This is a genomic window from Veillonella parvula (assembly GCF_945949885.1).
Lineage (GTDB): Bacteria > Bacillota > Negativicutes > Veillonellales > Veillonellaceae > Veillonella > Veillonella parvula_B.
Genome location: NZ_CAMFFZ010000008.1, coordinates 1 through 57,671, shown reverse-complemented (window position 1 = coordinate 57,671; position 57,671 = coordinate 1). Strand labels below are relative to the sequence as shown.

Here is a 57,671-nt window from a genome sequence, read left to right as displayed (position 1 = left end):
ATTATACAGTTATTCTTGGTATTACAATTTTCTATAGTGCTCTTGTGGTATTTCTTAATATTTTGGTGGATATGATTTATCCATTAATCGATCCACGAGTTACAACAGAGGAGGGGACAGATGAATAAGGAAGACTTTTTACCTATTGAACGGGCCCCTCAAGAAGAGATTACTAGTTTTATAAAGCGTCCTAGTAAATGGGAGCGATTTAAGGTAAATCGTTTGGCCGTAGTCGGGGTGAGCATCATCTTGGTGATGATTGTACTCGCTATCTTAGGGCCACTTATTTCACCTTATACATATGCGGATCAATCTTTAATCGATGCGAACCAAAGTCCAAGCTTTAGTCATTGGTTTGGTACGGACACATTGGGCCGTGATATTTATACGCGTGTTATGTATGGTGCGCGTATTTCCTTAACCATTGGTTTTGTGGCAGCTTTCATCAACCTTGTAATCGGCGTTGCCTATGGCGGTATTGCAGGTTATATGGGTGGTAAAGTAGACCGCATCATGATGGGCATTGTAGATGTTTTGTACGGCATTCCACTTTTACTATACGTTATCTTGTTGATGGTTGTACTTGGACCTGGTCTTACATCTATTTTCGTAGCATTAGGTATTGCGTATTGGCTTAATATGGCCCGTATTGTACGTAGCCAAATTTTGAAAGTTAAAAACGAAGAATACATCATCGCTGCAGAAGCCATGGGTATTCCGAAGCATCGCATTTTATTGCGTCATATTTTGCCAAACTGTGTAGGGCCTATCATTATTACTTTAACATTGGCCATTCCAGAGGCAATTTTTACAGAAGCATTCCTTAGTTTTATCGGCTTAGGTGTAAATGCACCTATGGCGAGCTGGGGTGTATTAGCTTCTGAAGGTATTAGTAGCATGCGCTCTTATCCGTTCCAATTGATTTTCCCAGCTGTTGCTATTAGTATTACCATGCTTGGTTTCGCATTTTTTGGCGACGGTTTACGTAATGTATTAGACCCTAAGGAAGGAGATAGATAATGAATAATGCTATTGTTGATGTACGTAATGTATCCATTACCATCAATACCTTCCAAGGTCCGTTGCGAGTTATTCGCAATCAAGATATTTCTTTATACCCTGGTGAGATTTTAGGTATAGTCGGGGAATCTGGGTGTGGTAAATCCGTTTTAGTTAACTCTTTAATGGGCTTATTGCCATATGGTAAAACAAAAATTAAAGCGGATACATTCATGATTGATGGTCATGATTGTTTAGGATTTACTGAAGATGATTGGAATGAACTTCGTGGTACGACGGTTGCCATGGTGTTCCAAGATCCTATGACCTCCTTGAATCCTATCATGACCATTGGAGAGCAAATGTATGAGGTTATCCATCGTACAAATGCGTATGGTGAAGATTATGATGAAAGGGCCATTGCCATCGATTTATTGAAGAAGATGGGGCTGTCTACACCGGAACGCCGGTTATCTCAATATCCTCATGAGTTGAGTGGCGGTATGCGTCAACGTGTATGTATTGCTATGGCGGTGGCTGGTCGTCCTAAGATTTTGATTTGTGATGAGCCCACAACAGCTCTTGATATTACTACAGAGGCACAAATTTTGCGCCTTATGCAAACGTTAGCCGTAGAGGCTGGAATTGGTATCATCTTTATCTCTCATAACCTACGTGTTATTGCTCAAATTTGTGATCGGGTTATGGTTATGTACGCAGGTAAATGTGTTGAGTCTGCTACAGTAGATGGTATTTTTAGCGAGCCTCGTCACCCATATACATTGGGGCTGTTGCTTGCATTGCCTCAAGGTAAATGGCACGGTGAATTGAAGGCCGTTGAAGGTCAACCTCCTGATCTATTTGATTTACCTCGTGGATGCGCATTTAATCCTCGTTGTAAATGGGCTATGCGAATCTGCGGTAGTCGGGTTCCGATGGTTACAAATGTTGGTGAAAGTCACCAGTTTACATGTTGGTTAGCTAAATTGGAGGGACTTTAATGAGTTACGTATGGGAGACTGACAATCTCGTTAAAGAGTTCACCCTGTCAGGCGGCTTATTTAAGCCAAAACAAACGGTACACGCCGTACAAGGCGTGAGTCTATATCAATCACCAGGGGAAACCTTAGGTATCGTAGGGGAATCTGGATGTGGTAAATCTACATTTGGTTACACTTTGATGGGTTTATATCAAGCTACATCTGGTTCTATTTATATGAATGGTCGACATATCAACCCTTATGTGGATAGAGAGTCTGTTCACCCGGTGATGCAAATGGTATTTCAAAATCCATATGCATCCCTTAATCCGCGGCTTACGGTTAATGCAATTTTAGAGGAGCCTTTAGAATTGAATCCAAAGTATACACCCCGAGATCGCGTGATTCGTGTAAAAGAGGTGCTTGACCAAGTTGGCTTAAATATGTCATTTGGTGAGCGTTATGCTCATGAACTATCTGGTGGGCAACGTCAACGTATCGGCATTGCACGGGCTCTTATTATGGAGCCTCAATGTATCATTTGTGATGAGCCGATTTCTGCGTTAGATGTATCTATCCAAGTGCAAATTATGACATTACTAGAACGGTTACAAGAACAACATGGTATTTCGTACCTCTTTATTTCTCATGATTTAAATATGGTGCGCTACATTAGTCATCGCATGGTTGTTATGTATTTAGGTGCCGTCATGGAAGAAGGTCCTGCATTGGATTTATATGAATTCCCTCAGCATCCGTATACCCGTGCATTGACGGCCTTAAATGGTCCAGTTATGCCACATGCACCAATTGGGGCACCTCTTAAAGGGGATCCACCAAATCCACTAGACCCACCAAAAGGGTGTCTGTTTAGTGGTCGATGTCCAGAAGCGGAAGGTCGTTGTTTTACAGAACGTCCGCCACTTCGAGATTGGGCAGATCGCCGCATCGCATGCTGGCACATATAATGGGAGAATAGTATGGAAAAACTAATTGTTGGCAAGTCCTTGGAACATCAACTAGATACAGTCATTAAAGAATTGGCACCAGCAGGGAATATATCTTATGCGGTGCTACAATTCGATGATGAAGAGGAACCAACACTCATCGCAGCTAGAGGTGAAAATACTGTACATTCTAGTGCGAGTTTAATTAAGGTACTTATCATGGAATATGTCTTTCATTTAGCTCGTACTGAGCAATTGGACATTAATGATACCGTTCCTTTATCTAGAACTCCACGCGTTGAAGGTGGCGGTGCACTACAAGAGTTAGTAGGTAAACATAGTTTTACCTATCTTGAGTTGTGCCGTCTCATGATGGTTCTTAGTGATAATATTGCGACAAATCTACTCATCACAGTGCTTGGAATGGAAAATATCAATGCTCGAGCGGAAAAGCTTGGTCTGGATGAGATGGAGCTTAATCGCATGATGATGGACCTTAACGCCTTGGTTGAAGGGCGTGATAATTATATTACAGCCATGTCACTAGCTCGTCTGTATAAACATATTTTTGAATATCGTGATAGAGATGCTTATGGCCGAGAAATGTGGAATATTTTAGGTCGCCAACAATTCCGTGATATCTTACCATTTTACTGGGGAGAAGGCATACGCTTTCACCATAAAACAGGATCCCTTGATCGCGTAGAGCATGATGGGGGTGTAATAGAAACATTTAGAGGTCATTTTTGCTTTATTCTTTTAATGAGCGATATCGATAATGACCGAGGTAAAGAGTTAGGCGCTCAAGTTGGGCGCATTATGAAAGAATTTGTAGAGGAAGCATTGCCATGATGGATAAACGAAACTTGTTAAAACTCATGGTCCTCGCTCTAGGGGTGAGCGTACTCTTATTTGTATTTGGGTACCCTCGTGGTGTTCAACCAATCGATGAACACACAATCCGCTATGTTATTGAGCAGGAACCATCCACATTGGATCCCGCAAAGTCTACTACCTCTCCGGAGGCTACGGTTCAACTTCAATTATTCGATGGTCTAGTTCGTTTGAATGATGAAAGTGAACCAGAAGCAGCACTTGCTAAAAATTGGGAAATCTCCGATGATGGCCGTGAGTATACCTTCCACTTACGACCTAATTTGAAATGGTCTAATGGAGAGCCTTTGACGGCTTATGACTTTGAATACGCTTGGAAACGCGTATTAGACCCTGAAGTCCATGCGGACAATGCATACATGCTATATGTATTGAAAAATGGCGAAGCCTTTAATACTGGCAAAGCCACGGCTGAAGAGGTTGGTGTTAAGGCTACTGATGAGGATACATTGGTAGTTACCTTAGAAAATCCAACAGCTTATTTCTTGAAACTATTAGCGTCTCATAGCTATTATCCAGTGAGCAAAAAAGCAGTAGAGGCTCATGAAAATTGGGCAACTAATGCGGAAACTATAGTATCCAATGGTCCATACCGATTGCTTTCTTGGAAGCATAATGGGGAAATGGATTTCATCAAGAATCCAAATTATTGGGACGCAGAATCTGTGAAAACAGAGAAAATGAATTGGCCTATTAGTGAGTCTCAAAGTACGCGTCTCACCTTAGTTGAAGGTGGCGAAGCTGATATGACTGTTGAGCCTCCTGTAGCGGATCAAAAACGTTTAGAAGAAGCCGGCCTATTACATATTGGCCCTATGCTTGGTAACTACTATTACGTATTTAATGTGAAAGCAGAACCTTTCACAGATCCAGATGTGCGTAAAGCATTTTCTATGGTTATCAATCGTGCTAACATTGTTAATAATATTGTTAGAGGCGGTAAAGAGGCGGCTTATGCATTCGTACCATATGGCATGCTTGAAAGCAATGGCCGTGAAGACTTCCGTGAAGCTGGTAGTTATCTCGTATACGAAGATGTAGAGCAAGCCAAGGAAATCCTTAAAGAGGCTGGCTATGGTAAGAATCGTCCATTGCCACAAATTACGATTTTGTATAATACAAGTGAATTACATAAAGCTATTGCAGAAGCGATTCAAGATGCTTGGATAAATGCATTTGGTGCGGATGTACGCTTACAAAATCAAGAGACAAAGGTATTCTTAGCAGACCGTGAAGCTGGTAAGTACCAAGTTGCGCGCGCTTCTTGGATTGCTGATTATAGCGATCCACAAAACTTCTTAGAGGTATTCTCTGCTGAAGATAATGATGGACAGTACCATAGTGAGGAGTATAATGAGTTGATTGCTCGCATTCGTACAACTCCAAATGGGGCTGCTCGTGATGCGTTGATGCATGAAGCAGAAAAAATGATCTTTGATGAATCTCTTGTTATGCCGTTGTACTTTACAACACAACCATATGTAACAAACGGAACAATTCAAAATTATTTCTGGACCACATTGGGCCTTGTTGACTTTAAAAAAGCATACAAATAAGATACACTTAAGACGTACACCTGATGTACGTCTTTTGTTGTATTTTATGAATATGTTTTATAGATTTGTTTCTACAAATAAGTATATAAATTTTAAATTACGCCATAAACTTTACATTATGATACATACTTTTTATAAATATGTTTTATAAATTACGTTACAAATATGGTATGTTAATATTGATGAATTAGAAGTTAACTGGTATTTTTGAGGATATATGGACTGGATTGAACCAAAACGTTTGGCACCGGGAATGACCATAGGTATTATGGCACCTGCTAGTGCTGGCGATGAAGATTTACATAGAATAGAAGAAATTTGTAAGGCTAAAGGCTATAAGGTGCTTGTGGGTGAAAGTGCAAGCCGAAAGGGGCTATATGGAGGCACACCTGAGGAGCAAGCCGCAGAGTTTCAATACATGATGACTATAGCCCCTTGTAATGCGGTGCTCGCTTTACGGGGGGGGTATGGCACGATGCGCTATTTAGAACGACTGGATTATAAAGCGATTCGCAAGTATCGTAAGGCTTTTGTTGGATACAGTGATTGTACGGCGCTCCATATGGCTATCAATCGATACAGTCGCCTTATTACGTATCATGGGCCTATGGGGGTAGATTTTAAAGCAGAACGTAAGGCAGATATTGATGCATTATTTAATGTTTTAGAAGGTAAATTAAAAGTTATAGAACCTTTGCCAGAACCTCCTAGAGGTGCGATTGGTACCGAGCTAGGAGAAGGGATTTTGCGTGGTGGTAATATGACGATATTATCTGTTCTGTCAGGAACACCTTATTTTTTAGAGGATGAATCTTGGGAGGATACCTTACTATTTATTGAAGATGTAGGGGAGGCTCCTTATAAGCTGGATCGTATGTTACAACAATTTCGCCTCAGTGGTTTGTTGAGCTGTATTAAAGGCTTAGTGATTGGCACCTTTACAGATTGTGAAGGAGATGAAGATGAACGTGATTATGACTTAGGTTATGAAGCATTGCGCTACATGGAGGAAAATAGAAAACCAGAATTACCAGATCCTTTTGTATGCTATGTGCCAACGGGACATGGTTCACCACATCAAACCTTACCGCTAGGAGCGACGATTAGCTTTAGATATATTTCTAATACCATCATCGTTCATCCTTATACGAAATAGATAAGAGCTTTTAGGTGAACGATTTTAGTTAACAGACAAACAGATAAACAGATATTAGATAAAAATAGTAGTTACCGAGATATTAGATAACAAAGATATTAGATAATAATAAGGGGAGTTATGACACTACAAGAACGAGAGGCTCGTGCCTGTGCCATCATAGATAGTATGGCACAGGAATTACGTGCTGTTTCCTTATATTTACACGATAATCCAGAATTGGGCTTGAATGAGCATAAAGCAGTAAAGGCAATTCACCAATTCTTAGAAAAACAGAATTTTATATCTCAAGTAGGGCTCACCGATATACGTGAGTTACAAACCGCGTTAAGAGCCGACTATAGAGGTAATGCTAAATATAAAATCGCATTCTTAGGAGAATATGATGCTTTACCTGAGCTCGGTCATGGTTGTGGTCATAATCTTATTGCCATGATGAGCTTAGGTGCTGCTGTTGCTTTCAGTCAAAGTGCACCACAGGATTGGGGGTCGACTTTCTTTGGTTGCCCTGCAGAGGAAACTATTGGTGGTAAGGTATATATGGCAGAGGCTGGTTTATTTAAGGGCTATGAGGCGGCGCTTATTATTCATCCTGGCAGTGAAAATGAGGTGGGGGGCACATCCTTAGCGACACATCCACTAGAGGTTACCTTCCATGGGCGCTCCTGTCATATTGCATCCTTAACAGATTCAGGAATTAATGCCTTAGATTGTGCGGTAGAATTATATCAAAAAATAAAAGAGTTAAAGAAAACCTTTCCTAAAGGGGCTATTGTGGGGGCTATTTTTACCGAAGCAGGTACAGCGTCAAATGTGGTTACGCCAAAGGCTACGATTCGCATGACTGTTCGTGGTAGTACAGTGGATGATTTAGAAGGTATTATTTTGCCGGCTATCAAAGCGGCTGCTCAAGAGATTGCAGTATCCTATGGTGCTCAAGTTGAAATGCATCATTATGAGCCACTCTTCAAGGATATGCGTCAAGATAAAAAGCTATTAGATCTCTTTAAGGATGTGATGACTGAGTTTGGTGAAACACCTCGTATATTGCCAGATGATGAGGCTGATGGTAGTACTGATGTAGGTAATGTGTCCTATGAAGTGCCTACGGTACAGCCCACATTACAGATTGGATTAGGCTTAGAAGCGCATACGCCAGAATTCACTTGTGCAGCAGGTTCTGACTATGGATTGGCACAAGCTATTAAAGGAGCTAAAATTATGGCTGTTGTAGCCTTGCGATATGCCTTGCTAAGTGATACCTAAGTTTTGACATATAGAGGTCAAAAAGGTAAAATAGATATAATATTTAAGTAAGTATGAAACAAGCCGTCTTCTACAAGACGGCTTTTATTCCGGTGGAGATAGATATGAGTGTTTTAACCGTTTCAAATGTAACCCATGGTTTTGGAGCGCGACAAATTTTAGATGATGCATCATTCCGCTTGCTAAAAGGTGAACATGTAGGCCTCATTGGTGCTAATGGTGAAGGTAAATCCACATTTCTTAATATCATTACAGGTAAATTGCCGCCTGATGAAGGCAAAATTGAATGGTCCAATCAGGTAACTGTTGGTTATTTGGATCAACATGCTGTTCTTGAAAAGGGCATGACCATCCGCGATGTGTTACAGCGCGCTTTTGACGATTTATTCGTGATGGAGCAAAACATTAATGATGCGTACAATCGTATGGGCGATGTATCCGAAGATGAAATGAATAAGCTTCTCGCGCAAGTTGGGGAGTGGCAAGAGATTCTAGAGCAACGTGGGTTCTATGAAATTGATGCGGTTATTGAGCGTACGGCTGCAGGCTTGGGCCTTGTGGATATCGGTTTGGACCGAGATGTAACAGAACTCAGTGGTGGTCAACGTACAAAGGTTTTGCTCACAAAGCTTTTACTAGAGAAACCGACTATTCTATTGTTGGATGAACCTACAAACTATCTTGATGTAGAGCATATTCAATGGTTGCAAAACTATTTGCAAAATTACGAAAATGCATTCATCTTGATTTCTCATGATATGGAGTTTTTAAATTCCGTAGTTAATGTTATTTACCATATCGAACAAGCGGTGCTTACGCGTTATACTGGTGATTATCATCAGTTCCAAGCTGCTTACGAGGTGAAAAAAGCGCAAGCTGCTAAGGCGTATGAACGTCAACAGCAAGAGATTGAGCGTATGGAAGACTTTATTCAACGCAACAAAGCTCGCGTTGCAACGCGCGGTATGGCGAACTCTCGCGCTAAACGCTTAGAGAAGATGGAAATCTTGGAAAAACCAAAAGAGTATATTAAACCTAGCTTTGGTTTTAAAGAAGGCCGTACACCAAGTCGCTTTATCGTAGAGGCTTTCGGATTGCAATTAGGTTATGATGAACCATTAACTAGACCAGTAGACTTTCAAATTGAAAGAAATAAAAAGATTGCTATTCGCGGTGTCAATGGTCTAGGTAAAACTACGTTGTTAAAAACTATTTTAGGTTTATTGAAGCCTATTAGTGGTGAGTTGGTAAAAGGTGAGTTCTTACAAGTAGGTTATTTTGCCCAAGAGGATACGCCATCCAATTCTGAAACAGCGTTAGACTATATTTGGAATGAATATCCTGCTATGACCAATGCAGAGGTGCGTGCAGCATTAGCTCGTTGTGGCCTTACTAATGAACATATTACGTCTCAAATGCGCGTATTATCTGGTGGTGAGAATGCAAAGGTTCGCCTATGTAAGCTCATGCAGAATAAGTACAATGTGTTGGTGCTAGACGAACCGACCAACCATTTAGACATATATGCGAAGGAAGAACTGAGCCGAGCATTGCGTGATTTTAAAGGTACGATTGTACTGGTTAGTCATGAGCCCGAATTTTATCAAGGTTGGGTTACGGATATTTGGAATATTGAGGATTGGACGACAAAGATTGTTTAGGAGGATCGATGAATCAACGTGCAAAGGACGGGATAAAGCAATTCTTAGAGGCTTTATCTGTTGATACAGAGGCACCAGAATTAGAGAAGACACCAAGTCGTGTAACAGAATTATATAGTGAATTATTCAGCGGTGTAGGATTAGACACGAAAGCTGCATGGGGAGAGACTTTTAGTACAGACTATAAAGGTCTCGTAGCAGTTACAGGGATTCCGTTTTACTCCATGTGTGAGCATCATTTATTGCCTTTTTTCGGTACCGTAGATATCGTGTACCAACCTAAGGATGGATGTGTGGCAGGACTTAGCAAGTTTCAAGATATCGTGAATATCCTCAGCCGTAGACCGCAATTACAAGAGCGGTTAGCATCTGAATTAGCTGATGCGATTATGAATGATTTATTTGCTCATGGCGTATTTGTACGCATTACATCGACTCAGTTGTGTATGCTCATCAAAGGTACCATGCAGCAAGATTCAAAGGTTATTACGTTAGAAAGCCGAGGCGTATTAGCCGAAAAGGGCACATTAAGAGATGAAGCGTTGGCAATGTTAGGCGGAGGACAGGTAAATGTTTAAACGTAGAAATTATACATGGAATGATGGCAAAAGTTTATCTTTGTGTGATCGAACCCTTATTATGGGGATACTGAATGGTACACCTGACTCCTTCTCTGATGGAGGTCAATTCAACACACCAGAAACCGCAGCAGCGCATGTAAAGCAAATGATTGAAGATGGTGCAGATATTATCGATTTAGGCGTTGAATCTACACGCCCTGGTTCTACACCTTTGACCGCAGACGAGGAAATAGAACGCTTATCTCTATTAATAGAGCCTGTCTTACAGGCTTCTACAGTGCCTGTATCTATTGACACATATCATGCTAAAACTGCAGAATATGCTTTCTCTAAAGGGGCACATATTTTAAATGATGTATGGGGATTACATTATGATCCTGACATGGCCGCGGTGGTGGCTAAATATAAGGTACCTGTTATCATCATGCATAATAGTAATGATACAAATTATGGTGATATCATTGAAGATATGAAAGCGTTCTTCTTCTGTGCTATCGATAAAGCGTTGAAAGAGGGGGTAACGCCACAACAAATCTGGCTTGACCCAGGTATTGGCTTTGGTAAAACTGAAGAACAAAATATTGAAGTTATGCAACGCTTGGGTGAGTTAACCGCTTATGAATATCCTGTTTTACTTGCGCCGAGCCGCAAGCGTTTCATCGGATCTATGCTAGGCGGATTGCCTCCAGAAGATCGCGATGAAGGTACGGTAGCAGCTTGTATTACAGGTGTATTCCAAGGTGTTGATATGGTGCGTGTTCACAATGTGAAAATGCACAAACGCGCCTTAGCAGTAGCAGACGGCTTGTTACGAGGTGAATAATGGATAGAATCGTTTTAAAAAATATGGCATTCTACGGATACCACGGAAATTTGGCATCTGAGCAAGAACAAGGACAACGATTTTTTGTAGATGTAGAAATAATAACTGATCTTACAAAGGCCGGTCAAAGTGATCAATTAGAGGACTCAATCAATTATGTAGAGATGTATGAAATTGTAGAAGCAATTATGACTGGTGAAAAGTACAATCTTTTAGAACGATTAGGGGCGCTTATCGCCGATTCCTTGTACCAACATTATCAAGGTATTGTAGGTCTCTCTGTAACGGTGCGTAAACCATCTGTACCGATTTCAGGTATTTTGGATTATGTTGAGGTTATCACTACAAGAGGACAAATTTGATGTATACCTATTACATCAGTGTAGGCTCGAATATAGGGGACAAGAGTGACTACATCAATTCTGCTTTTCAATCCTTACAACAACATGGGGCAATTTCTAAGCTAGTCACTTCTTCTCTTATTGAAACTGAGCCGTGGGGATATACGGAACAAGATACCTTTGTTAATGGCGTATGGTCTTGTGAAAGCACTCTAGAACCACATCAAATGCTCAGCCTTATTCAGCAATTAGAGCAGGCGGCTGGACGAAAACGATTGATTCATTGGGGCCCTCGCACATTAGATTTGGATATTATTTTAGTGTACGATACAGAGGGGAAAATGATTTCTCTGTGTGATGAAAGGCTTGTGATACCGCATCCTCATTTTTGGAATCGTAATTTTGTACTAGAACCGCTATCTCAGCTGTTACCAACTTTCACATATAAAGGGGTTAAGGTTGCCGACCGATTATCTCAATTGGATGTATAAGCTGGAATCGTATATAAGCTAATGTTAGATACATTGTAAACACGATACATATTGTACGCATGCTTTTACGTTTTATGATTGGGGAGTCATGGAGAGCGTAGATGAATATAAAACGTATTGGATTATTTGTACTGGCACTTATTATAATGGGCATATCTTACTGGCTTGCTGTAGGGGCAAATTATGATAGTAAAACAGTACGTATTGATCCAGAAGCGCATACACTGGTTAATTCTAGTGATGCCATTATTTCAAAACGAATATTAGCGATGAAGACCAGTGGCTCACAAGTGTACTTCTTAGGTTATGAAGGACTAGGGATTTATAATTTATCTGATAATACACTTCGTTTAATGCCAATAACCTTTAGGGGACAACATATAGAGCCAACTAAATCGGATGATTACCAACGAGGTTTACGGAATATAACAAAGGTAAAAGCATTGTCTGACTTCAGTAATGATGAGCAAGATGAATTTAAAAGTTTGTTGGACTCTACCGATGGAGGGGCCCATTATTATGGTGACTTTTACCATTCTGGTTATGAGTCGTCTCTCATTGATTTGAAGGACCAGTATTTTATTACGAATACAGTACGTGCATTAAAACGTGTTAATCATACATTATATGTGTATGATGGATCAGGTTTTATTATTATAGATTTAGATAATCGTCGTATCCAAGGCTTTTTTAATAATCGCATTAGTGGTGAAGGCTCTAAGGGGGTGCCTGATAGTTTACGTGGACATTATGGTTCTGATTTTATTATGATATATGCATTATCCAAATTAAATCCTAAAGATTTGGATATCTTATGGTCTATGCGTAAACAATATTTAGAAAAATCTCCTCAAGCGATGGAAGAAAAAGATTTGTTCCCACTCAATTTGGATGAGATGAATTTAAATGAGTTATGATTCTATTAAGGTAAATCATATACGGATATACGTGATTTAAATAATTGGCATTTGAGGATATGTTATCGTTTTATGCTAAGGTATGGAGGCTCTTATGAAGTTACGCAAGGTAGGTATTATTGGTACTGGACATGTAGGCTCTCATGTAGCATTTTCTTTAGCCTTACAAGGTGAGGTTGATGAATTATATATGATGGATATTGACGAGAAAAAAGCTCAAGCGCAAGCTATGGATATTAATGATGCCGTTAGCTATATTCCACATCAAGTAACTGCTACATCAGGTCCTATTGAAGAATGTGGAGATTGTGATATTCTCGTTTTTAGTGCGGGACCTTTGCCAAATTTGTATCAAGATCGTCTCGAGAGTCTTGGTGAAACCGTAGCTGTACTTAAAGATGTTATTCCACGTATCAAGCAATCTTGCTTCAAAGGTTTTATCATTTCGATTTCTAATCCCGCTGATGTGGTAGCTACCTATTTATGTAAACATCTTGAGTGGAATCCTAAACGCATCATTTCAACGGGAACAGCTCTAGACTCAGCTAGATTGCAAAAAGAATTAGCGCATATCTTTACTATTAGTAATCGCTCTATTACGGCCTACTGCTTAGGTGAACATGGAGGTAGTGCTATGGTGCCATGGTCCCATATTTGTGTACAAGGAAAACCACTTTTAGAGTTACATCGAGAGCTACCCCATAGATTTCCTGAACTTGACCATGCAAAAACACTAGATGATGTTAAAATTGGTGGCTATCATGTACTAGCAGGTAAGGGGTCTACGGAATTTGGGATTGCTAGTGCTACCACAGAATTAATCCGCGCTGTATTTCATGACGAAAAGAAGGTATTGCCTTGCTCCTGTTATTTAGATGGACAATATGGAGAAGAAGGAATATTTGCATCTACTCCTGCTGTTATTGGTAAAGATGGTATCGAAGATGTTTTTGAACTGCAACTAACCAATGAAGAGCTAGCCTTATTTAAAACTTCTTGTGCTGTCATTCGTGAACATGTTGTAAAGGCTGAGTCTATGTAAGTGGATGTTTACTTTCGTGTATAAAAAGCTAAAATTGCGTATGGAGTTTTAAATTTATACGGATTTATGTTATTGTTCTTAATGAGAAATATCTGTAATTTTCTTTAGTCCCAAGCTCTGTTATGTGGTATAATCTAAAAATGACAGTATACAGATGATGAATATTTGGGGGACATTATGACTCAGGACATTATGGATGTACAACGCCCAAAAAGGCCGCGCAAACGGGTTCGTCCTAATCGCAAAGCACAGGATCAGCGTATTATCCTCATGTGGATCAAGCGAATTGGCATAGGGATTATGGTGCTGTTACTGTTAGGGCAGGCTTATCGCTTGGTGGCTGTATATCAAGAAAAACAACATATAGAGCAACAATTGCAAGAGTTACAGCAGCGAAATGAAGAGCTAGAACAGGAAAAGGCCAGGTTACAAGATCCAAAGACCATAGAAGGGGTTGCTCGTGAGGAGCTAGGATTGGTAAAACCTGGTGAAGTACCATATGTAAAATAGGTTATACTTTATTATTTTTTGCTTCGCATTAGTTTGTAGTTTAAGGTTTCCGCATTAATTAGGAGGTTGCATGGCAATCGAAGTTGGTAACATTATTGATGGTACCGTATCAGGTATTACAAAATTCGGCGTATTTGTTGATTTAGGAGAAAAACAAACGGGGTTAGTTCATATTTCTGAAGTAGCTCATGGGTATGTCGAAGATATTAATACCCTTTTAAAGGTTGAGGATCCGGTAAAGGTTAAGGTTTTATCCATTGATGGTAATAAAATTGGCCTTTCGATTCGTCAAACACAACCTAAAGAGGGGATGGAAGAAGAAAAACGTTCTCATCGTGTTCAATCGAAACAAAGTATAGAGTCTTTCGAAGCGAAGATGAAATCATTCTTGCGCGATAGTAATGAACGATTACACGATTTAAAACGCAATACCGAAGGAAAACGCGGAGGCCGAGGTGGTCGTCGAGATTAATAGTGAGAGATGGCATTCCGCCATCTCTTTACTTATGTATAGAGTATTAACGCTATAATAGTATTAGGAGAATGCTATGTATATGTAAGGAGCGATTATGAAGTTAGCAATTATCGATATTGGCTCTAATTCAGTACGTTTATTATTGGCTACCTATGAGAATAACGAGTGGCGTTATGAGTCTAAGCAGTTGTGGACTACCCGCTTAGGTCAACGAAATACAGATGGTACCTTGCGAGCTGAATCCATGGAAGCATCCTATCAGGCCTTTACGGATATAAAAAAAATAGCAAATGAATACGGTGCTGACTATTACTTTGGTTTTGCTACGAGTGCTGTTCGTGAAGCGGCTAATGGACTTGCATTTATGGAACGTATTAATAAATACTGTCCTATGAAATGGCGAATTTTATCTGGTGATGAAGAGGCTATGTATGGCTTTTATGGCGCTTTAGGAAATCAATTAGAGGATGGACGTCATTACACGACTATCGATATTGGTGGAGGTAGTACAGAGCTTGCATTAGGTAACAAAAATGGAGTGTACTGGAGTCGTTCTTATCCTGTGGGAGCAGTACGCCTTCAATCTATATCTGATGAAGGGCCTCAACGAGTGTGGGAGGAAACCCGTTTCCTTTGGGATCCGATGATGATTGAAGGTGAATTTGGTGAATTTATCGGTATTGGTGGCACCCTAACAACTTTGGCTGCTATTGATTTAGGCTTAGACCACTATGATGGTACAAAGGTGCAAGGTCATAAATTGAGCCGTGAAACTGTAGAAGGTATCATTATGAAACTGCGCTATATGAGTCGTGATGAGAGATTACAAGTGAAAGGTTTACCGGCAGGTCGTGCCGACATCATCGTTGCTGGTGCGGAGATTTTAACGTCCTTTATGGATTCTTATGAGGTCCCTCATGTATTTGTGAGCGATCAAGATGGTATGGAGGCGATGGCCCGTGAATGTGAAAGCGCTTATTCGAACCGTTAATCACACTTTAAAATTACATAATATATTTCCTGAGAATAGTCGTATCTTGGTAGCTTGTTCTGGTGGTCCTGATTCGATGGCTTTATTGCATTTATTGCAAGATATTGCCACACATCGTCACACGGCGTATGAGCTTGGAGTTGCTATTGTAGATCATTGTATTCGTTCTGAAAGCAAGGATGAGGTTCTATGGTTACGAAACCAAGTGGAAATACTAGGGCTGCCATTTTATACGGCTACCGTTGATGTGCCTAAATTGAGTGAAGAGCAAAAACTATCAGAGGAAACTATAGGTCGCCAAGTTCGATATCAATGGCTAACTGACATAGCACAGTCTGAGAGGTATGACTATATTGCAGTAGCTCATCATAAAGATGACCAAGCCGAGTCAATCTTAGCTCATCTCATTAGAGGGACTGGACTTAATGGTTTGACAGGCATGGCCGTTGTTAGTAATGATTATAGTATTCCAGTAGTAAGACCTCTGTTAGATGTCACAAAAGAAGAACTACTTTTATATTTGAAAGAAAAAGATATTTCTTACTGTGTAGATAGGACAAATGAGGATGTGCGATATCAAAGAAATAGAATTCGTCATCGCATTATACCTGAGTTAGAAACTATTAATCCTAACGTTGTTAATGCCATTGTAAGACTAGGGAATTCTGTATGCGAAGACGTTTCTCTTATTTCTAATTTAACGGATATGGTGTTTGATGAGTTAGTAACTATCTCTGATGAGGGCACGTCTATATCTCGTAGAGGGTTACGTAAGAAGCCGTTGGCTATACAACGTCGATTGTGGCAAAGACTGGTGAGCATCCTTGATCCTGAAATCAAGCTTACCACTGCTCATCAAGAGCAATTACTCGACATTGTTAACACTGGGGAAGAGAAAACTTTCAATATAAAAAGTATAAAAGTAAGTGCTCAATGTGATACAATAAAGGTATATTGCAAACATTAATATGAATCGCGGAGGTCATATAGATGCATCAAGATGCAAAAGATATTTTATATACAGAGGAACAATTAAAGGCACGTGTGGCTGAATTAGGTCGTCAAATCAGTGCTGACTATAAAGGGGAATCCGTAGTTCTTGTAGGGGTATTGAAAGGTGCTATCGTTTTCTTTACAGATTTAGCTCGCTCTATCGACGAGAATGTGGATGTGAGTTTCGATTTTATTTCTTGCTCTAGCTATGGCAGCGGTACAACTAGTACAGGGGTAGTGCGAATTTTAAAAGATTTGGACCGCTCTGTAGAGGAGAAGCATGTACTCGTTGTAGAAGATATTGTAGATACTGGCACGACATTACATTACTTGCTAGAAAATTTACATGCTCGTGGAGCTAAAAGTGTTCGCCTTGCAGCGTTGTTGAATAAACCTGAGCGCCGTAAAATGGCTGTAGAAGTAGACTATGTAGGCTTTGTCATTCCTGATTATTTTGTTATCGGGTATGGTTTAGACTATGCAGAAAAATATCGGCACTTACCTTATATAGGTATTTTAAAGGAAGAAATGTATCAAAGTTAAAAATATGATATAATATATGAGTGCATCTCTCAACGAGATGTACTCAATTCGTTTATACCACTAAACTATTATTGAAAGGGGTAATATTTTGGGTCGATTTACTAAAAATATCGTCCTTTATTTACTTATCATTGCCGCTTTCGTTATCGCCATTGACGCTTTCTCTGGTCAAAGTGCGAATAAATCTGAACTCAGTTATACAGGATTTATTCAACAAGTACAACAGAAAAAGGTTGAGTCCGTAACGATTACCAATGATCATGGTATTAAAGGTAAACTAAAAAATGGAACAGAATTCAATTCTTATGCGCCAACTGATGAAACGTTAATCAAAACTTTACAAGATAATGGTGTAGAAATTACTGCAGCTCCACCTGAGCAACCAGCTTGGTGGATGAGCTTGTTAGGTTCTGCTATTCCAATTATCATTTTGGTAGTATTGTTCTTCTTCATCATGCAACAAACGCAAGGTGGCGGGGGCCGCGTGATGAACTTTGGTAAAAGCCGTGCTAAATTGATGGGTGAAGGCAATGTAAAGGTTAGCTTTAAAGATGTAGCTGGCGCTGAAGAAGCAAAACAAGAATTAGAAGAAGTAGTAGAATTCTTGAAGGATCCAGGCAAGTTCACAACTATCGGAGCTAAAATTCCGAAAGGTGTATTATTAGCAGGACCTCCAGGTACAGGTAAAACATTACTTGCTAAAGCCGTTGCTGGTGAAGCAGGTGTACCATTCTTTACGATTTCTGGTTCTGACTTTGTAGAAATGTTTGTTGGTGTTGGTGCTTCTCGTGTGCGAGATCTTTTCACACAAGCGAAAAAGAACGCTCCTTGTATCATCTTTATCGATGAAATCGATGCGGTTGGTCGTCAACGTGGCGCCGGTCTTGGTGGCGGTCACGATGAACGTGAACAAACATTAAACCAATTGCTCGTTGAAATGGATGGTTTCGGTGCCAACGAAGGTATTATTACTATCGCTGCAACAAACCGCCCAGATATTCTAGATCCTGCACTTTTACGTCCAGGGCGTTTTGACCGTCAAGTTATCGTAGGTCGTCCAGACTTACGCGGTCGTGAAGCAATCTTGAAAGTTCATGCTCGTAATAAGCCTTTAGCTGATGACGTAGATTTGAAAACGATTGCTAAGAAAACTCCAGGCTTTACTGGTGCTGACTTGAATAACTTGTTAAACGAAGCAGCTCTTTTGGCAGCTCGTCTTAACAAAAAAGTAATTACTATGGCTGAAGTTGAAGAAGCCAGTGAAAAGGTTAGCATGGGTCCTGAGCGCCGTAGTCACATTGTGAGCGACAAAGATCGCAAGTTAACAGCGTACCATGAATCTGGTCATGCTATTGTGGCACATCTATTGCCTCATGCAGATCCTGTTCATAAGGTAACAATTATTCCTCGTGGTGCAGCTGGTGGCTACACTATGATGCTTCCAACGGAAGAACAAAACTACAAAACAAAATCTCAATTATTAGCAGATATTCGGGTGGCTCTTGGTGGTCGAATTGCAGAAGCCTTGATTTTAGATGAAATCAGTACAGGTGCTTCTGGAGACCTTCAAAGTGTAACTAATACTGCTCGTGCTATGGTAACTCGTTGGGGGATGAGTGATGAGCTTGGCCCTATCGTGTTCGGTGAACAACAAGAACAAATTTTCTTGGGGAAAAACCTAGGCCATGAGCGCAACTATAGTGAAGAAATCGCTGCGAAAATCGACTCCGAAATTCATCGTATCGTAGAAGAAGCTTACAAAGATGTAACAAAACTTCTTAGCGAGAACGAAAAATTCTTACATGACATGGCAAATGCTTTGTTAGAAGAAGAAACCATCGATGCGAAAGCGGTAGATAATCTTTACAAATATGGTACAACAAAAGACCCTGAAGCTGAGGAGCCTAAAGTAACTTCTGAAGCAGACGGTAGCATAGTACCAGAAGGTGTTGATGCTAAAGAAACAACTAGTACTGTAGCAGATTTTAGTGAAATATCATCTAATGATATTAAATAATGGATATTGTTCAAATGAAAAAGAGCTAGCCTTTTTGAGGGCTAGCTCTTTTTTACTGTCCATCGTTTATATGACGTGTGGCAAGAAGCTCTGTCATGCGCTGTTCTTTTAGTTTTTGCAAATATTTTTGTGCCAAAACATTTGGTATAGCTACACCGATTGCTATAGCTATAGTTGTAAATGTGCCAGTTACACCATTTTGTATCATAAGGATTAGACTAGCATCATTTAATGTATTGATATGTAACATATCGAAGAGAAATCGGTAGTACAGTATACCGGGCATTAATGCGATGGCAGATGGTACGATAATGATAGTGCTAGATGTTTTTAGCCAAGTAGAAACTTTTACAAAAATAATACTCATTATGGCAGCACCAATAAAGGTAGCACCTGGTGTAGAAAATCCTAATTCTACGGATAGTATATTGCGAATACATACACATAGTACCCCACCAATACCAATGGATACTAATAGTCTGACAGGAGCATTAAAAAGAACCGCAAAAGCGGCTGCAGCTGTAAAAGAACCGATAACTTGCTCTATGGAAATAACATGAGGTTTAATATCAACGAAATTAAATGCCGGTGCAGGGCTAAAATAGAGTGCCATGGCCATACCTAAAGTCATGCTACCCACGATGAGTAGCGTTCTAATGGCGCGTGTCATGCCCGATAAAATATGATTATTTATGATATCGATGACACAATTGATCAATGGTACCCCAGGAATCATGAACAAGGTGCAGCAAACGAGTACATATAGTAAGGATTCATTATTTACATGACTATAAAAAGCATAAGCCGATATCATGGCAGCAAATCCGCCTAATGCGATTCCTACATATTCATTAAGCCCTAATCTACCTGATAGGGTGCGCGTAAAATAACCAATACTAGAACATATGATAGTAACAATGAATGCGATAATATCGCCACTGTAAAGGTATGCAAGACCTGCCGATCCTAGTGCACAAGCTAGTCCTTTTATCCAGTTTGGATACGTCGGTATAGTTGTATCTAGTTTGGCAATTAGTCGTTCATAGGTTGTTAGTGAGTAATGTCGCTCAAAGGCGCGCCATGTGAGCTTTGATACGGCGTTAATCATAGCCATATTCGGAATGTGAACTGGTGTTTTTCTAAATACAGTTATGGATCGTTCTTTGTGTAATAGATTGACCATAATAGTGGTATAAGAGATATGGATATTTAAGTAATTGTGAGGTATTCCCATAAATGTTGCGGCTTTTAGCATTTCCTCAATGATTCGATTTGTATTTGCCCCACATTCCATTAGTAACTTCCCTATGTTGAGGAGCACATCTAGTTTTCGATGAATATGGATAAAAGGGTTTTCTAATACTTGATTTTTTTCTTCTAAGGTAAACTGTTTCATATATCTCTCCAGAGGATAATAGGCAGCATTATTGTTATCTATTCTTATATATATACCTTTATGCTATATACATTATACCATTAATTATTTTAAATAATCCTTGCATTTTGAAGGGGACACTTGTACAATCGAATTGTAAACCTAGGTTGACAAAGAAAGGGGCTCTAAACTATGCGTGATGAAGTGCTAGAATTCTTGAGACAAAACCAAGGTAGTTTCGTATCGGGACAAGATATGTCCGAAGCATGCCATGTTTCGCGCACAGCTATTTGGAAACATATCAAGGCGTTACGTCAAAAAGGCTACAAAATTGAATCTTATACCAAGAGAGGGTATCGATTATTGGAAGAACCTGATTTATTGAGCCCCTTGGCAATGAAGCAAATTCTAAAAACAGATATATTTGGTAAACGGTATGTCTATATGGATACCACGGAGTCCACAAACCTAGAAGCTCGTCGTTTAGCTCAACAAGGTGCAGAAGAAGGTACGGTTGTGGTTACCGAGGAACAGGCTGCTGGTCGTGGGCGCTTATCTCGTGGTTGGTATTCTCCATTTGGCAAGGGCTTGTGGTTTAGCTTGATTTTGCGTCCTGATTTTCCACCTGTAGAGGCTCCTAAGTGTACTTTGATGGCCGCCGTAGCTTTGACAAAGGCCTTTCATAAGATGGGGCTCACTGATGCGGGGATAAAGTGGCCTAATGATATCCTTGTGAATGGTCGTAAGCTGGTAGGTATTTTGACAGAAATGTCTGGTTCTATGGAAGAAATTTCTCATATTGTAATGGGCATTGGGGTCAACGTAAAAATAAAACAAGAAGAACTACCAGAAGAGTTAAAATTAATTGCGACATCTCTTGCGATGGAAGATATTGATATTGAGCGCACAGAAGCATTTAGACTTATATTAGAAGAATTAGAACATCAATACTATGAAGTGCTCGATAGTGGCTTTGACGAAACCCTTAATGAATGGCGTCAATTATCTGTTACTCTCGGTGAAGAAATTGAAGTGCGTGCTCCTGGCAATACCTATGAAGGGGTAGCTACAGATATTGATGAAGATGGTAATTTATTAGTAAGAATCCCGGATGGGACAATTAAACGTATTGTGGCAGGGGACGTATCAATTCGTTCGCGTAAATAGGAGGCATTAATGTTATTAGTAATTGATGTGGGAAACACCAATATTGTTCTCGGTGTATACGACAAGACAGAACTTGTGGGGCACTGGCGTATTTCCACAGATCGGGTCCGTACCACCGATGAATATGGCATGCTGATGATGAACTTATTCTTCCACGATCGTAAGGTTGATGTAAAAGATATTAATGCTATCATTATTTCCTCGGTTGTACCACCATTGATGCCTACATTAGAGCGCGTGTGTTTGCGCTACTTTAATGTAAATCCTCTTATTGTAGGTCCAGGCACTAAAACTGGCATCGCTATTAAGTATGATAATCCTCGTGAAGTAGGGGCTGATCGTATCGTAAATGCCGTAGCGGCACATGAACTTTATAAAGGTGATTTAATTATCATCGACTTTGGTACCGCTACTACTTATTGTGCGGTACAAGGTAATGGCGATTATGTGGGCGGAGTTATTACTCCAGGGGTAACAATTTCTGCAGAAGCTTTATTCCAACGGGCGGCCAAATTACCTCGTATCGATGTGAGAGACCCAGGACAAGTCATTTGCCGAAATACGGTGTCTTCTATGCAATCTGGTATGTTCTACGGTTATGTAGGTCAAGTAGAGGGACTCGTGTCTCGTATGAAAGCGGAAATGGGAGATCATGTAACTGTAGTGGCTACAGGTGGTTTGGCACAGCTTATTAGCAGTGCTACAGACTGCATTGACCATGTAGAACCAATGCTTACATTAGAAGGCTTACGCCTTATTTACGAAAGAAATAAATAATGCTACTATAATATAGTTACGTATATGTAACGAAGTAGTGTACATTCGGGTACAGCTTATGCTGTACCTTTTTTATTAAGGGAAATAGAATTATATGAATAATAAACTGTGGCAAATTGGGGCTGTCAAAATTGATGGTCAAGCCATATTAGCGCCTATGGCAGGGGTTAGCGATATTGCGTATCGACTATTGGCCAAAGAACATGGTGCAGCCTTGGTGTGTACCGAAATGGTCAGTGCTATGGGCATTAAATATAAGAATGAGCGTACTCATGAATTATTGCGCATTGAAGATGTAGAACGTCCTGTATCTATGCAAATTTTTGGCTCTGATCCAGAAGCAATCGCTTTGGGGGCTAAGGTTGTGGCCAATGCGGGCGCCGATATTGTAGATATAAACATGGGCTGTCCTGTAAAAAAGGTAGTTACCTCTGGCGATGGTTCAGCACTTATGAAAAATCCTGATCTAGCGGCGCGTGTTGCAGAAGCAGCTGTTGAGGCTGTCGATGTACCTGTTACTGTAAAAATGCGCATCGGTTGGGATAGTGACTCTATTAATGTAGTGGATTTTGCAAAGCGCATTGAGTCTACAGGTGTAGCTGCTATTGCCGTACATGGTCGTACAAAGGAGCAAATGTATAGTGGGCATGCGGATTGGTCTTATATTAAGGCTGTGAAAGAAGCTGTATCTGTACCTGTACTTGGCAATGGTGATATTGTGGAGCCTGAAGATGCTAAGCAAATGCTTGATGAAACAGGCTGTGACGCCGTAATGGTAGGTCGTGGGGCACAAGGAAATCCTTGGATATTTGGTCGCATTCACCACTATTTAGCTACTGGTGAAGTGTTACCAGGACCGACCGATATAGAGCGTCTAGATATGTTATTAAAGCATTTTGACTTGCTATGCCAATACAAGGGTGAAGGTATGGCCGTTAAGGAGATACGAACTCATGCGGGGTGGTATATGAAGGGATTACCAGAATCTGCATATTGGCGCAATCGCGTGAATACAATTCATACTGTAACGAGCTTTCACAATGAGCTAGAATCGTATCGTAAAATATTGTCCGAAGGTTAGTCAGATTGACAAATGAATAGTATTTTTATATAATGGTTGAGATAATTTAGAAACAAAAGATAAGGTGTCATCTTACTATGACACTTTTTCTTATTATTTATATGTAGAAAGAGTGGGGTACCCATGGCAGACGTAAAAGAAACATTACTTACCGCCGAAGGTTTAAAGAAGTTAGAAGAAGAATTAGCGTACTATAAATCTGTACGCCGTATTGAAGTATCTGAACGTATTAAAACTGCTATTGAATATGGCGATATCAGTGAAAACTCTGAATATGATGATGCAAAAAATGAACAAGCTTTTATTGAAGGTCATATTGTAGAGTTAGAGAATAAAATTAACACTGCGAAGATCATCGATGAATCTGTTAAAGGTGACGTTGTATCTGTAGGTAGTAAAGTTACTGTACTTGACACTATGTACAACGATGAATTGGAATATGTTATCGTTGGTTCCTCTGAAGCGGATCCATTTAACAATCGTATCTCTAATGAATCTCCTGTAGGTAAAGCTATTTTGGGTAAACGTAAGGGCGATGAAGTAGAGGTTTCTACACCAGATGGTCCTGTAACATTCAAAGTGTTAGCAATCCAATAATTTACAATTACCAACAAAGAGGCGATAACATGAGTGAAGAAATTAAAAATATACAAGAAGAGCTGAATGAGCAAATGCAAATTCGCCGCGATAAATTAGCCGAATATGAAGCTGATGGTATTTACCCATTTGGTCAACGTTTTGTCGTAAAAGATTACGCAAAAGACATTAAAGAAGACTTTTTCTTGAAATATGATGGTCAGCCTGTAGTTATTGCAGGTCGTTTGATGACAATCCGTTCCCATGGTAAAACGGCATTTGCGAATATTCGTGATAAATCTGGTGATATTCAAGTATACTTCCGTAAAGATGTTTTGGGCGAAGAGGCTTATAAATACGTTAAAATGCTTGATATAGGTGATATCATCGGTGTAGAAGGTCACGTATTTAAAACTCATACTGGTGAAGTTACCATTAAAGTTAACAAATTAACATTGTTATCTAAGTCTTTACGTCCATTACCAGAAAAATGGCATGGATTAAAGGATACAGAACTTCGTTACCGTCAACGTTATGTTGATTTGATTGTAAATCCTGAAGTACGTGATACATTTGTAAAACGCTCTCAAATCGTTGCTAAAATTCGTGAATACATGATGTGTGATGGCTTCATGGAAGTGGAAACACCGATGATGCATGCTATCCCTGGTGGTGCTGCTGCACGTCCATTCATCACTCACCATAATGCGCTTGATATCGATATTTATATGCGTATTGCACCAGAATTGTACCTAAAACGTTTAATCGTTGGTGGTATGGACCGCGTGTTCGAAATGAATCGTTGCTTCCGTAACGAAGGTATCGATAATCGGCATAATCCAGAATTTACTACTATTGAATCCTATCAAGCTTATGGCGATGTAGAGGATGCCATTCGCTTAACAGAAAATCTTGTGTCCTACTGTGCTCAAGAAGTACTTGGCACGCAAGAAATTACATACCAAGGTACAGAAATTAATTTGACTCCTCCTTGGAATCGTATCACAATGGCTGAAGGTGTAAAAAAATACACTGGTGAAGATTTTGCTGCAGTCACAACTGTAGAAGAAGCTCGTGCTATTGCTGATCGCTTAAATGTAGAATACACAGAAAATGATGGTATTGGTAAAATCTTAAATCTTTGCTTTGAAGATTATGTAGAAGAAAACTTGATTCAGCCAACTATCGTATATGGTCATCCGAAAGAGATTTCTCCACTTGCTAAAGCAAGTCGTGAAAATCCATTGGCTACAGAACGTTTTGAAGCCTTCATCTATGGTCGTGAATTGGCAAATGGCTTCTCCGAGTTAAATGATCCAATCGATCAAAAACAACGTTTCTTGGATCAATTAAAAGAACGTGAAGCGGGCGACGATGAAGCTCATCGTATGGATGAGGACTTCGTAACAGCTCTTGAGTACGGCTTGCCTCCAACAGCTGGTCTTGGTGTTGGTATCGACCGTCTTGTTATGTTCTTAACAGATTCTGCATCCATTCGCGATGTATTATTGTTCCCATTGATGAAACCAGAAGCTCCTAAGCATATTGAAGCTGAAGAAGAAGTAGCTGAATAATCTAAAACCAAAAAGCTCCCTATTCTTTGAGTAGGGAGCCTTTTTATTCTGCATATAATACGAATATTATGTTTTATGATTATTGTATTCTATGAATATTATATTTTATTCTACATATGATGTTGTAGTATATGTTGAGTATGATATTTTGTTACGAAAGGAGAAGACTGTGAAACATTTAAAGGTTGCTTTATCTGATTCCGTACAATCCAAAATTAAATCCATAGCGGGACGTAAATGTGTTGGTGTTTTTGAAACAGACTTTACAGATGTAGGTGGCATTGTTATCGGCGATGATGAGCTAGAGCTTGTGAATAATAATCAAATTAGCTCCTTTGGTATACCTGTTATTGTCCTAAGATTTGATGCATCTAAAGATATATCTCTTTATGAAAATCGTATCACGTCCATTATAGAGTTTTCATCTATGAGTATCGATGACTGTACATTAAAGATAGAGAAATTTGTAGCAAATTATGAAGACTCTATTTTACCACCATTTTTCAGAGCTTTATCTGATTATGTAGGAGATGAAAATTCACAGTTTGATTGTCCAGGCCATCAAGGGGGACAGTTCTTCTATAAACATCCTACAGGTCGTGCCTTTTACAATTTCTTTGGAGAGAATATATTTAGAGCAGACCTTTGCAATGCAGATGTAAAATTAGGAGATCTCTTAATTCATGAAGGCTATGCGTATGATGCTCAAGCACATGCAGCTAAGGTCTACAATGCGGATAAAACCTATTTTGTATTGAATGGTACATCTTCTGCGAATAAGGTAGTGCTTAATGCTCTTTTAACACCAGGGGACATTATTTTATATGATCGTAATAATCATAAATCTATCTGCCATGGTGGCCTCGTTATGTCTGGTGCTATGCCTATATATCTTGAAACAGCACGCAATCCCTTTGGCTCCATTGGTGGTATTTTAGATCATTGCTTTGATGAAAGTTATATACGTCAATTAGTGGCTGAAAAATCACCTGAAAAAGCAAATGCAAAGCATCCCATTCGATTAGCAGTTATTCAACTAGGAACCTATGATGGTACGATTTATAATGCGCGCCAAGTAGTAGATAAAATAGGCCATCTTTGTGATTATATTTTCTTTGATTCTGCTTGGGTCGGGTATGAACAGTTTATTCCTATGATGAAAGACTGTAGTCCGTTGTTGTTAGAACTAGGTCCGAATGATCCTGGAATTTTAGTAACTCAATCGGTACATAAGCAACAAGCTGGCTTTTCACAAACCTCTCAAATTCATAAAAAGGATAGCCATATAAAGGGACAAGACCAATATGTGAATCATAAACGTTTTAATAACTCTTTTATGATGCATGCGTCTACATCTCCATTTTATCCATTATTTGCATCTCTCGATGTAAATGCGAAAATCCATGAAGGTGAGTTAGGACAAACATTATGGCGTGAATGTGTTGAGGTAGCTATTGATGCTCGTAAAGCCGTATTGAAGCAATGTAAATATTTACGACCCTTAGTACCTCCAATCGTTCATGGTAAACCGTGGGAAGAGGGAAATACTCATGAGATGGCTTGTGATGTGAACTATTTTGCTTTTGAGCCAGAAGCCAAGTGGCATTCTTTTAAAGGCTATGGTGAAGGACAGTATTTCATTGATCCTTGTAAATTCCAATTGATTACACCAGGAATCAATGTGGAAACTGGAGAATATGAAGCGTTTGGCATCCCTGCGAATATTCTTGCTAATTACTTGCGGGAAAATCGAATTATCCCTGAAAAATGTGATTTAAATACAATCTTATTCCTGATGACACCAGCAGAATCTAAGAGTAAGATGGATGCACTTGTGGCAGAACTCATTCGATTCGAAGAACTCATAGATCGCGATGCACCGATGGAAGAGGTATTGCCATCGATTTACTATAGTCATATAGAGAAATATAAAGGCTATCGCATTCATCAGTTGTGCCAAGAAATGCATGACTTTTGTAAGTCTAGAAATGTGAGCCTTCTGCAACAGCGATTATTCTCTCGTGAATACTTCCCAGACTATGTGATGAGTCCACAAGAAGCTAACATTGAGTTCCAACGTAACAAAGGAGAATTAATCCCTTTATGTGAGGCAGAAGGGCGTATTGCCCTTGAAGGAGCTCTTCCGTATCCACCAGGTGTAATATGTGTGCAGCCAGGGGAGCGTTGGTCCAAGACTGCTTGTGACTATTTCTTAGCCTTAGAAGAAGGCATTAATCAACTGCCTGGTTTTGCACCAGAAATACAAGGTGTATATATTACTGAACAATCAGATGGCCATAAACAAGCCTATGGCTATGTATTAAAAAGAGAATATGAAATGTAAGTTTATGCGATTGAATACAAAGCTTATAGGAATTTACTAAAATAAGAAATCTATAGAAAATAGTTTTTTTAGATAGACTAAAAAATAATCTGATTTTTTTTAATAATTGTTGACAGTGTATAAAAATGATTTTATACTAAGCTTGTGAAATGTGTTAAATACATAGTATAAATGACAAAAAATCATTAATTGATGTTTATTTAGTTTTAATACCTATAAATAAGATAATGATATTAAATTTTATAGTAACATGACATTCCTTGTATAACCTTGACGTGATGGGTCAAGGCTTTCTAGCGTGAACCGAGATTTACGACTACAAGAGCTTACTTATGATGCTCTTGTAGTCGTTTTTTGTTTATCTAAATTTATTTATCTAAAAGTTTAGGAGGTAAGTGCGATGAGTTCAATGGAGTATGAAAGAGCTAATCAAGCTAATGGTTTTCTTGATCGATTTTTCAAGTTGACCAAACATGGAACATCAGTAAAAACTGAGTTCTTTGCAGGTATTACCATGTTTATTGCATCCGTGTATATACTGGCAGTAATACCAAATTTACTATCTGTATCAGGAATGCCTCATGCTAGTGCCGTAGCGGCTGTAATTTTAACAACTGCGTTTGCAACTATGCTTATTGGTTTAGTAGCCAATGTTCCCGTTATTGTAGCCCCTGGTCTTGGCCTTAGTGCGTTTTTTTCGTATACCATTTGTGGTGCTATGGGCCTTAGTTGGCAAACTGCACTCGGTGCCGTTTTTATTTCCGGTACAGTATTTGTTATTTTAACAGTTACCAAAGTTCTTAATAAAATTGTAGATGGTATTCCACAAGTACTGAAGACCTCTATTGGTGTAGGTATTGGTCTATTCGTTGCCTTCATTGGCTTTAAAAATGCTCACATTATCGTCCCTAATAATGCTACCTTTGTAACGTTAGGTAATATGCAAGATCCAGCAGTATTATTAACTTTGTTAGGCTTATTTATTACTAGTATTTTGCTAGCAAAACAAGTTAAAGGCGGTTTGCTCATTGGCATGGTGTTCACTACAATTGCAGCAATGGGGTTAGGTTTAACTAAGATGCCTGCTACAAGCGCGGATATCTTTAACTTGATACCACCGGTTCCGGTTGATACATTCGCTCAACTAGATGTAATGGATGCTATTAAATATGGTATCTTTTCTATTATTTTCTCTATTACCATTGTAGATATGTTTGATAATATCGGTACATTAATTGGTGTAACGAGAAAAGCTAACTTGGTAGATAAAAATGGTAAGTTCGAAGGTTTGAACAAAGCGTTGCTATGTACGTCTATTGGTGCCGCAGCAGGTGCTGTTGTAGGTACTTCTACAGTTACTTCTTATATTGAAAGTGCGGCAGCCGTTGCCGACGGTGGTCGTACAGGTCTTACGGCAGTAGTAACTGGTCTTTTATACTTGGTATCCTTGTTTTTTGCACCATTGTTCTTATTGGTACCAGTACAAGCGACCGCGCCTGTACTGATTACTATTGGCGTATTTATGATGAGTGAAGTAACGCATATTGATTTTACTGATTTCACAGAAGCGTTGCCAGCTTTTTTAACAATTCTTCTTATGCCATTAACATTTAGTATTGCTCAAGGTTTATCCTTTGGATTTGTTTCTTATACATTAATTAAATTAGCTACAGGTCGTCGTCACGAAATTCATCCTATTATGTACATCATGACTGTGGCGTTCATTATTCACTTTGCTATTTAAATAGCATATACTATGAATCATATAGCATAGTCTATTAAAGAAAAAATCTAGCGTATTATATGGGCGCAATACTTTAGAGTTCTGATTACGCGAGGAGGTTATATGAATTCGACACTTATTTTAAAAGGAAATATCTTATATACACCTGATCCATCGGCATTTGTATCCATTCAACAGGGTTATATTATTGCTGTAGACGGGGTGGTTGTTCATTGTGGTGAAAGTATTCCTACAGTTTATGCAGAATATGATGTTGTTGATTACGGAGATAATCTCATCATTCCTGGCTTTGTTGATACCCATGCACATGCACCACAATATTGTAATCGTGGCCTTGGCATGGATAAGGAACTTTTACCATGGCTTGAAACTTATACATTTCCTGAAGAGGCAAAGTTTAGTGATCCAGATTATGCTCGCATGGTATATGGTGCCTTTGTTCACGATTTATGGCGCAATGGTACGACGAGAAGTATTTTGTTTGGCACAATCCATAAAGACAGCACATTAGTGCTGATGGAGCTTTTACAAAAAGCAGGATTGTCAGCCTATGTAGGCAAGGTAAATATGGACCGAAACAGCCCAGAATTTCTTATAGAGGAAACGAAACAGTCTTTGCTCGATACAAAGGCTTGGTTAGATGAGGCAGCTCAGTTTGATCCTTTGGTTAAACCTATCATTACACCTCGCTTTGTACCATCTTGTACGAGTGAACTCATGACAGGACTTGCTAAATTAGCGAAAGAATACAATGTCCCTGTTCAATCTCATTTGTCGGAAAATCACGGCGAAATTGATTGGGTCGCATCATTACATCCTGGGTCGTCAAACTATACAGATGTGTACTATGAACATCATTTGATGGGCACTGTGCCAACTGTAATGGCTCATTGCATTCATTTGAGTGATGTAGAAATGGACCGCATGGCCGATACGCAGACTATGGTATCTCATTGTCCATATTCAAATGTAAATCTCTCTAGCGGAATTGCACCGATTCGTAAGTTGTTTGAACGGAATATACCAATTGGTTTAGGTTCCGACATTTCTGGTGGACATATTGTGTCGATGGCAAAGGTTCTTACCGAAGCCATTGGACTATCGAAAATGAAATGGGCTGAAGTAGATCAAAATTATGCACCTCTCACCTTGAGTGAAGCCTTCTATATGGCTACAAAGGGAGGGGGACAATTCTTTGGTCACGTTGGAAGCTTTGAAAATGGCTGTGAATTAGATGCTCTTATCATTGATGATACTTCATTATTCGATCCAAATGAACGTTCTTTGGAAGAACGATTAGAGCGGTGGTTATACGTAGGGGATGATCGTCATATCATTGAACGCTATGTGGCTGGTCGCGCAGTTCCGAGTCCAAAAGGATAAAGTTTATATTTTACAGAAAAGAATATCGATGTATTTAAAGCAGCTGGTTTGTATATCATTCAAACCAGCTGCTTTTTATTGTGTCTCATAGCTTGTGCTTGGAGCATAAGAAGAGTCTTTTAATATGAGTTTTATCCTTTTTTATAGCATTTTTTTTAATGCTCGTAATAGCAGTAATTTTGCTCATCAATTCACTTGGTGTATAATAAAAAAATGTACAAATTAAGAAAGTGGGGGTCTTAATGGATATATTAGGAGCAAGGCGCTCTATTGAACAAAAGCTACTAATGCAATCTGTTGCTTTGATGGCGCTAGTTGCGGTGAGCGGTACTGTAATGGGGATTGTGACAGGGTCTAGTGCAGTGTTGTTAGATGGGGTATTTTCTTTCGTTGATGTTGTTATTAAGATTATGATGCTTATGACAGCCAAGTTAGTTGCTAGAGAAACGAGTAAGCGATTCCAATTCGGTTTTTGGCAATTTGAACCTCTGGTGCTGGCCGTGGAAGGCTTTTTTATTCTTCTCATAGTAATTTATGCCTTATCTAGTGGGATTACAGATCTTTTGTCTGGTGGACGTCACGTAGACTTCGGACCAGCTATTTTCTATGCTATATTCTTTACTATTGCAGATACTGCTTACTATCTTTATGTACGTCGTATTAATAAAAGTTTACAGTCTAACTTGATTAAATTTGATAATGTAAGTTGGTATGTCGATGCTTTGTTAGAAGCGGCTATCTTGATTAGCTTCATTGTGGCTACTATGCTAGAAGGTACTGAATATGCTAGATGGGCTACTTATATTGACCCTATTGTATTAATTATTTTAGCAGTACAGATGGTACCGTCTGCATTTCGTATTATTGTGCCATCCATGAAACAAATATTGGGGTGGGCACCAACTTCATTGCATAATGAAGTGCAAGAAATTATGGATCGCTTTATGGAAAAGTATAATTTTAAAGATTATGTGACGAGTGTGCAAGTATACGGCAATACTCGAATTATTGAAATTGATATTTTAGTTCGTAAAAGCTTTCCCTATCAAACTATTGCTGAAATTGATGCTATTCGCAATGAAATTGACCAAGAAATCGGTGGTAACCCAACGGAAAAATGGGTAACCATTTCTTTTACAGGCACGCGCAAATGGATGGCAAAAGATTATTTGCTAGATGAAGAAGATGATGAATAATATAAATTATTAGTGTGAAGACTAGTATATAGCACATAATTTAATGATAAATGCACCAATATATGGTATACTTAAACGTATTGAATATATTGTGCGTAACATAGTTGGAAAATGAGGTTTATAGTATGTTAGATTTAAAATTTGTCCGTGAAAATATTGATTTAGTGCAACAAAATTTAGATAATCGTCATACAAAAGGCGATCTGAAAACCTTTGTATCCGCTTATGATGAACGTCGTCAATTGATTGGTCAAGTAGAAGAATTAAAAGCGCTTCGCAATTCCGTAACAGAAGAAATTAGCAAATTAAAACGCAATAAAGAAAATGCTGATGAAAAAATCGGAGAAATGAAAAAAGTAGGCGATGAGATTGCTGAGCTTGATAACCGTATTCGCGAAGTGGAAACAAAATTGCGTGATGTGGCATTGATGTTGCCGAATATGTGTGATGCATCTGTTCCTGTAGGTGCTGATGAAGATGAAAATGTGGAGCAACGTAAATGGGGCGAACCACGTCAATTTGATTTTGATATACAGGCTCATTGGGATTTAGGTGAAAGCCTCGATATCCTTGATTTTAACCGTGCAGGTAAAATGAGTGGAGCTCGCTTTACTGTGTATAAGGGGTTAGGTGCTCGCTTGGAACGCGCCCTTATCAACTTCATGGTAGATCTTCATGTAGACAAACATGGCTATACTGAAATGATGACTCCATATATGGTAACTCGTGAAACTTTGACGGGTACTGGGCAATTGCCTAAATTTGCTGAAGATATGTACCATGTAGAGGGTACGGAATATTTCTTGATTCCAACTGCTGAGGTTACATTGACTAATTATCACGGTGGCGAAATTTTGAGCGAAGAGGAATTGCCTAAATACTATACTGCATTCACCGCATGTTTCCGTGCTGAAGCAGGTTCCGCGGGGCGTGATACTCGTGGCCTTATTCGCCAACATCAATTTAACAAAGTTGAAATGGTTAAATTAGCTAAACCAGAAGATTCTTTCAAAGAATTAGAAACATTAACAGATAATGCAGAAGAAGTGTTACGTTTATTAGAATTGCCGTTCCGTGTTATCACTCTGTGCACAGGTGATATGGGCTTTGGTTCTGCTAAAACTTATGATGTAGAGGTGTGGATGCCTGCACAAGGTAAGTATCGAGAAATCTCTTCCTGCTCCAATATGACCGATTTCCAAGCTCGTCGTGCTAATATTAAATTCCGTCGTGGACCTAAAGAAAAACCGGAATTCGTTCATACATTAAATGGATCTGGCCTTGCAGTAGGTCGTACAGTAGCCGCTATCTTGGAAAACTATCAACAAGCTGATGGCTCCGTTGTAATTCCAAAAGTTCTCGTGCCATACATGGGTGGCGTTGAAGTGATTTCACCGGCTAAATAAGAGGGGGGCATTTTATGAGATTCTTTATTGATACAGCAGAATTTGATGAGATTAAAGAGGCCTATGACTTTGGTTTTATTGATGGTGTAACTACAAATCCATCACTTATTGTGAAAGCTAAACGCAATCTGAAACAAGTTATTTCTGAAATTGCAAACCTTGTTGATGGACCTGTTAGTGCAGAGGTTATTTCCTCTGATGCTGAAGGCATGGTGGCGGAGGCACATGACCTTGTGAAATTAGGCTCTAACGTGGTTATTAAAGTTCCTATGACTCCAGAAGGCCTTAAAGCTGTTGCTGTTTTGAGCAAAGAAGGCATTAAAACGAATGTGACTTTGATTTTTTCTGCAAACCAAGCCTTATTAGCTGCTCGTGCAGGTGCAAGTTATGTGAGTCCATTTGTTGGGCGCATTGATGATATCAGCATGGATGGCCTTATATTAATTCAAGATATTGCAGATATTTTCGCTATTCATGAAATTGAAACTGAAATTATTGCTGCTAGTGTGAGAACCCCGTTGCATATTATTCAATGTGCTAAAGCAGGCGCTCATATTGCAACTGTTCCATTTAAAGTCCTTATGCAAGCAATGCAACATCCGTTGACTGATGCAGGACTTGCAAAATTTATGGAAGATTGGAAACAAGCTAATCAATAAGTTAGAGGCTCTAGGTAAGAGTCATATCAATACATAGAGGACTTATAAGGAGGCCCATTATGGATCGTACATTATCTTTGGAATTTGCTCGTGTCGTTGAAGCCGCAGCTTTGCGTAGTGGTCGTTTGCTTGGCCGTGGGCAAAAGGATGCAGCCGATGGTCTTGCTGTAGATGCTATGCGTCAAGCGTTTGATTCTGTTCGCATTTCTGGTACTGTGGTTATCGGAGAAGGTGAAATTGATGAAGCTCCTATGCTTTATATCGGAGAACACGTAGGCGCTGGCGGACCAGAAGTAGATATCGCAGTTGATCCTATCGAAGGGACAAACTTGATTGCTAAAGGTCAAAATGGTGCTATTGCAGTTATGGCGATTGCAGAAAAAGGTGGCTTGTTACATGCACCAGATATGTACATGGAGAAACTTTGCGTTGGTCCTCGCGGTGCGGGTGCTATCGATATTACGAAATCTTTGACCGAAAATATCAAAAATGTAGCGACTAAAATGGAACGTAATGTAGATGAAATCACGTTGGTTATGCTTGATCGTGAGCGTCATCAAGGCTTGATGAAAGAAGCTCGTGAAGTAGGGGCTCGCATTATGCTCATCTCTGATGGTGATGTTAATCCAGCTATGGAATGTTGTATCGAAGGTTCTGGGGTACACATGGTTGTAGGTACTGGTGGTGCACCTGAAGGTGTACTAGCGGCCGCAGCCTTGAAATGTGTAGGCGGCGATATGCAAGCTCGCTTAAAGCCAGAAACGGAAGAAGAAATTCGTCGTTGCCATGAAATGGGTATTGCCGATGTAAACCAAGTGCTCACATTAAATGATTTGGTTCGTACTGATGATGTTATCTTTGCGGCTACTGCCATTACACGTGGTAACTTATTAAATCCAATTCAATATTTCCCAGGTGGTGCGCGTACGCATACTATTGTAATGCGGTCTAAAACTGGTACGGTTCGCTTCCTTGATACCGTGCATATGGATCATAAACTTAAAACATTAAAAGCAAAATAAGAAGAAAGCCCTGAAATGTACTCAAAAATTGTACATAAATTTTTGAGGTATATTCAGGGCTTTTTTTCTTTGTATTTTCTCTCATTCTCTTGATGAGATATATCGAAAAATAGTATAATAACTTTTAGTATATGACGTTATAAATACAAGGCCTTGTAGCTTATACAAGATGAACGATATAAAGTGTAGGAGGAATTCTGTTGGAAAAGTTAATCATTCAAGGTGGCAATCGGTTGGAAGGACGTGTACGTGTTAGTAGTGCTAAAAATGCAGTGCTCCCTATTATTGCCGGTACTTTGCTAGCATCAACGCCTAGTAAATTGCTTGAAATTCCAAATTTAGAAGATGTAGGCACGATTTGCCAAGTTATCGAGTCTTTGGGGGTTAAAATCGCTCGTAATAATGCAGATGGTGAAATTGTTTTTGATGCTTCTACATTGACTGCTACGGAAGCTCCTTATGAACTTGTACGTAAAATGCGTGCATCCTTTCTTGTCATGGGTCCACTTTTGGCTCGTAAAGGGGAGGCTAAAATCTCAATGCCTGGCGGATGTGCTATCGGTGCGCGTCCTATTGATCTTCACTTAAAAGCATTTGAAGCATTAGGTGCAAAAATTGAAATTACTGAAGATTATGTATATGCTCATGCTCCGGAAGGACTTAAAGGCACTCAAATTTATTTGGATTTTCCAAGTGTGGGGGCTACAGAGAATGTAATTATGGCTGCTTCTATGGCGGAAGGTAAAACTGTTATCGAAAATGCTGCAGAAGAACCTGAAATTGTTGATTTGGCTACATTCTTAAATGCTATGGGGGCTAATATTCGCGGAGCTGGTACAAATGTGATTCGTATTGAAGGTGTACCTCAATTAAACGGTGCTATTCATACAGTAATTCCTGACCGCATTGAAGCTGGTACATATTTAATCGCAGCGGCTATGGCAGGTGGTGATGTATTCGTGGAAAATGCATTGCCAGAACATCTAAAACCAGTAGTGGCTAAATTAAAGGAAGCTGGTGTAACAGTAGAGGAAGAAATCGACGGTATTCGCGTTATCAGTAGTGGTAAAGGCATTAAAGCTGTGGACATTAAAACATTGCCATACCCTGGATTTCCAACAGATATGCAAGCTCAATTTATGGCTCTTACTACGATTGCGGAAGGCACTAGTACAGTAACAGAAACTGTTTTTGAAAACCGATTTATGCATGTTGCTGAACTTCGTAAAATGGGAGCGCATATCGACATTGACAATCGTCAAGCTATTGTCGAAGGTATCCCAAGCTTACATGGGGCTATAGTAAATGCTACTGATTTGCGTGCTGGAGCGGCGCTTGTATGTGCTGCATTGACTGCGGAAGGTAGAACAGAAGTCGGTCGTTTACATCATATTGACCGAGGTTATGATGATTTTGTAGGTAAATTGCAAAGGTTAGGTGCTGATATTGTTCGGGTTGACGAATAAGAGTACACAGCCAAAACAAAATAAAAAGAAAAGAAGCCGGCGCTCTAAAGGGCCGGCTTTATACAACGAGCAACAGAACTTAGGTGTTGCAAAGGTTGAAAATTCGAAAGCGAGTACTACACGCAAACCATTGAGAAGGACAAAACGTAAGTCTACTAAGCTTTCAAATGGCGTGGCAAAACAAGCTAATCATTTAGCCTCCAATATGCGTGAGACCATGATTAAAGTTACAAAAATGCGCCGTGCTGAACGACGTAGTCGTGAGACTGTAGCGATTGCTAAAACAACGCCAGCCATGACATTAAAACGTTTAGTTCGACCTGAGCAAGTCGGGGATTTAATGAGTCGTTTAAATCGATCCTTAAACTTTGATTTGGGAATTGATTTAGGGACTGCAAATATCCTCATTTTTGCGAAGGGCAAGGGGTTAGTATTAGACGAACCTGCGTATATCGCACGGGATGATAAAACCGGTGATATTCTTGCCTTAGGTGAAGCTGCACGTTCTATGGTAGGTCGGACTCCAAAAGGGATTTCCGTCATTCGTCCAGTTCAAGCCGGCGTTATTGCAGATTATGATATGACAGAATTCATGTTAAAGTACTTTATTCGCTCCGTTGTACCTGCTTCTAGATTGATGAAGACGCGTATTATCGTATGTGTGCCATCAGGTATTACACCTGTAGAGAAACGCGCCATTTTAGAGGCCTTACTCAGAACCGGTGCCAAAAAGACTGTTCTTATTGAAGAGCCATTAGCTGCTGCTATGGGGACTGGTCTCAATGATGCTAAGCACGTAGGGGCGATGGTTGTCGATGTAGGCGGTGGCACTACGGATATTGCCGTTCTTTGTGATACGGGGGTGGTTGTAAGTGAATCACTTCGCATCGGTGGAGATTCTTTTAACGAATCTATTATTCGTTATATCCGTCGTAAGAAACGCCTTGTTATTGGTCCGCTAACAGCAGAGAAAATTAAAATTTCTGTAGGGACTGTGGATCGCCGTGCAAAGGAGCGCACGATTGAGGTACGGGGACGAGATGCAAGTTCTGGATTACCAAAGATGGTTGCTGTGAATTCTTTAGAGATTCAACGTGCTCTAGAAGCACAAGTGATGAATATTTTGGAAGGCGTTAAGTCCATTCTAGAAAAAACTCCACCTGAACTTGTGGCTGCTATCAACGATCATGGTATTATTCTTACTGGTGGTGGTGCGCTCATCGATGGATTAGATCGTGTTATTACACGTTCGATTGGAATCGCTGCATACCTTGTAGAATCTCCAAGATATGCAGTAATTAAAGGTGTTGCAAAGGCTCTAGATGAAATGTCACAGCTTCGTGATACGTTGGAAGAATTACAATAATATATTACGTTGATGTAAGCTTATATTGACGAAGTTATAATCTAGACTGCTCCATTTTATGTATGGTAAATACTTAGATTATAACTTCGTTTTTTATTTATATTTTTGAAATTTTCATCTTTATGCTGTATACTATAGTAAAAGTATATTGCGTAAAATTGATGTAATAATACAAGGCTATTATCATGGTTTGTAGCTATAGAGGAATTAAAGATGAAACGATATCTGTATATGACTTTTGCTGTTTTAGGTCTACTGAGTAGTACCGTTCCTCATGCTGAGGCAGGTAATTTAACAGGAGTGCGCGTATCTAATCATGAAGGTACAAGCCGAATTGTTTTAGATGTATCTGAAATGCCTGTATCTTGGACTCAATCTTATAATGAAGAAACACATGCCCTTACATTGAACTTAGGGGGCACTACAAATGGTTTAACTGGCCCTATATCACAAAATGACAAAAAAACGGGAGTTCTTAAAGGCATTGGCTTACAGCCGGTTAATGGGGCCTTACGAGTAACATTAACAGCGACTAAGGATGTACAACATCATGAGTTTGCATTAGAAAAGCCTTCGCGTATAGTAGTAGATTTATTTTCTGGCTATGCGCAACAGACTACAAAAGATGTAAATAAATCTGTAACGTATAGCAAAATTAATAACACCGTAGCTGAAGGGAAAATTCAAGCTTTTGCATTGACCGTAGACAATGATTCACCTATGGCGGTGGCGCATATTCCAGAAGGCAAACCATTATCTTCTGTTACTCAAGCTCATACAGCTGTCATTGGAGCAAAGGTAAAAGGGGGCAGTTTTGAACGACCTTACTCAGTAGCTAGTGATGGGTCCATTGATTTAGAGCGTATTTCTAATCGTGGTACGTTACGATATACGCCTAATAGAGGATACTTTATAGAAGAGAAAAAACCTTTGCTTCAAGCTAAAACAAAGAATGAGAGTTTTGTAATCACCTCCGTTGATACGGCTCGTAAAGAGAATGCCATGACCCTATATACGTCAACTTATGGTCCTTCTACAAAGACCAATGAATATGGTTATGAAGTGACTGTAGCTAATGGCAAGGTTATTAGTAGACAAAAGGGAAATTCTAAAATTGGAGAAAACCAATACGTATTGTCTGGTCATGGCGAATCTGGAAATGCTTTACGTAAGTTAAAAGTTGGAACACCTATTACGATTCAAAATAGAGAAGAGCTTGCTCAAGTTAGCACTACAGGTGGATCTAGTTTGGAAGTGGGCACTATGGTGATAAAAGGCGGTCGCTATGTAGGTGCTGATGTATCTAATAACAAAGGTCGTAGCTTCATTGGGACTACAAAGGAACATGATTTAGTTGTGCTAACAGTTGATAAATCGGAACTTCAATCTGTAGGTGTGACTCAGAAAGAAGGGGCTCAGTTATTGTCTAAATTAGGTGTTATTGATGGCGCTGAATTATCAAATCAAGGTAGCATTGATATAGTTATCAATGATGATTATGTACACAAATCTTCTGCACCTATGAGTTATGAGGATATAGTAATCATAAAATAGATTTGTTGCATACAATTTTGTTTGAAATATTAATAATAATTTAGTATACTATAAATACATAACTAATTTTGTAAAAGGAGGGATCGTTATGAAAAGAGTGGTGTTAGCTTTAGCTGCATTAGGCATTTTAAGTGTTAGCTCTGTAATGGCGGCCCCTGTATCATACCAAAGTGTATTAACAGGTAAAGTTGCTTCTACAGTTTCTGTTGGTACTTCTGTAATAGAAGGGCAAACATTGGTGACTGTAGAGACATTGGCTGGTCCTATGGCTGCTGCTAAATCTACTGTAACTGGTACTGTAACGGCGGTTAATGTTACAGTGGGTTCAGACGTTTCTCGTGATCAAATCGTTGTCACTGTAGAAAGTAAATAAAGGAGAGAAGGAATGAAGTTTTCTCATTCTTGGCGTCGGTATAGAAAAGCGATACTGGCGCTTTTCTTCTGTACTTCACTTACAACTGCACAGGCTATTGATTTTATGCCTGTCAATGATGTAACAACAGGTATGGAAGGTATTGCAAAAACTGTAATCGTAGGGGATACTATTTCTACCTTTGATGTAAAGGTACTGGGTGTCATGAAGGATAAGGGACCATCTGGTCATCTTATCTTAGCAAAGTTTTCTGGACCCGTTATGGATCAAACTGGTGGCATTGCGCATGGTATGAGTGGTAGCCCTGTATATATAAATGGTAAACTCGTTGGGGCTGTTGCTTATGGCTGGGGGTTTGCAGATGGTACGATAGGTATGATTACTCCTATTGAGGATATGGTCAAACTATGGAATATACCATATGAGAAAAACTTATCTAAACCTTGGGATGATACACAATTGATTCCTTTAGGTACTCCACTTATGGCGTATGGCTTCGATGCGGCATCAATGGATTACTTTAAATCTAAGTTACCACAATATAAATATGAAACATATGATACGGCAAGTGCTAGTGGTGATGAAATTGCAAAACCACTAGAGGCTGGTGGCTCTGTAGCTGCTTTGTTAGTTGATGGTGACCTCAAATTGGGCGCTATTGGTACTGTGACTCATGTAGATGGTGAAAAGGTTGTTGCTTTTGGTCATCCATTCTTAAAACATGGTTCATCTAATTACTTCATGCACAATGCAAGTATCTTTACCGTTGTAAAAAGCTATAATGCTGCTTTTAAACTTGGCTCCATGGGGAAAGAAATAGGCTCAGTTACTGAAGATAGAGGGGCAGGCATTGCTGGCGTATCTGGCGTGATTTCTCCTGGTATTCCATTGCGATTCCATTTAAAAGATCTTGATATGGGACGTGATAGAACTAGCTCTGTAAAGGTTATTGAAGATGGTGAAATGACACCAACTTTAGCAGCTACAGCCTTATACAATATGTTGAATAAAACATTGGATCGCAGTGGCTCTGGTACGGCTACAATTTCTTATACTATTACGCCAAAAGGGAAAGAACATAAGCCATTAACGCGGACAAATATGTTCTACAGCTCTGATTCCATTAGTGAAAAAGCAGTTGATGAATTTTATAATGTCATTGATGTTCTTATGAACAATCGATTCATCAACTATGAAATTTCGGATATTTCGGTTGAAACAAACGTAACGCAAGATAAGAAAACAGCAAAGCTTATAGATGCTTCTGCTTCGTCTACTGTAGTTTCTCCTGGGGATACTATTGTAGTAGATGTAACATTAGAACCATTCCGCGGCGAAAAGGTTATTAAACAAATCTTCTTTAAGGTCCCAGAAGATCAAGCTATTGGTAAATATACCTTAGAGGTACGTGGCGGTGGCGAGATTCCATTGCCATACGTATTGGAAAAACAAAAGTATAATTTAACAGACGAAATTTTACGCCGTTTGAAAGTTCATAAAGATTTCGATGAGCTTTATGATGAAATTCAAAAGACTGATACAAATAATCAAATCGTTGTAGAATTTTTGGAAGATGGCATTAGCTTAGTTGATGAAGATGGCTCTCAATCTGTTAAAAAGGCTAAACTTAAAGATGTGGAATCAAAACCTATGCCAGGGGATATAAAGAAAAAAACAGGTCAAGAAGATTTGAGTTCTAGTAAGGACGATGAAAAGAAACCTGAAAAGACTGCCGTTGATACTGAGTACATCGTGCAAGGTGATGGTCAATTTACGATTCATGTAATGAAGCCCGCTGATCGTGATAAAGAATTAGCAAAACGTGTCAAAGAAGCGAAACATCAGATTAAGATGGAGCGCAAATTAGAATTGGAAGATCAATCAAAAAAAGATAAAACGGATAAAGCTGAGTCTAAAAAGGACCCTAAAAAAGAGTCGAAAGAAACTAATAAAAAAGATGAGGCTAATGCTGGTGGAACAAATACACCTGAATAAGTTGAAACTGTGAGGGAAAGGGAGACACTGTTGAGTTGGCTAGAATTGATAGGTCGAGTCGTCATAAACGGCCTATCACAGATGGGTAGTGCTACATTATTAGTGTGGCAAACAATAAAACAATTAAAAATGATTAATCTGTGGCATGTATTTCAGCAGATGGCTCACCTAGGGGTAGACTCTTTGCCTATTATTAGCTTAACTTTGCTCTTTGCTGGTGCCGTTATGACTTTACAGATTACAGATGTACTCATTACCTATGGTGCTCAAAGTACGGTAGGTGGTCTTATGGCTGTAGCTATGGGCCGTGAATTGGGCCCTATCTTAGTTGGTGTAGTATTAGCCGGCCGTGTTGGCGCAGCTATCACGGCTGAAATTGGTACAATGAAGGTAACAGAACAAATTGATGCCCTACGTGTTATGGCTGTTGACCCTGTTGGTTACCTCGTGGTACCACGTGTAGTAGCGTGTATGATTATGGTGCCGATTTTGGCATTTTATGGTGTTGTTATCGGTATTGCCGGTGGTTACTTTGTAGCTACTGTTATCAAGGGTTTGGCGCCTAGTACATATTTAGACTCTATTCAAATGTTTTCTACCATTTCAGACTTCACTTTAGGTCTTATAAAGTCTAGTGTGTTTGGTGCTGTCATTGCATTGGTAGGTGCTTATAAGGGCATGGAAACTAAAATGGGCGCAGAAGCTGTGGGTTTTTCCACTACTAGTTCTGTAGTAACTAGTATTATTCTAGTATTTGTATTAAATTACTTTTTATCTACATTGTTATTTTAGTAGATATTTTTAGAGGGATTTATGATTGAACTGCGCAATGTTGTAGTTGCCTATGAGTCACGTGTGATTTTAGACTCTGTTAATCTCACTATTAATGATGGGGAGACGTTAGTTATATTAGGTGGCAGTGGTAGTGGTAAAAGTACACTACTTCGCTTATTAATAGGTTTACAACGTCCTACATCAGGGCAGATTATCGTAGATGGCACAGATATAACTACATTATCTGAAGATGAATTTAATACAGTACGAAGAAAAATGGGGATGGTATTCCAATATTCAGCTTTGTTTGATTCTATGTCGGTAGGTGAAAACGTAGCCTTTGGTTTGCGTCAACATACGAAGTTAAAGGATGATGAAATCAAACGCATTGTGGCAGAAAGACTTGATTGGGTTGGTTTAAAGGGATATGAGTCGTATATGCCTAATGAGTTATCTGGTGGTATGAAAAAGCGGGTTAGCTTAGCTCGCGCTATAGCACTAGATCCGAGTTTAATTCTTTATGATGAACCTTCATCAGGGTTAGATCCTATTACATCAGGTACGATTAGTATGCTAATTAAGGGGATGCAGAATCGGCTTGGTTGTACTTCTATCGTGGTAACACATGATATGCAGTCAGCATTTTATGTTGCTGACCGCATAGCTTTACTCGATCAGGGGCATTTTGTAGAAATTTCTGATACAATAGAATTTAAGAATTCTACAAATAAGAAGGTACAACAATTTATTCATGGTGAAGCAGAGCCGATTAACGAATCTGCGATGGGAGATATATAATGAAGTGGACGACGGAGGCCAAGGTAGGGGCTTTTACGATAATAGGTATAGTTCTATTTATTGCAGGCATACTATTTGTAGGTCGTATCGATATTTGGGCTAAACCGCAAATGACAATTACAGGTGATTTCACTCAAGTAAATGGCCTAAAAAATGGGAATCAGGTTAAATTTTCTGGCGTGGCCATCGGGACTGTTTCTGATATTGAAATTACACCGCGTGGCGTTGTGGTTAAGATGAAGCTTGATGAAAAAACGCAGATTCCAAGCGACTCGATCTTTTCCTTGGGGTCAGATGGTTTTTTAGGTGATAAATTTATTCAAATTTCACCAGGACAGTCTAAAGTATATTTACAGGATGGTGATTCCGTTAAAGGTGAAGGTGCTGATGCTGTGGATAAGGCCATGCAGAGTGCGCAAAAGTTAATGGATGGCACTGAGAAGATGCTACAGTCTATCAATAGTATTATTGGTGATCCTGCAACTCAAAGTGCACTTAAATATTCCTTGCAATCTACAGCTGTGATGGCTGATAATGCGGTAGCTATTACACAAAATATGGCGGATGTAACGGCTCAACTAAATCAAGCAGCACAGCAATTTAATGCTGATGGTAATGCAGGCAATGATATGCGTGCTATTTTAACTAATTTAAAACAAACTACTGATCGTGTAGATAATATGGCTCGTACCATGGAATCAACTGTAACAGATCCTAAGGCACAAGAAAATATTAAAGAGACTTTACATAATACGGCACAGATTTCAGCTCGCATCAATAAACTGATGGGCGGAAAGGCGTACCAAACGGATGTAAATGGAAATAGTGTAGAGGTTGGTATGACTGAAAAAAAGTCATTTACCAAGATTGAACCATCTGTAGATTTGTTGTATAACACAACGGATAATGAATTCCGTGTCAATGGTAGAGTACGTGCCTTTAACAATAAAGGGCTGGCTGAAATTGGCCTTTCTAATATAGGTGATGATACTACTTTTGATCTGAATGCAGGTCGATTTATTAGTTCTAAATGGTTGGTGCGTGGTGGTATTTTTGAAAGTGAATTGGGTCTCGGTATAGATTATAACCTCCGTGGGCCAGTATCCTTATCAGCCGCGCTATATGACCTTAATCATCATAAATATCGTATTCGTAGTGATATACGTTTGCATAAAGATACCTATGGCGTTATTCAAATGACCAGACCATTCAGTTCTACGAATGGAGGTGTCTATTTCGGTATTAAACAAGTATTCTAATGACTAACACATTTACTCTATATGAGTATGGAGGTACATATTATGAATAAAAAGGTTCTTTCCTTAGGTGTAATGCTTTCTTTAGTTACTACTGGTGCATTCGCGGCTGATGTAGTAACTACATCCGTTAACAACGGGGACCAATTAAGCAAATATCAAAAAGAAGCTATTCAATTAACACAAAAGCAATTAGCAGAAAAATCTGTTTTAGATAGTAAAACCTATGAACGTACATTAGCTTTAAACGAAGCCCGTACGGTTGATTTAGCGTTAGCTAATAATCGTACAGCTAAGCAAACTAAATGGGGTTATGAAAGTGCTAAATCTGCAGTAAGCCAAGTGGCAGCTGGTAAGAATCCAAGTGTTAGTTATGGTTGGAGTGCTCAAAAAATGGGCGGTGACACAGGTAGTGGCAAATCTGGAAGTCATAACTTCTCCATTAGTGCGCCTGTATTCAATCCACAACTCGATGCAAACATTGATTCCGCACGTTATACTCGTGAAGGTACTGGTGCTAGCTATGAAGAGGCTTTACAACAAGCAAAATACGATGCTCTTAGCGGGTACTATACATTGATTATGAGCCGAAATATGGTAGATGTAGCACAACAAGCTGTTAAAGATTATCAAGGTCATGTAACCAATGTAGAGGCACAGTATAATGTTGGTTTAGTGGCGAGCTCTGATGTATTGTCCGCTAAAACAAATCTTGATGATTCTCAAACATCTCTTGTAAAAGCGCAAAATGCTGCAAATTTAGCAGAGGCGAACTTAAATCAAGTTATTGCATACCCTGCACAAACAGCTATCACTACAGCAGAACGTGATTTACAATATAAACCATATAATGTAACCTTGGAGCAAGCGAAAGCATATGCTATGCTTCATCGTTCCGCTCTTGTTAAATCGGCTCTTGATGTAAAATCTGCAGAAGAAGCTGTAAAATCTGCTAAGGCAGGTTATTTGCCGACTGTAGCTGTAAAAGCTGGTCGTGGCTATGGTGATCAAGATGGATACTTTGGTACAAGCACAAAGTCCTGGAGTGTTGGTGCTAGTGCTACTTGGAACTTATGGGATGGTGGTGCAACACAAAATGCTATTAAAAAAGCAAATGCACAACTTGAACAAGCGAAAGAAGCTAATTTGGCAACTGTTGATGCCGTATTGTTAGCCGTACAAAAAGCATACTTGAATTTACGATCTGCAGAACAAACAATTCAAAGTACACAAACTGCAGTCGCACAAGGTCAAGAAAGTTTCCGTATTGCTACGCTTCGTTACCGTGCAGGTGTTGGTACGAACCTTGATGTACTTGATGCAGAAACTAAGTTGACAACAGCTCGTAATAACTATGTAGAAGCTCTTTACAATTACAATATTAGCATTGCGGCTCTTGAACAATTAACAGGCGTTCCATTGTCTACACCTGTAGGTCAAGGTGCTGAAGTTATCGCTAATAGTGGCGCTGTTGAACAATTGGCAAAACTGGGCGGCAATCAATAATATGATCCTTAAAAAGACGACTTCGGTCGTCTTTTTTCTTGTAGTGGGCATTATAGATAAGGAGTGTTATTGATAGGTTTTATAAAATTTACCCTGAAAATACTATAGTTATTACTGTGTCTGTGGTAAGATTAGTATATATTTATATTATTCATAATGTGTATGGGAGTATCATTATGACCCGTAAAAAGTGGCTCCTTATCGGTGCAGCGATTTTAGGTTTATCTGGTATTGTTGGCGCCAGCATCAATCCTATGGCTCAAACTTACATAGCACCTATAGTTAAAGAACAACTAAATAATGTCATAAACGGATCTATAGACTATGATTCTCTCCGAATTAATTGGAATGGTGATGTTGTTCTAACAGATGTAACTATCAAAGATAGAGATAGACATTTAGTTGGAACTGCTCAAGAGGTAGCTGTAGGAGTTAAATTATCTTCTTTACCGAATATTATTGGTGGCAACACATCAGGGGCTACGGCTATTTCAAGTGTAATCGTTGAGGCTCCAGACTTTCATATATGGCAATTAGCTGATGGGTCGTGGAGTATAACTGAGTTAGTAAAACCATCCGATCCAAATAGGTCGGGTACTTTTGATGGTTCTGTGACTATTAATGATGGTCGCGTAGCTTTACGTACTAAAGATGGAATAAAGAGAAATGTAGAAAATCTTGATGGGACGATGGTACTTAATATGAGTGGCATGTCTAAAGGCGCCTTTACTGCTGATGTAGACGGTTCCGCAATTACCATGAATGGCAAAATTGATATGAACAATGTATCTAATTTTGATCTCTTTGTACAAGTTGACGAAATTGATACTGCTGGTATTATGAGTTTTGTTCCACTTCGTAAGGCGTTATCTGTAACGAGTGGTAAATTACAAGATGTACATTTGAATCTTAAAAGTGAAGATGGCAAATACATCATGAGTGGTAATGTAGGATTTAAAGGCTTAACAGGCACTTATAAACGGGGTAATACAATTTATAATATTACCGATGGCACGGGTCGTATTATGCTTAATAATGATCAAATCGTTATTAGTCGTAGTTCTTGGCGGATAAATGATCAAGTAGCAAAGATCAATGGATTAGTTACACTGGGTAAAGAGGAAGAATATTTAAATCTTAATGTTGTGGCCGATAAAGTAGCTTTAGAAGCGATAACTGATGTCGGTGTTACTGGCATTGTAGGTGGGCGTGCACATATTGGTGGTACGACAGTAGCCCCTCGTGTAGATGCAACGATTGCTAGTGATGGTATTTCTTATAAAGGTTACTATATTGATCGTTTACAAGGAAATATCGTATATGATAACGGTTTAGTTCGTACTGATGATGCGCACCTGTCTATAGGTGAAGGTAGCGCAAAGGTTAAGGGTCAATATGTAGCTGATACAGGGGATTTTGATGCTACTATAAATACTCAAGATTTACCTTTAGGCACTTTCACAAAATATATGACCACACCGATTACAGGTAATATCGATGGTGAGATTCGTATTTTAGGAAAAAATAATCAAGTTATAGATGCCGTAGGCGCTGTTGAAGGTCGCCAAATAGGTATTCACGGTGTTGTGGTTGATACTGCAAAAGCTAACTTTACGCATGCTGATAATCGTACAAACATAACCGTTGTAGGTACTATGGGGCATGGGGCGCTTAGCGGGTATGGCTATATCCAAAATGGTAACGTAGATGCCACTATTTCAGGTAATGCATTGCCGTTGACCGCATTAAGTCCTATTATTGGTCAAGATGTTGATGGCACCTTAAATACTTCTTTTGCGATAAGAGGCATAGTAGATAATCCAAATGTAACGGGCACTGTATGGGGTCAAGAGGTACATTATAAAGGGGCTCGATTCAATAATATCCATGGTGATATTAAGCTAGATAACCATATTCTCACTATTACCAACGGACATATTGGTGATGGCGATGGGGGCTATGATGTTAAAGGTTGGTATAATCTTGATACGGATGCGTTAGATTTAAATGCTAGGGCTCGAGCTGCTCGTATTGAAAATGTGATTTGTACTGTTACAGATGTTCCTATTACGGGTTGGTTTGAAACGGACAATCATATTACAGGAACGGCTGCAAATCCGATTATAGAAGGTCGTGCTCATTTGTGGGATGGTTCTGCTTATGGAAAACTCGTGACTAATGCATTTGCAAAATATAACTATCAGAATGATACATTAGAGCTTTATAGATTTGATATTGAAGGTTATGGTGCAACTATCACAGGTGGAGGTACAGTATCTAAAGAAGCAATTAATGTTGATTTTGAAGGTAAAAATATTGATATGGGCAGATTGCTCATTAATACGGGGTACAAAGTTGATGGGTTGCTATCTGGTCGAGGGCAAATTACTGGATCTATGGATAACCCTCAATTCAATGGCTATATTTCATCTGATGCCTTATCAGTTAATGGAGAATTATTGAACGATATTCATGGTCGTGTTTATGCAGATAAATCGGTTGTAAATGTACAAGATTTCACCTTTGCTGAAGCCGATGGTGGTCGCTATGCTGTTAAAGGTGGTATGAAGTTTGATGACAGTAGACAACTATTTGGTGTATTAGATGTTACTAATGGTAGCGTAAAGAATTTACTAACCTTGCTAGACCGGTCCAACGAACATATTGATGGTAAATTAAATGGTTCTGTTGAAATTGGAGGTACACGCGACAATCCAAGTGTTAATGTAACAGGCAAGATTAATGATGTAAGTATTGATGAAAAGATTGTTGGTGATGCAACTATCAATGCAAGTTTTGCTAATCGTAAATTTAAAGTTACAACTTTGAAACTACCTGTTGGGGACGGTCTTATTGCAATAGACGGTACGATGGATCTTGATGGTCAAGCAGATTTACAGGTTGCATTAAAGGATGTTGATATAGTACCGTTCTTGCCACTTATAGGTAAGGATATTCAAGCTACTGGTTGGATGACTGGTGTTGTGAATATCACTGGAGAAACTAAGAATCCTAAAGTAGAATTATCCAGTGCTATAGAGTCGGGATCCTTTAATGGCGTTGGCATTGATGAAGGTTTTGCACTAGCTACAATGCAAGATCAAGTCATTCAAATTCAAAGAATTCAAGGGGCTAAAAGTGGTTATAAACTTAGCGCTTATGGTAAGATTCCGTTAGCTGCAATTTTTACGTCTGGTTATATTCCAGCAAATGATAGCAAATCTATGGATGTAACTATTGACTTTAATGAAGCAGATATGGCCGTTATCCCTCTTGTTACAACTAGTGTTAAGGAAGCAACAGGTCCGTTAAAAGGCACGGTTCATATTACAGGCACTATTGATCAGCCTGAAGCATATGGTACTGTATCGGTACGTAATGGTACGATGAAATTGGCAAGTGTAGAAAATCAAATCACTGGTATTGATGGTGACTTAATTTTCTCTGGTCAACAAGGTGATTTCCAATCCCGTATTAATATGGGAAAAGGCTCAGCTGGTTTGGCGGCTAAAGTAAATTGGTCTGGACATACTCTTACTAATTACAAGGTTGCAGTTCAATTGGATGACTTAGAGGTTCGCAGTGAATATGTAAGAGGACCGCTGAATGGTGAACTTTATATTGCTGAGCGAGATGGATTGCCGACCCTCATTGGTACTTTAAATCTTGAAAAAATTCAATTCAAAATTCCACTTTCCTTACAATCTAGTGAAAGTACTAATGATATGGGGGTAGACGTTACTGTTCATGTGGGTAAAGGTGTACGTTTATATGATCGCACTTTATATAACATGTTTATCAGTGGCGATGTTCATTTTGGTGGATCCTTAAAAAATCCAACTGCTAGTGGTCAATTCGATGTTAGAAATGGCACGTTTAAGTATTTGAGCCATGTATTTAATATTACAAAAGGGAATGCCCATTTTGTAGGCGGCTCTTATTTACCAAACTTACAATTAGAGGCTGAAACAAATGTAAGTAATTACACTATTATGCTCGGTGTAAAAGGGACAGTGGATCATATGGACTTATCATTGTCCTCTAATCCTACACTGTCTAGAAAGCAAATTATTTCCATGTTGACCTTCGGTCGGGGTGCAGATTCGAATAGTAGTACTGTGACAAATAAAGATGTGAATGCTGTGGCTACAGCAGGGCTTCAAATGTTTGCTTTTGGCTATGTACAAGATGCATTACAAAATACACTTGGGTTAGACCGTATCAATATTACAACAGGGTCAATTGATCCCGATGAGCCAACCAATAGGGATACGACAAGTAATTATAATATTGAAATCGGTAAATATGTATTACCGAGAGTCATGTTGACTTACTCTCAAGGTATTAATAACAAACAAAATAAATATGGTATAGAATATTCTGTTAAACGAAATCTTAAGTTCACGGGTTGGCATACATCAAAAGGAAACAATTATATAGGTGGTCGTTGGACACGGAGCTTTTAAGAGTGTGGCTAGAATGTGTAAACCCCTTAGGTATGCACATTCTAGTCATATTAATTTCATAAAATTTGTTTAATATAGTACTCATTCCAAGCAATTTATGCTATAATGATAAAGATTTATTAGTCTTTATAAATAAGATGTAAACTCTTTATGGGGATGAGTTCTAGGAGGAATTTATGTTTAAACCAAAAGCTTATAAAAGTATGCTTGCAGCGTCCGTGTTGACCGCTGTCATGGGGACAGGCAGTGTATTTGCTGCTGAGGTACAAGCTGGCTATACTCCAGATTTAAATAGCACAACGACGACTAATGCTGCTAAAGCAAATGATGCAGCTACTACACAAGCTGTTTATAATGCTGATGCAACTACTACAACTATACAAGATGAAACTGATGCGGCTATCTTAGCTGCTCGTGGTGATACGACTATATCTAGTGACGGCACTGTAGTAAAAGGTTCTGATGGAACTGTTACAGTGAATAATGCTGCTTTAAAAACTGATGATAAACAAGTAAAAATGGTATCTAAAACTACTGGTGGTACTGACCTTGATAAGGCTGCTGAAAATGGCCAAACTCAAGCTGTTACAACAGTAGAAGCACAATATGTCACATCTGCTAGTGCAGAATCTGTTAATCCATACGTAGGTAAATTGATTACCGGTTTATCTATATCTGGCGTTACAGCTGAACAACAAGCAAATTTATTGCCAATTTTAACTGAAAAAGTTGGCGATGCTGTATCTGTTGATGGCATATTTAAAGATGTAACTAATCTTGGTAATACTGGTTACTTCTCTGAAGTAAATCCTGTATTTACTTCCGTGCCTGAAGGCGTAAAATTGGACTTTGCCGTAACAGTAAATCCAGTTACTACTGGCGTTTCTTTTGAAGGTAATACTGTATATTCCTCCGAAGTATTGACTAAGTTCATGGACATTCAACCAGGTCAAGTTCTTAACTCTGTATCCGTAGGTCAAAAAGTTCAAGGTATTAATGCTGCATATGCTCGTGATGGCTATATGTTAGCGCACGTTGATGGTATTCGCGTAGATGACCAAGGCGTACTTCATATACACATTGTTGAAGGTATTGTAGAAGATATCATTCCGGCAGGTAACAAGAAAACTCGCGATAAAGTTATTACTCGTGAATTTGTTCAAAAGAAAGGAAAACCTTTCAATAAATTCTTGGTACGTCGTTCTGTAGAACGCGTATACAACTTAGGCTTCTTTGATGACGTAAACGTTCGTATGTTACCAGGTGAACAAGATCCAAATAATGTAATTATTGAAATCGACGTATTGGAACATAAGACTGGTACCATTACATTAGGTGCTGGTTACTCTAAATCTGATGGATTGATGGGTATCGTTGAGTTTGGTGAAGATAATTTCCGTGGTACTGGCGATAAATTTAAAGTTCACTGGGAAATCGGTGGTAAGAAAAAATATAAGAACTACCAAATCTCATACTTGAAACCTTGGATCGATAGCAAAGGTACATCTCTGGGTTTCTCCTTCTTCAATCGCGAAGATGAATACACAGATTACAATGAAGATGGTAGTGAAGTAGCAGAATACAATAAGAAATCTCGTGGTTTCAATATTTCCTTCGGTCGTCAAACTGGGGAATATACTCGTGATTACTTGACATTAGAATCTCGTAAAGATACTTATAAATGGGATGATGATGATAGCTCTGGCTTCCGTTATGATAAAAATGCGGGTAAAGGTACAAACTGGGATAATGGTTCCTATAACTTTGCATCTGACAACTATGTAAAAAATAACTTCGGTCGCATTAACTCCGTAACATGGCAAAAAGTATACGATTCTCGTGATAATATCTATGAACCAACTCGTGGTCGTCGTATTTCCTATACTACACAATGGGCTGGTCATGGCTTGGGCGGTGACTTCGACTTCTACAAATTCACAGCTGAAACTCGTATGTACAAGAAATTGGGCGCTAAGAATGTATTAGCATTCCGTGCACGTGCTGGTTTCATCCAAGGTGATGCTCCTTATAGCCAATTGTTCACATTGGGCGGTGCTGATTCCTTACGTGGTTATGAAGATGATCAATTCCGTGGTAAGAAGATGTACAATGCTACATTGGAATTCCGTTTCCCAATTGTTAAGAAAGTTAGCGGTGTGTTATTCGGTGATATTGGTGATGCATGGGATGCACCAAATGTTACATGGTATAACAGCAAAAAATCCTTTAACTATGGCGTTGGTGCTGGTGTTCGTATTACAACACCAATTGGCCCTGTTAAACTTGACTATGGTGTGGGTAAACACAAAAATAAATTCCACTTCAGCTTCGGTACACAATTCTAATATAGTAAATGTATATGGTGAAGGCTTCTTTTTAAAGAGGCTTTCACCAATATCTCTATATGGCATCCTTTGATGCAGTGATTTAAAGAAATGAGGGCACTCTATTATGATGCGAATGATGAACAACAAGGCGAATGTAAAGATTTTTTCCATCGTCATTGCTGCTATTTTTATTGTTGGTATTGGTGCGTTAGCTTATACGCAAATGGCTTCGCCTAGTAGTAATAGTGGGACTAGTACTATTGGGGTTATCGATACATCTCGTATGTTGTCTCAAGATAATCCAATTTATATCTCTGCAGCTCAAGAATATATGAGCTATCAAAGCCAATTACAACAAGAAACACAAGCTAAAATTGATGCAGCACAAGATGATGCTACTAAACAAAAAATTGCTGAAGAAGCTCGTCAAAACCTAGCTAAAAAAGATCAAGAAATTGCTAAATCCGTTCAAGATAAAGCTATGGAGGCTGCAAAAGCGGTTGGTGATGCTAAAGGTCTTAGTGTTGTTATGACTAAAGACACTGTACTATACGGTGGTGTTGATATTACAGATCAAGTATTGAAAAAACTAGCTACTGATGCAAAAAAATAAACTGTAGTTCTATGTAAGGGAGAACGACAATGAACGGGAAACAACGATATATAGGATTAGTCATATTTCTCGTTGCTGCAATAAGTGCTATGGTTTGGGCCTATGGTTTTGTAACAAATCACCAACAGGATCCTGATGGCATGTCAATAGGTGTTGTACGCATTGATGATGTACTAGAGTTTAATCCATCCTATGCGGATTATAAACAAGCCAAAAATGAACTGGAACTTTTACAACGTCAATATGAACTTGAACAACAAGCCTTAAATGCCAAGTCAGAGACACAAGATAAACAGTTGAAAACGCTTGCACTGGATTCAACCTTGTCAGATGCTCTTACGGTCGAATTGCAAACTCGTATTGCAACAAAAGAGAATGAACTAAATCAGCAATTAAATGCGAAACGCAATGAATTGACTCAAAAGTATTTAGCTGAGTTAAAGGTTAGTACTAATGAATATGATCTGGAAATCGTAAACCTTCAACTAGACTTATATGCCTATGATGCACGTGTATATATAGATGATGCACAAAGAGCAGCGGCTATGGCTGAAAAAGCTAAAAAAGAAGAAAGATTAAAGGAATTATTAGCTAAGAGAAAACCATCGGATTTCGATGTGGATTCAATTAAAGCAAAGGTACAGGCTGAGCTTGCTCCAATGCAACAAAAAGGGCAGGAAGAGCTCAATCAATACGCTGCATCCCTACAGAAGGAATTAGCTGAGAAACGAGACTCCATGGTACAACAACAAGCACAATCCATCATTGCTAATAATAACCTGCCTGTGGCGCAAGAGTGGAATGATACATGGGCAAAAAAGCTTTCAGATAAAGAAGCTGAAGTGAGTGCACTTCATGAGGCCATTTTAGAAGATGTTCGTATGCGCGTAGCAATTATTGCTGAGGAACAACATTTGGATTTAGTTATCATCGATGATGGTGGTAATATTAAAGGGCTTGATATTACTGATGCAGTGAAGGCGTCCTATCGAGTTCAATAAGGAGTTATATTATGAATAAACGTATTAAATCTTTAGTATTAGGTGCATCTTTAGTAGCTTCTATGGCTATCTTAGGTGGTTGTGGTTCTAATAATGTTGGTTATGTTGATAGCGTGAAAGTGGCAAACAGTACTGAAAAAGGCATTGAAATTACTAAAGAAATCAATGCTAAAAAAGCGGAATTAGATGCTAAAATTGCTGCTGCCGATGAAGCATCTAAACAAAATGTATTTAATCAAGCGAATCAAGAATTAAATGCCTTTGCGAATGCAAAAGCGCAAGAATATCGTCAATATCAAGAACAAAAAATCAATGAACTTGTGAAAGAAAAAAAACTTGATGTTATTATTGAGAAAGGCGCTGTTGTTGGTGGTGGCTCTGATGTAACTGATGATTTGATTACAAAAATGGGTAAAGCTTCTGACGACCAAATCAAAGAAGCTGAAAATGCAGCTAAAGCCCAAGAGCAACAAGATGTTCAGCAAAATGCACAACAAGCAGATCAAGCTGCAACAAGTACAACTGAAACTGCACAATAATTGAGGATTACCACGGGGGAGGAGTTTGCCTTGGAAAAAACTTTACAGGAACTCGCAAATTTAGTAAGCGGCCAACTTATAGGGGATGAGTCTATTGTCATTACTGAGACACGTAGCTTTGAACAAGCGGTAAAACAATCCATAACTTTTGCAATAGGTGAATATGTTGAACATATTGCATTATGCCAAGCGGGTGCTGTTATCGTTGAATCGGAAGTAAAAAATGCACCGATGGCGCAAATCGTAGTTGATAATGCAAAAGCCGCATTCGCCCAAGTGCTAGAAGTATTCCATCCACCTGTTGTAGTTCCCCGTGAAGTGCATAGTACAGCTATTATTGGCAAGAATGTTACACTTGGTAAAAATGTAGCTATTGGTGCCTATTGTGTTATTAATGATAATGCTGTTATCGGTGATAATGTAACGATTCGACCTTATGTATATATTGGTCATAATGTACGAATTGGGGAAGATTCTGATATCTATGCAGGTGCTATCGTACATGAGAACTGTATTTTAGGTAAACGCGTTGTATTGCGTGCTAAAGCAGTTATCGGTGGAGAAGGTTTTGGCTTTGCCACAGAAAATGGTATTCATACGCATATTCCTCAAGTAGGCAATGTTATTCTTGAAGATGATGTAGAAATTGGTTCTTGCACTACTGTTGATAATGCTACAATGGGATCTACCTTGGTACGTCGCGGTACCAAAATTGACAATCTTGTCCACCTTGGCCATAATGTTGAGATTGGAGAAGATTGTTTCTTGATTGCACAGGTTGGGATTGCAGGTAGCACAAAATGTGGTAATCATGTAATCTTTGCAGGACAAACAGGCTGTACAGGTCATATTACAATTGGAGATAATGTACAATTTGCAGGTAAAACAGGAATTACTGGCAATGTGCCTTCTAATTCTGTTATGGCTGGGTATCCAATGAGACCTCATAAAGAGTGGTTGAAATTGGCTGCTTACGAGAATCGTTTGCCAGAAATGGTGAAAACTGTAAAACAATTACAAAAAGAAATTGACGCTTTGAAAGCACAGCTTAAGGAGAGCTAATAATCCATGTATAGGTTTATGAAAATCTTTAGTGCCTTTATTTGCTTATTACCTAAAGGTTTGCAATATGCTATTGGTACATTGCTAGGTGAAATTGCGTGGTTAGTGGTGCCACCTAAACGCAAGCGCCTAGCGATAGGCCAAATTTTATTCTGTAATATTACAGATGATCCTAAAGAAGCTCGACGTATTGCGAAAGCTAGCACTACACGCTTTGGCCGTATGATTATTGATGTATTGCGCTATCCTGAAATTAAAGATGGTGCATACAAAGATATGGTGGAGTTTATTAATCGAGAGTACTTAGATGATGCCTTAGAAAATGGTCGAGGTGCAATCTTAGCCGCTGTTCATAGTGGTAACTGGGAACTCCTAGGTGCCGTTCTTGCTTCTGAAGGGTATCCATTGATTTCTGTGGCTATGAAACAGAATGGTGATGCCGATAAGTTTATCAATGAATATCGTCGGATTATGCATCAACATGTGACCTATAAAACAGGTGTTCGTGAAATGATTAATGAACTAAAAAAAGGTGCATTTTTAGGCCTTATTATGGATCAGGACCCTGGTGATGATGGCGTTCTTGTACCATTCTTTGGTTATGAAACATTGACGGCTGCGGGACCAGCTGTATTGGCTCGTATGCAAGATGTGCCCATTATTTTTGTAACCATACATTATAGTCCGTTTTCTGAGAAACATGAGATTGAAGCGCATCCACCAATTTATGTGGAACGCACAGATGATAAAAAGCGTGATATAGCGGTAACAACAACTCGTCTAAATGAGTTTATTGAAGATTATATTCGGCGATATCCTGAAGATTGGTTTTGGCTTCATAACCGTTGGAAATGGACTCGTCGTTTTTATGGTGAACAAATAGATACACCACCTGATGTTTTTCAATAGTTAATAATTTTAAAGAGATTTTGTTTATGCGATTGTGGAATGTCCAAGATGAAACTGATTCCTATTAGCATGGATGAAATCTCTTTTTATTTTATAACTTGTAATTTAGTGTTTAAAAATAATCCTTAAATTGCAATATGAAATTGAACAGTATCCAAATCTACAATTCTATTAACTTC

At 39.1% G+C, this 57,671-nt stretch carries 50 protein-coding genes and 1 riboswitch (1 of these 51 running past the window's edge); of the genes, 49 read left to right on the top strand and 1 reads right to left on the bottom strand.

The window, feature by feature from the left end; translation table 11 throughout:
* From Q7O55_RS03965 to ftsH, 21 genes are all read left to right on the top strand, one after another.
* Positions 1-128, top strand: the end of a protein-coding gene (locus Q7O55_RS03965) for an ABC transporter permease (protein WP_024061140.1). It extends 805 nt beyond the left edge of the window; only the last 128 of its 933 coding nucleotides appear in the window; the start codon falls outside the window, past its left edge; its stop codon occupies positions 126-128.
* Positions 121-1,020 carry an ABC transporter permease gene (locus tag Q7O55_RS03960; RefSeq protein ID WP_303928581.1) on the top strand — a complete coding sequence of 300 codons (900 nt, stop codon included), beginning with the start codon at positions 121-123 and terminating at the stop codon, positions 1,018-1,020. The genes Q7O55_RS03965 and Q7O55_RS03960 overlap by 8 nt, the downstream gene beginning before the upstream one ends.
* Positions 1,020-2,000, top strand: coding sequence for an ABC transporter ATP-binding protein (locus Q7O55_RS03955; RefSeq protein WP_058948494.1), 981 nt, complete (start codon positions 1,020-1,022; stop codon positions 1,998-2,000). The genes Q7O55_RS03960 and Q7O55_RS03955 overlap by 1 nt, the downstream gene beginning before the upstream one ends.
* Positions 2,000-2,947, top strand: a complete 948-nt coding sequence (locus Q7O55_RS03950) for an ABC transporter ATP-binding protein (RefSeq protein ID WP_024060953.1) — start codon at positions 2,000-2,002, stop codon at positions 2,945-2,947. The genes Q7O55_RS03955 and Q7O55_RS03950 overlap by 1 nt, the downstream gene beginning before the upstream one ends.
* Positions 2,948-2,959: 12 nt before the next feature.
* A complete protein-coding gene (locus Q7O55_RS03945; RefSeq protein ID WP_303928567.1) occupies positions 2,960-3,778 on the top strand; it encodes a serine hydrolase in 819 nt (272 codons plus the stop codon).
* Positions 3,775-5,376 (top strand): peptide ABC transporter substrate-binding protein, encoded by a 1,602-nt coding sequence (locus Q7O55_RS03940; protein ID WP_303928551.1) that lies wholly within the window; start codon positions 3,775-3,777, stop codon positions 5,374-5,376. Before Q7O55_RS03945 ends, Q7O55_RS03940 begins: the two co-directional genes overlap by 4 nt.
* A gap of 217 nt (positions 5,377-5,593) precedes the next feature.
* Positions 5,594-6,532, top strand: coding sequence for an LD-carboxypeptidase (locus Q7O55_RS03935; RefSeq protein ID WP_303928548.1), 939 nt, complete (start codon positions 5,594-5,596; stop codon positions 6,530-6,532).
* A gap of 120 nt (positions 6,533-6,652) precedes the next feature.
* Positions 6,653-7,798: an amidohydrolase gene (locus tag Q7O55_RS03930; protein ID WP_303928545.1), complete on the top strand. Its 1,146-nt coding sequence runs from the start codon at positions 6,653-6,655 to the stop codon at positions 7,796-7,798.
* A gap of 104 nt (positions 7,799-7,902) precedes the next feature.
* The gene (locus Q7O55_RS03925) at positions 7,903-9,459 is read left to right on the top strand and encodes an ABC-F family ATP-binding cassette domain-containing protein (RefSeq protein ID WP_303928542.1); all 1,557 of its coding nucleotides are present in this window, start codon (positions 7,903-7,905) and stop codon (positions 9,457-9,459) included.
* Between the two features lie 8 nt (positions 9,460-9,467).
* Positions 9,468-10,037, top strand: coding sequence for a GTP cyclohydrolase I (gene folE, locus Q7O55_RS03920; protein WP_004698508.1), 570 nt, complete (start codon positions 9,468-9,470; stop codon positions 10,035-10,037).
* A complete protein-coding gene (gene folP / locus Q7O55_RS03915) occupies positions 10,030-10,863 on the top strand; it encodes a dihydropteroate synthase (protein ID WP_156696952.1) in 834 nt (277 codons plus the stop codon). Before folE ends, folP begins: the two co-directional genes overlap by 8 nt.
* A complete protein-coding gene (gene folB, locus Q7O55_RS03910) occupies positions 10,863-11,225 on the top strand; it encodes a dihydroneopterin aldolase (RefSeq protein WP_303928539.1) in 363 nt (120 codons plus the stop codon). Before folP ends, folB begins: the two co-directional genes overlap by 1 nt.
* A complete protein-coding gene (folK, locus tag Q7O55_RS03905) occupies positions 11,225-11,695 on the top strand; it encodes a 2-amino-4-hydroxy-6-hydroxymethyldihydropteridine diphosphokinase (RefSeq protein ID WP_303928536.1) in 471 nt (156 codons plus the stop codon). The genes folB and folK overlap by 1 nt, the downstream gene beginning before the upstream one ends.
* Positions 11,696-11,796: 101 nt before the next feature.
* Positions 11,797-12,612, top strand: a complete 816-nt coding sequence (locus Q7O55_RS03900) for a hypothetical protein (protein ID WP_303928534.1) — start codon at positions 11,797-11,799, stop codon at positions 12,610-12,612.
* A gap of 94 nt (positions 12,613-12,706) precedes the next feature.
* Positions 12,707-13,654: an L-lactate dehydrogenase gene (locus Q7O55_RS03895; RefSeq protein WP_278457763.1), complete on the top strand. Its 948-nt coding sequence runs from the start codon at positions 12,707-12,709 to the stop codon at positions 13,652-13,654.
* A gap of 177 nt (positions 13,655-13,831) precedes the next feature.
* A complete protein-coding gene (locus Q7O55_RS03890) occupies positions 13,832-14,164 on the top strand; it encodes a septum formation initiator family protein (protein WP_156696957.1) in 333 nt (110 codons plus the stop codon).
* A gap of 70 nt (positions 14,165-14,234) precedes the next feature.
* Positions 14,235-14,636, top strand: a complete 402-nt coding sequence (locus Q7O55_RS03885) for a S1 RNA-binding domain-containing protein (protein WP_303928528.1) — start codon at positions 14,235-14,237, stop codon at positions 14,634-14,636.
* Positions 14,637-14,733: 97 nt separating this feature from the next.
* Positions 14,734-15,630: a phosphatase gene (locus tag Q7O55_RS03880; RefSeq protein WP_303928526.1), complete on the top strand. Its 897-nt coding sequence runs from the start codon at positions 14,734-14,736 to the stop codon at positions 15,628-15,630.
* Positions 15,599-16,597 (top strand): tRNA lysidine(34) synthetase TilS, encoded by a 999-nt coding sequence (gene tilS, locus Q7O55_RS03875; protein ID WP_303928523.1) that lies wholly within the window; start codon positions 15,599-15,601, stop codon positions 16,595-16,597. The genes Q7O55_RS03880 and tilS overlap by 32 nt, the downstream gene beginning before the upstream one ends.
* A 23-nt stretch (positions 16,598-16,620) precedes the next feature.
* The gene (gene hpt, locus Q7O55_RS03870; protein WP_303928520.1) at positions 16,621-17,166 is read left to right on the top strand and encodes a hypoxanthine phosphoribosyltransferase; all 546 of its coding nucleotides are present in this window, start codon (positions 16,621-16,623) and stop codon (positions 17,164-17,166) included.
* Between the two features lie 88 nt (positions 17,167-17,254).
* Positions 17,255-19,183: an ATP-dependent zinc metalloprotease FtsH gene (gene ftsH / locus Q7O55_RS03865; RefSeq protein WP_303928518.1), complete on the top strand. Its 1,929-nt coding sequence runs from the start codon at positions 17,255-17,257 to the stop codon at positions 19,181-19,183.
* 52 nt (positions 19,184-19,235) lie between these two features.
* On the opposite strand, the gene Q7O55_RS03860 is transcribed toward ftsH, so the two are convergent.
* Entirely contained in the window at positions 19,236-20,579 is a 1,344-nt protein-coding gene (locus Q7O55_RS03860; protein ID WP_303928516.1) for a threonine/serine exporter ThrE family protein, read from the bottom strand.
* A 171-nt stretch (positions 20,580-20,750) separates the two neighbouring features.
* Between Q7O55_RS03860 and Q7O55_RS03855 the strand changes: the two genes are divergently transcribed.
* The 28 genes from Q7O55_RS03855 to Q7O55_RS03720 all read left to right on the top strand — a co-directional run bounded on the left by Q7O55_RS03855 (position 20,751) and on the right by Q7O55_RS03720 (position 57,492).
* Positions 20,751-21,725: a biotin--[acetyl-CoA-carboxylase] ligase gene (locus Q7O55_RS03855; RefSeq protein WP_303928513.1), complete on the top strand. Its 975-nt coding sequence runs from the start codon at positions 20,751-20,753 to the stop codon at positions 21,723-21,725.
* Positions 21,726-21,734: 9 nt separating this feature from the next.
* Entirely contained in the window at positions 21,735-22,502 is a 768-nt protein-coding gene (locus Q7O55_RS03850) for a type III pantothenate kinase (RefSeq protein ID WP_012864046.1), read from the top strand.
* Positions 22,503-22,596: 94 nt separating this feature from the next.
* Positions 22,597-23,583 carry a tRNA dihydrouridine synthase DusB gene (dusB, locus tag Q7O55_RS03845; RefSeq protein WP_303928509.1) on the top strand — a complete coding sequence of 329 codons (987 nt, stop codon included), beginning with the start codon at positions 22,597-22,599 and terminating at the stop codon, positions 23,581-23,583.
* Positions 23,584-23,706: 123 nt separating this feature from the next.
* Positions 23,707-24,180 carry a transcription elongation factor GreA gene (gene greA / locus Q7O55_RS03840; RefSeq protein WP_004695428.1) on the top strand — a complete coding sequence of 158 codons (474 nt, stop codon included), beginning with the start codon at positions 23,707-23,709 and terminating at the stop codon, positions 24,178-24,180.
* Between the two features lie 29 nt (positions 24,181-24,209).
* Positions 24,210-25,733 carry a lysine--tRNA ligase gene (gene lysS, locus Q7O55_RS03835; protein WP_303928505.1) on the top strand — a complete coding sequence of 508 codons (1,524 nt, stop codon included), beginning with the start codon at positions 24,210-24,212 and terminating at the stop codon, positions 25,731-25,733.
* A 169-nt stretch (positions 25,734-25,902) separates the two neighbouring features.
* Positions 25,903-28,077: an ornithine decarboxylase gene (gene speC, locus Q7O55_RS03830; protein WP_303928502.1), complete on the top strand. Its 2,175-nt coding sequence runs from the start codon at positions 25,903-25,905 to the stop codon at positions 28,075-28,077.
* Positions 28,078-28,317: 240 nt separating this feature from the next.
* Positions 28,318-28,416: riboswitch (purine riboswitch) on the top strand.
* Positions 28,417-28,477: 61 nt separating this feature from the next.
* A complete protein-coding gene (locus Q7O55_RS03825; RefSeq protein ID WP_303928499.1) occupies positions 28,478-29,821 on the top strand; it encodes an NCS2 family permease in 1,344 nt (447 codons plus the stop codon).
* Positions 29,822-29,923: 102 nt separating this feature from the next.
* Positions 29,924-31,204: a guanine deaminase gene (gene guaD / locus Q7O55_RS03820; RefSeq protein ID WP_303928496.1), complete on the top strand. Its 1,281-nt coding sequence runs from the start codon at positions 29,924-29,926 to the stop codon at positions 31,202-31,204.
* A gap of 242 nt (positions 31,205-31,446) precedes the next feature.
* Positions 31,447-32,400 carry a cation diffusion facilitator family transporter gene (locus Q7O55_RS03815; protein ID WP_303928493.1) on the top strand — a complete coding sequence of 318 codons (954 nt, stop codon included), beginning with the start codon at positions 31,447-31,449 and terminating at the stop codon, positions 32,398-32,400.
* A gap of 125 nt (positions 32,401-32,525) precedes the next feature.
* The gene (gene serS, locus Q7O55_RS03810; protein WP_303928491.1) at positions 32,526-33,806 is read left to right on the top strand and encodes a serine--tRNA ligase; all 1,281 of its coding nucleotides are present in this window, start codon (positions 32,526-32,528) and stop codon (positions 33,804-33,806) included.
* A 14-nt stretch (positions 33,807-33,820) separates the two neighbouring features.
* On the top strand, positions 33,821-34,465 hold the full coding sequence (gene fsa / locus Q7O55_RS03805) for a fructose-6-phosphate aldolase (RefSeq protein ID WP_303928488.1): 645 nt from the start codon (positions 33,821-33,823) through the stop codon (positions 34,463-34,465).
* 59 nt (positions 34,466-34,524) lie between these two features.
* Positions 34,525-35,487 carry a class II fructose-bisphosphatase gene (glpX, locus tag Q7O55_RS03800; RefSeq protein WP_012864054.1) on the top strand — a complete coding sequence of 321 codons (963 nt, stop codon included), beginning with the start codon at positions 34,525-34,527 and terminating at the stop codon, positions 35,485-35,487.
* Positions 35,488-35,687: 200 nt separating this feature from the next.
* A complete protein-coding gene (murA, locus tag Q7O55_RS03795) occupies positions 35,688-36,953 on the top strand; it encodes a UDP-N-acetylglucosamine 1-carboxyvinyltransferase (RefSeq protein WP_303928482.1) in 1,266 nt (421 codons plus the stop codon).
* The gene (locus Q7O55_RS03790; RefSeq protein ID WP_303928479.1) at positions 36,934-38,319 is read left to right on the top strand and encodes a rod shape-determining protein; all 1,386 of its coding nucleotides are present in this window, start codon (positions 36,934-36,936) and stop codon (positions 38,317-38,319) included. Before murA ends, Q7O55_RS03790 begins: the two co-directional genes overlap by 20 nt.
* A 213-nt stretch (positions 38,320-38,532) precedes the next feature.
* Positions 38,533-39,873, top strand: coding sequence for a phosphodiester glycosidase family protein (locus Q7O55_RS03785; protein ID WP_303928477.1), 1,341 nt, complete (start codon positions 38,533-38,535; stop codon positions 39,871-39,873).
* 88 nt (positions 39,874-39,961) lie between these two features.
* Positions 39,962-40,246, top strand: coding sequence for a biotin/lipoyl-containing protein (locus Q7O55_RS03780; RefSeq protein WP_303928475.1), 285 nt, complete (start codon positions 39,962-39,964; stop codon positions 40,244-40,246).
* A gap of 12 nt (positions 40,247-40,258) precedes the next feature.
* Positions 40,259-42,241 (top strand): SpoIVB peptidase S55 domain-containing protein, encoded by a 1,983-nt coding sequence (locus Q7O55_RS03775; RefSeq protein WP_303928472.1) that lies wholly within the window; start codon positions 40,259-40,261, stop codon positions 42,239-42,241.
* Positions 42,242-42,271: 30 nt separating this feature from the next.
* Positions 42,272-43,033, top strand: coding sequence for an ABC transporter permease (locus Q7O55_RS03770; RefSeq protein ID WP_303928469.1), 762 nt, complete (start codon positions 42,272-42,274; stop codon positions 43,031-43,033).
* Between the two features lie 21 nt (positions 43,034-43,054).
* Positions 43,055-43,813 (top strand): ABC transporter ATP-binding protein, encoded by a 759-nt coding sequence (locus tag Q7O55_RS03765; protein ID WP_004695454.1) that lies wholly within the window; start codon positions 43,055-43,057, stop codon positions 43,811-43,813.
* The gene (locus Q7O55_RS03760) at positions 43,813-45,072 is read left to right on the top strand and encodes an MlaD family protein (RefSeq protein WP_303928466.1); all 1,260 of its coding nucleotides are present in this window, start codon (positions 43,813-43,815) and stop codon (positions 45,070-45,072) included. Before Q7O55_RS03765 ends, Q7O55_RS03760 begins: the two co-directional genes overlap by 1 nt.
* A gap of 42 nt (positions 45,073-45,114) precedes the next feature.
* Positions 45,115-46,575, top strand: a complete 1,461-nt coding sequence (locus Q7O55_RS03755; RefSeq protein ID WP_303928464.1) for a TolC family protein — start codon at positions 45,115-45,117, stop codon at positions 46,573-46,575.
* Between the two features lie 176 nt (positions 46,576-46,751).
* On the top strand, positions 46,752-51,041 hold the full coding sequence (locus tag Q7O55_RS03750) for a translocation/assembly module TamB domain-containing protein (RefSeq protein ID WP_303928461.1): 4,290 nt from the start codon (positions 46,752-46,754) through the stop codon (positions 51,039-51,041).
* Positions 51,042-51,217: 176 nt separating this feature from the next.
* Complete coding sequence (locus tag Q7O55_RS03745; RefSeq protein WP_303928459.1) at positions 51,218-53,386, top strand: outer membrane protein assembly factor; 2,169 nt, start codon at positions 51,218-51,220, stop codon at positions 53,384-53,386.
* A 106-nt stretch (positions 53,387-53,492) separates the two neighbouring features.
* Positions 53,493-53,981 (top strand): OmpH family outer membrane protein, encoded by a 489-nt coding sequence (locus tag Q7O55_RS03740; RefSeq protein WP_004695463.1) that lies wholly within the window; start codon positions 53,493-53,495, stop codon positions 53,979-53,981.
* A 29-nt stretch (positions 53,982-54,010) separates the two neighbouring features.
* A complete protein-coding gene (locus Q7O55_RS03735) occupies positions 54,011-54,982 on the top strand; it encodes a hypothetical protein (protein WP_303928458.1) in 972 nt (323 codons plus the stop codon).
* Between the two features lie 11 nt (positions 54,983-54,993).
* On the top strand, positions 54,994-55,521 hold the full coding sequence (locus Q7O55_RS03730; protein ID WP_303928455.1) for a hypothetical protein: 528 nt from the start codon (positions 54,994-54,996) through the stop codon (positions 55,519-55,521).
* A 30-nt stretch (positions 55,522-55,551) separates the two neighbouring features.
* Complete coding sequence (lpxD, locus tag Q7O55_RS03725) at positions 55,552-56,583, top strand: UDP-3-O-(3-hydroxymyristoyl)glucosamine N-acyltransferase (RefSeq protein WP_303928452.1); 1,032 nt, start codon at positions 55,552-55,554, stop codon at positions 56,581-56,583.
* Positions 56,584-56,589: 6 nt separating this feature from the next.
* Positions 56,590-57,492: a lysophospholipid acyltransferase family protein gene (locus tag Q7O55_RS03720; protein WP_287509020.1), complete on the top strand. Its 903-nt coding sequence runs from the start codon at positions 56,590-56,592 to the stop codon at positions 57,490-57,492.
* The last annotated feature ends 179 nt before the right edge of the window (positions 57,493-57,671 follow it).

What these genes read in the sequence shown, in the direction of transcription:
- Q7O55_RS03960 (WP_303928581.1), top strand. Translation starts at nt 121, where the DNA reads ATGAATAAGGAAGACTTTTTACCTATTGAACGGGCCCCTCAAGAAGAG.
- Q7O55_RS03955 (WP_058948494.1), top strand. Translation starts at nt 1,020, where the DNA reads ATGAATAATGCTATTGTTGATGTACGTAATGTATCCATTACCATCAAT.
- Q7O55_RS03950 (WP_024060953.1), top strand. Translation starts at nt 2,000, where the DNA reads ATGAGTTACGTATGGGAGACTGACAATCTCGTTAAAGAGTTCACCCTG.
- Q7O55_RS03945 (WP_303928567.1), top strand. Translation starts at nt 2,960, where the DNA reads ATGGAAAAACTAATTGTTGGCAAGTCCTTGGAACATCAACTAGATACA.
- Q7O55_RS03940 (WP_303928551.1), top strand. Translation starts at nt 3,775, where the DNA reads ATGATGGATAAACGAAACTTGTTAAAACTCATGGTCCTCGCTCTAGGG.
- Q7O55_RS03935 (WP_303928548.1), top strand. Translation starts at nt 5,594, where the DNA reads ATGGACTGGATTGAACCAAAACGTTTGGCACCGGGAATGACCATAGGT.
- Q7O55_RS03930 (WP_303928545.1), top strand. Translation starts at nt 6,653, where the DNA reads ATGACACTACAAGAACGAGAGGCTCGTGCCTGTGCCATCATAGATAGT.
- Q7O55_RS03925 (WP_303928542.1), top strand. Translation starts at nt 7,903, where the DNA reads ATGAGTGTTTTAACCGTTTCAAATGTAACCCATGGTTTTGGAGCGCGA.
- folE (WP_004698508.1), top strand. Translation starts at nt 9,468, where the DNA reads ATGAATCAACGTGCAAAGGACGGGATAAAGCAATTCTTAGAGGCTTTA.
- folP (WP_156696952.1), top strand. Translation starts at nt 10,030, where the DNA reads ATGTTTAAACGTAGAAATTATACATGGAATGATGGCAAAAGTTTATCT.
- folB (WP_303928539.1), top strand. Translation starts at nt 10,863, where the DNA reads ATGGATAGAATCGTTTTAAAAAATATGGCATTCTACGGATACCACGGA.
- folK (WP_303928536.1), top strand. Translation starts at nt 11,225, where the DNA reads ATGTATACCTATTACATCAGTGTAGGCTCGAATATAGGGGACAAGAGT.
- Q7O55_RS03900 (WP_303928534.1), top strand. Translation starts at nt 11,797, where the DNA reads ATGAATATAAAACGTATTGGATTATTTGTACTGGCACTTATTATAATG.
- Q7O55_RS03895 (WP_278457763.1), top strand. Translation starts at nt 12,707, where the DNA reads ATGAAGTTACGCAAGGTAGGTATTATTGGTACTGGACATGTAGGCTCT.
- Q7O55_RS03890 (WP_156696957.1), top strand. Translation starts at nt 13,832, where the DNA reads ATGACTCAGGACATTATGGATGTACAACGCCCAAAAAGGCCGCGCAAA.
- Q7O55_RS03885 (WP_303928528.1), top strand. Translation starts at nt 14,235, where the DNA reads ATGGCAATCGAAGTTGGTAACATTATTGATGGTACCGTATCAGGTATT.
- Q7O55_RS03880 (WP_303928526.1), top strand. Translation starts at nt 14,734, where the DNA reads ATGAAGTTAGCAATTATCGATATTGGCTCTAATTCAGTACGTTTATTA.
- hpt (WP_303928520.1), top strand. Translation starts at nt 16,621, where the DNA reads ATGCATCAAGATGCAAAAGATATTTTATATACAGAGGAACAATTAAAG.
- Q7O55_RS03860 (WP_303928516.1), bottom strand. Translation starts at nt 20,579, where the DNA reads ATGAAACAGTTTACCTTAGAAGAAAAAAATCAAGTATTAGAAAACCCT.
- Q7O55_RS03855 (WP_303928513.1), top strand. Translation starts at nt 20,751, where the DNA reads ATGCGTGATGAAGTGCTAGAATTCTTGAGACAAAACCAAGGTAGTTTC.
- Q7O55_RS03850 (WP_012864046.1), top strand. Translation starts at nt 21,735, where the DNA reads ATGTTATTAGTAATTGATGTGGGAAACACCAATATTGTTCTCGGTGTA.
- dusB (WP_303928509.1), top strand. Translation starts at nt 22,597, where the DNA reads ATGAATAATAAACTGTGGCAAATTGGGGCTGTCAAAATTGATGGTCAA.
- greA (WP_004695428.1), top strand. Translation starts at nt 23,707, where the DNA reads ATGGCAGACGTAAAAGAAACATTACTTACCGCCGAAGGTTTAAAGAAG.
- lysS (WP_303928505.1), top strand. Translation starts at nt 24,210, where the DNA reads ATGAGTGAAGAAATTAAAAATATACAAGAAGAGCTGAATGAGCAAATG.
- Q7O55_RS03825 (WP_303928499.1), top strand. Translation starts at nt 28,478, where the DNA reads ATGAGTTCAATGGAGTATGAAAGAGCTAATCAAGCTAATGGTTTTCTT.
- guaD (WP_303928496.1), top strand. Translation starts at nt 29,924, where the DNA reads ATGAATTCGACACTTATTTTAAAAGGAAATATCTTATATACACCTGAT.
- Q7O55_RS03815 (WP_303928493.1), top strand. Translation starts at nt 31,447, where the DNA reads ATGGATATATTAGGAGCAAGGCGCTCTATTGAACAAAAGCTACTAATG.
- serS (WP_303928491.1), top strand. Translation starts at nt 32,526, where the DNA reads ATGTTAGATTTAAAATTTGTCCGTGAAAATATTGATTTAGTGCAACAA.
- fsa (WP_303928488.1), top strand. Translation starts at nt 33,821, where the DNA reads ATGAGATTCTTTATTGATACAGCAGAATTTGATGAGATTAAAGAGGCC.
- glpX (WP_012864054.1), top strand. Translation starts at nt 34,525, where the DNA reads ATGGATCGTACATTATCTTTGGAATTTGCTCGTGTCGTTGAAGCCGCA.
- Q7O55_RS03785 (WP_303928477.1), top strand. Translation starts at nt 38,533, where the DNA reads ATGAAACGATATCTGTATATGACTTTTGCTGTTTTAGGTCTACTGAGT.
- Q7O55_RS03780 (WP_303928475.1), top strand. Translation starts at nt 39,962, where the DNA reads ATGAAAAGAGTGGTGTTAGCTTTAGCTGCATTAGGCATTTTAAGTGTT.
- Q7O55_RS03775 (WP_303928472.1), top strand. Translation starts at nt 40,259, where the DNA reads ATGAAGTTTTCTCATTCTTGGCGTCGGTATAGAAAAGCGATACTGGCG.
- Q7O55_RS03765 (WP_004695454.1), top strand. Translation starts at nt 43,055, where the DNA reads ATGATTGAACTGCGCAATGTTGTAGTTGCCTATGAGTCACGTGTGATT.
- Q7O55_RS03760 (WP_303928466.1), top strand. Translation starts at nt 43,813, where the DNA reads ATGAAGTGGACGACGGAGGCCAAGGTAGGGGCTTTTACGATAATAGGT.
- Q7O55_RS03755 (WP_303928464.1), top strand. Translation starts at nt 45,115, where the DNA reads ATGAATAAAAAGGTTCTTTCCTTAGGTGTAATGCTTTCTTTAGTTACT.
- Q7O55_RS03750 (WP_303928461.1), top strand. Translation starts at nt 46,752, where the DNA reads ATGACCCGTAAAAAGTGGCTCCTTATCGGTGCAGCGATTTTAGGTTTA.
- Q7O55_RS03745 (WP_303928459.1), top strand. Translation starts at nt 51,218, where the DNA reads ATGTTTAAACCAAAAGCTTATAAAAGTATGCTTGCAGCGTCCGTGTTG.
- Q7O55_RS03740 (WP_004695463.1), top strand. Translation starts at nt 53,493, where the DNA reads ATGATGCGAATGATGAACAACAAGGCGAATGTAAAGATTTTTTCCATC.
- Q7O55_RS03735 (WP_303928458.1), top strand. Translation starts at nt 54,011, where the DNA reads ATGAACGGGAAACAACGATATATAGGATTAGTCATATTTCTCGTTGCT.
- Q7O55_RS03730 (WP_303928455.1), top strand. Translation starts at nt 54,994, where the DNA reads ATGAATAAACGTATTAAATCTTTAGTATTAGGTGCATCTTTAGTAGCT.
- Q7O55_RS03720 (WP_287509020.1), top strand. Translation starts at nt 56,590, where the DNA reads ATGTATAGGTTTATGAAAATCTTTAGTGCCTTTATTTGCTTATTACCT.